55 protein-coding genes, 3 tRNA genes, 1 pseudogene and 1 riboswitch (2 of these 60 cut by a window edge) are annotated in these 55367 nt (G+C 57.4%); of the genes and pseudogenes, 32 read left to right on the top strand and 27 right to left on the bottom strand.

Annotated elements, in window-relative coordinates; translation table 11 throughout:
- From ACSJLU_RS15680 to ACSJLU_RS15665, 4 genes are all read left to right on the top strand, one after another.
- Positions 1-44 carry the 3' end of an alkene reductase gene (locus tag ACSJLU_RS15680; RefSeq protein ID WP_439041003.1) on the top strand. It extends 1063 nt beyond the left edge of the window, so the window shows 44 of its 1107 coding nt (coding positions 1064-1107); its start codon lies off the left edge, out of view; its stop codon occupies positions 42-44.
- An 81-nt stretch (positions 45-125) separates the two neighbouring features.
- Positions 126-827, top strand: coding sequence for a DsbA family oxidoreductase (locus tag ACSJLU_RS15675; RefSeq protein WP_032693563.1), 702 nt, complete (start codon positions 126-128; stop codon positions 825-827).
- Between the two features lie 62 nt (positions 828-889).
- The gene (locus tag ACSJLU_RS15670; RefSeq protein WP_032693564.1) at positions 890-1663 is read left to right on the top strand and encodes an SDR family NAD(P)-dependent oxidoreductase; all 774 of its coding nucleotides are present in this window, start codon (positions 890-892) and stop codon (positions 1661-1663) included.
- Positions 1664-1750: 87 nt separating this feature from the next.
- The gene (locus ACSJLU_RS15665; RefSeq protein ID WP_007374395.1) at positions 1751-2503 is read left to right on the top strand and encodes an alpha/beta hydrolase family protein; all 753 of its coding nucleotides are present in this window, start codon (positions 1751-1753) and stop codon (positions 2501-2503) included.
- A 244-nt stretch (positions 2504-2747) separates the two neighbouring features.
- Here the strand turns inward: ACSJLU_RS15665 and ACSJLU_RS15660 are convergent, their stop codons facing one another.
- Positions 2748-3242 carry a thioredoxin family protein gene (locus tag ACSJLU_RS15660; protein ID WP_024359916.1) on the bottom strand — a complete coding sequence of 165 codons (495 nt, stop codon included), beginning with the start codon at positions 3240-3242 and terminating at the stop codon, positions 2748-2750.
- A 188-nt stretch (positions 3243-3430) separates the two neighbouring features.
- Here ACSJLU_RS15660 and ACSJLU_RS15655 point away from each other — a divergent pair, with 188 nt between their 5' ends.
- The 12 genes from ACSJLU_RS15655 (at position 3431) to hxlB (ending at position 14140) form a co-directional block, all read left to right on the top strand.
- On the top strand, positions 3431-4279 hold the full coding sequence (locus tag ACSJLU_RS15655) for a DMT family transporter (RefSeq protein ID WP_049112351.1): 849 nt from the start codon (positions 3431-3433) through the stop codon (positions 4277-4279).
- A 130-nt stretch (positions 4280-4409) separates the two neighbouring features.
- A complete protein-coding gene (locus ACSJLU_RS15650) occupies positions 4410-5633 on the top strand; it encodes a MalY/PatB family protein (RefSeq protein ID WP_049112349.1) in 1224 nt (407 codons plus the stop codon).
- A gap of 34 nt (positions 5634-5667) precedes the next feature.
- A complete protein-coding gene (gene gorA, locus ACSJLU_RS15645; protein ID WP_107759116.1) occupies positions 5668-7020 on the top strand; it encodes a glutathione-disulfide reductase in 1353 nt (450 codons plus the stop codon).
- A 90-nt stretch (positions 7021-7110) separates the two neighbouring features.
- Positions 7111-7872 carry a thiol:disulfide interchange protein DsbG gene (gene dsbG, locus ACSJLU_RS15640; protein WP_126124819.1) on the top strand — a complete coding sequence of 254 codons (762 nt, stop codon included), beginning with the start codon at positions 7111-7113 and terminating at the stop codon, positions 7870-7872.
- 223 nt (positions 7873-8095) lie between these two features.
- Complete coding sequence (locus ACSJLU_RS15635; RefSeq protein ID WP_072351805.1) at positions 8096-8407, top strand: hypothetical protein; 312 nt, start codon at positions 8096-8098, stop codon at positions 8405-8407.
- Positions 8408-8605: 198 nt separating this feature from the next.
- On the top strand, positions 8606-9574 hold the full coding sequence (locus ACSJLU_RS15630; RefSeq protein WP_015697025.1) for a sugar-binding transcriptional regulator: 969 nt from the start codon (positions 8606-8608) through the stop codon (positions 9572-9574).
- A gap of 419 nt (positions 9575-9993) precedes the next feature.
- Positions 9994-10443, top strand: a complete 450-nt coding sequence (gatA, locus tag ACSJLU_RS15625; protein WP_047611334.1) for a PTS galactitol transporter subunit IIA — start codon at positions 9994-9996, stop codon at positions 10441-10443.
- 18 nt (positions 10444-10461) lie between these two features.
- Positions 10462-10755: a PTS sugar transporter subunit IIB gene (locus tag ACSJLU_RS15620; RefSeq protein ID WP_024359913.1), complete on the top strand. Its 294-nt coding sequence runs from the start codon at positions 10462-10464 to the stop codon at positions 10753-10755.
- Positions 10756-10779: 24 nt separating this feature from the next.
- On the top strand, positions 10780-12033 hold the full coding sequence (locus ACSJLU_RS15615) for a PTS transporter subunit IIC (protein WP_020439340.1): 1254 nt from the start codon (positions 10780-10782) through the stop codon (positions 12031-12033).
- Positions 12034-12057: 24 nt separating this feature from the next.
- Positions 12058-12702 carry a ribulose-phosphate 3-epimerase gene (gene rpe / locus ACSJLU_RS15610; protein WP_049089944.1) on the top strand — a complete coding sequence of 215 codons (645 nt, stop codon included), beginning with the start codon at positions 12058-12060 and terminating at the stop codon, positions 12700-12702.
- 109 nt (positions 12703-12811) lie between these two features.
- Positions 12812-13564 carry an SDR family NAD(P)-dependent oxidoreductase gene (locus tag ACSJLU_RS15605; protein ID WP_203260267.1) on the top strand — a complete coding sequence of 251 codons (753 nt, stop codon included), beginning with the start codon at positions 12812-12814 and terminating at the stop codon, positions 13562-13564.
- A gap of 15 nt (positions 13565-13579) precedes the next feature.
- Positions 13580-14140: a 6-phospho-3-hexuloisomerase gene (gene hxlB / locus ACSJLU_RS15600; protein WP_088883833.1), complete on the top strand. Its 561-nt coding sequence runs from the start codon at positions 13580-13582 to the stop codon at positions 14138-14140.
- A 51-nt stretch (positions 14141-14191) separates the two neighbouring features.
- Here the strand turns inward: hxlB and ACSJLU_RS15595 are convergent, their stop codons facing one another.
- From ACSJLU_RS15595 to ACSJLU_RS15565, 7 genes are all read right to left on the bottom strand, one after another.
- Positions 14192-14476: a DUF3892 domain-containing protein gene (locus ACSJLU_RS15595; RefSeq protein ID WP_203260268.1), complete on the bottom strand. Its 285-nt coding sequence runs from the start codon at positions 14474-14476 to the stop codon at positions 14192-14194.
- 260 nt (positions 14477-14736) lie between these two features.
- The gene (locus tag ACSJLU_RS15590) at positions 14737-16245 is read right to left on the bottom strand and encodes a sugar ABC transporter ATP-binding protein (protein ID WP_020439335.1); all 1509 of its coding nucleotides are present in this window, start codon (positions 16243-16245) and stop codon (positions 14737-14739) included.
- 22 nt (positions 16246-16267) lie between these two features.
- On the bottom strand, positions 16268-17248 hold the full coding sequence (locus ACSJLU_RS15585) for a substrate-binding domain-containing protein (protein WP_062792182.1): 981 nt from the start codon (positions 17246-17248) through the stop codon (positions 16268-16270).
- Positions 17249-17289: 41 nt separating this feature from the next.
- Complete coding sequence (locus ACSJLU_RS15580; RefSeq protein ID WP_203260270.1) at positions 17290-18315, bottom strand: ABC transporter permease; 1026 nt, start codon at positions 18313-18315, stop codon at positions 17290-17292.
- Positions 18312-19760: a xylulokinase gene (gene xylB, locus ACSJLU_RS15575; RefSeq protein ID WP_072351807.1), complete on the bottom strand. Its 1449-nt coding sequence runs from the start codon at positions 19758-19760 to the stop codon at positions 18312-18314. Before xylB ends, ACSJLU_RS15580 begins: the two co-directional genes overlap by 4 nt.
- 759 nt (positions 19761-20519) lie before the next feature.
- On the bottom strand, positions 20520-21770 hold the full coding sequence (locus ACSJLU_RS15570; protein WP_049112341.1) for a tyrosine-type recombinase/integrase: 1251 nt from the start codon (positions 21768-21770) through the stop codon (positions 20520-20522).
- Positions 21771-21931: 161 nt separating this feature from the next.
- Positions 21932-22007: transfer RNA gene (locus ACSJLU_RS15565), tRNA-Asn, on the bottom strand.
- Between the two features lie 338 nt (positions 22008-22345).
- Between ACSJLU_RS15565 and nac the strand changes: the two genes are divergently transcribed.
- A complete protein-coding gene (gene nac, locus ACSJLU_RS15560) occupies positions 22346-23269 on the top strand; it encodes a nitrogen assimilation transcriptional regulator NAC (RefSeq protein WP_149570741.1) in 924 nt (307 codons plus the stop codon).
- Between the two features lie 36 nt (positions 23270-23305).
- On the opposite strand, the gene ACSJLU_RS15555 is transcribed toward nac, so the two are convergent.
- A complete protein-coding gene (locus tag ACSJLU_RS15555) occupies positions 23306-24769 on the bottom strand; it encodes an AMP nucleosidase (protein WP_380824790.1) in 1464 nt (487 codons plus the stop codon).
- Between the two features lie 137 nt (positions 24770-24906).
- A complete protein-coding gene (opgB, locus tag ACSJLU_RS15550) occupies positions 24907-27210 on the bottom strand; it encodes a phosphatidylglycerol--membrane-oligosaccharide glycerophosphotransferase (protein ID WP_164099731.1) in 2304 nt (767 codons plus the stop codon).
- A gap of 285 nt (positions 27211-27495) precedes the next feature.
- Here opgB and ACSJLU_RS15545 point away from each other — a divergent pair, with 285 nt between their 5' ends.
- Entirely contained in the window at positions 27496-28236 is a 741-nt protein-coding gene (locus ACSJLU_RS15545; protein ID WP_049205539.1) for a transporter substrate-binding domain-containing protein, read from the top strand.
- On the opposite strand, the gene ACSJLU_RS15540 is transcribed toward ACSJLU_RS15545, so the two are convergent.
- From ACSJLU_RS15540 to ACSJLU_RS15525, 4 genes are read right to left on the bottom strand one after another with little or no spacing between them, the layout of a single operon-like run.
- Positions 28237-29172, bottom strand: coding sequence for an ABC transporter substrate-binding protein (locus ACSJLU_RS15540; protein WP_149570742.1), 936 nt, complete (start codon positions 29170-29172; stop codon positions 28237-28239). It abuts the gene before it with no gap.
- A gap of 35 nt (positions 29173-29207) precedes the next feature.
- On the bottom strand, positions 29208-29975 hold the full coding sequence (locus tag ACSJLU_RS15535) for an ABC transporter permease (protein WP_043140003.1): 768 nt from the start codon (positions 29973-29975) through the stop codon (positions 29208-29210).
- Complete coding sequence (locus ACSJLU_RS15530) at positions 29972-30712, bottom strand: ABC transporter ATP-binding protein (RefSeq protein WP_025303401.1); 741 nt, start codon at positions 30710-30712, stop codon at positions 29972-29974. The genes ACSJLU_RS15535 and ACSJLU_RS15530 overlap by 4 nt, the downstream gene beginning before the upstream one ends.
- A complete protein-coding gene (locus ACSJLU_RS15525) occupies positions 30709-31392 on the bottom strand; it encodes a TenA family protein (protein ID WP_043140011.1) in 684 nt (227 codons plus the stop codon). Before ACSJLU_RS15525 ends, ACSJLU_RS15530 begins: the two co-directional genes overlap by 4 nt.
- A 62-nt stretch (positions 31393-31454) precedes the next feature.
- A riboswitch (TPP riboswitch) is annotated at positions 31455-31557 on the bottom strand.
- Positions 31558-31706: 149 nt separating this feature from the next.
- Here ACSJLU_RS15525 and ACSJLU_RS15520 point away from each other — a divergent pair.
- From ACSJLU_RS15520 to gap, 4 genes are all read left to right on the top strand, one after another.
- Positions 31707-32729 carry an LLM class flavin-dependent oxidoreductase gene (locus ACSJLU_RS15520; protein WP_025303399.1) on the top strand — a complete coding sequence of 341 codons (1023 nt, stop codon included), beginning with the start codon at positions 31707-31709 and terminating at the stop codon, positions 32727-32729.
- Positions 32730-32742: 13 nt separating this feature from the next.
- A complete protein-coding gene (locus tag ACSJLU_RS15515; RefSeq protein WP_043140014.1) occupies positions 32743-33477 on the top strand; it encodes an SDR family NAD(P)-dependent oxidoreductase in 735 nt (244 codons plus the stop codon).
- A 126-nt stretch (positions 33478-33603) separates the two neighbouring features.
- Positions 33604-34578: a GlxA family transcriptional regulator gene (locus ACSJLU_RS15510; RefSeq protein WP_060433489.1), complete on the top strand. Its 975-nt coding sequence runs from the start codon at positions 33604-33606 to the stop codon at positions 34576-34578.
- A 77-nt stretch (positions 34579-34655) separates the two neighbouring features.
- Positions 34656-35666 (top strand): type I glyceraldehyde-3-phosphate dehydrogenase, encoded by a 1011-nt coding sequence (gene gap, locus ACSJLU_RS15505; protein WP_025303396.1) that lies wholly within the window; start codon positions 34656-34658, stop codon positions 35664-35666.
- 54 nt (positions 35667-35720) lie between these two features.
- Here the strand turns inward: gap and ACSJLU_RS15500 are convergent.
- Positions 35721-35796: transfer RNA gene (locus tag ACSJLU_RS15500), tRNA-Asn, on the bottom strand.
- A 99-nt stretch (positions 35797-35895) separates the two neighbouring features.
- On the bottom strand, positions 35896-36696 hold the full coding sequence (mtfA, locus tag ACSJLU_RS15495; RefSeq protein ID WP_025303395.1) for a DgsA anti-repressor MtfA: 801 nt from the start codon (positions 36694-36696) through the stop codon (positions 35896-35898).
- Between the two features lie 92 nt (positions 36697-36788).
- Between mtfA and ACSJLU_RS15490 the strand changes: the two genes are divergently transcribed.
- The 4 genes from ACSJLU_RS15490 (at position 36789) to ACSJLU_RS15475 (ending at position 40083) form a co-directional block, all read left to right on the top strand.
- Positions 36789-36878 (top strand) — tRNA-Ser (locus tag ACSJLU_RS15490).
- Positions 36879-37348: 470 nt separating this feature from the next.
- On the top strand, positions 37349-38836 hold the full coding sequence (locus ACSJLU_RS15485) for a UbiD family decarboxylase (protein ID WP_380824798.1): 1488 nt from the start codon (positions 37349-37351) through the stop codon (positions 38834-38836).
- Complete coding sequence (locus ACSJLU_RS15480) at positions 38826-39296, top strand: MarR family winged helix-turn-helix transcriptional regulator (RefSeq protein ID WP_025303393.1); 471 nt, start codon at positions 38826-38828, stop codon at positions 39294-39296. Before ACSJLU_RS15485 ends, ACSJLU_RS15480 begins: the two co-directional genes overlap by 11 nt.
- Positions 39297-39450: 154 nt before the next feature.
- A complete protein-coding gene (locus ACSJLU_RS15475) occupies positions 39451-40083 on the top strand; it encodes a helix-turn-helix domain-containing protein (RefSeq protein WP_025303392.1) in 633 nt (210 codons plus the stop codon).
- 57 nt (positions 40084-40140) lie between these two features.
- On the opposite strand, the gene ACSJLU_RS15470 is transcribed toward ACSJLU_RS15475, so the two are convergent.
- Positions 40141-40575 carry a DoxX family protein gene (locus ACSJLU_RS15470; protein WP_049203985.1) on the bottom strand — a complete coding sequence of 145 codons (435 nt, stop codon included), beginning with the start codon at positions 40573-40575 and terminating at the stop codon, positions 40141-40143.
- 217 nt (positions 40576-40792) lie between these two features.
- Here ACSJLU_RS15470 and ACSJLU_RS15465 point away from each other — a divergent pair, with 217 nt between their 5' ends.
- The 3 genes from ACSJLU_RS15465 to ACSJLU_RS15455 all read left to right on the top strand — a co-directional run bounded on the left by ACSJLU_RS15465 (position 40793) and on the right by ACSJLU_RS15455 (position 43015).
- Entirely contained in the window at positions 40793-40993 is a 201-nt protein-coding gene (locus ACSJLU_RS15465; RefSeq protein WP_016927170.1) for a hypothetical protein, read from the top strand.
- Positions 40994-41069: 76 nt separating this feature from the next.
- On the top strand, positions 41070-41468 hold the full coding sequence (gene gspS, locus ACSJLU_RS15460; protein ID WP_025303389.1) for a type II secretion system pilot lipoprotein GspS: 399 nt from the start codon (positions 41070-41072) through the stop codon (positions 41466-41468).
- 113 nt (positions 41469-41581) lie between these two features.
- Positions 41582-43015: an EmmdR/YeeO family multidrug/toxin efflux MATE transporter gene (locus ACSJLU_RS15455; protein WP_025303388.1), complete on the top strand. Its 1434-nt coding sequence runs from the start codon at positions 41582-41584 to the stop codon at positions 43013-43015.
- A gap of 30 nt (positions 43016-43045) precedes the next feature.
- On the opposite strand, the gene ACSJLU_RS15450 is transcribed toward ACSJLU_RS15455, so the two are convergent.
- The 4 genes from ACSJLU_RS15450 to pqqU form a co-directional block, all read right to left on the bottom strand.
- Positions 43046-43225: a hypothetical protein gene (locus ACSJLU_RS15450; protein ID WP_019453466.1), complete on the bottom strand. Its 180-nt coding sequence runs from the start codon at positions 43223-43225 to the stop codon at positions 43046-43048.
- Positions 43222-43407 carry a hypothetical protein gene (locus ACSJLU_RS15445; protein WP_380824803.1) on the bottom strand — a complete coding sequence of 62 codons (186 nt, stop codon included), beginning with the start codon at positions 43405-43407 and terminating at the stop codon, positions 43222-43224. Before ACSJLU_RS15445 ends, ACSJLU_RS15450 begins: the two co-directional genes overlap by 4 nt.
- Positions 43408-43634: 227 nt before the next feature.
- Positions 43635-46007 (bottom strand): glucose/quinate/shikimate family membrane-bound PQQ-dependent dehydrogenase, encoded by a 2373-nt coding sequence (locus ACSJLU_RS15440; RefSeq protein ID WP_380824805.1) that lies wholly within the window; start codon positions 46005-46007, stop codon positions 43635-43637.
- 147 nt (positions 46008-46154) lie between these two features.
- Positions 46155-48293 carry a TonB-dependent receptor PqqU gene (gene pqqU, locus ACSJLU_RS15435; protein WP_188016081.1) on the bottom strand — a complete coding sequence of 713 codons (2139 nt, stop codon included), beginning with the start codon at positions 48291-48293 and terminating at the stop codon, positions 46155-46157.
- Between the two features lie 305 nt (positions 48294-48598).
- Between pqqU and ACSJLU_RS15430 the strand changes: the two genes are divergently transcribed.
- On the top strand, positions 48599-49588 hold the full coding sequence (locus tag ACSJLU_RS15430) for an aldo/keto reductase (RefSeq protein ID WP_238969501.1): 990 nt from the start codon (positions 48599-48601) through the stop codon (positions 49586-49588).
- Here ACSJLU_RS15430 and ACSJLU_RS15425 read toward each other — a convergent pair.
- A complete protein-coding gene (locus ACSJLU_RS15425) occupies positions 49585-50478 on the bottom strand; it encodes a LysR family transcriptional regulator (RefSeq protein WP_043140030.1) in 894 nt (297 codons plus the stop codon). The genes ACSJLU_RS15430 and ACSJLU_RS15425 overlap by 4 nt on opposite strands.
- A gap of 172 nt (positions 50479-50650) precedes the next feature.
- On the opposite strand from ACSJLU_RS15425, the gene ACSJLU_RS15420 reads away from it, so the two are divergent.
- Positions 50651-51046 carry a (R)-mandelonitrile lyase gene (locus ACSJLU_RS15420; RefSeq protein ID WP_089181061.1) on the top strand — a complete coding sequence of 132 codons (396 nt, stop codon included), beginning with the start codon at positions 50651-50653 and terminating at the stop codon, positions 51044-51046.
- 6 nt (positions 51047-51052) lie between these two features.
- Here the strand turns inward: ACSJLU_RS15420 and ACSJLU_RS15415 are convergent.
- The 3 genes and pseudogenes from ACSJLU_RS15415 to gabD form a co-directional block, all read right to left on the bottom strand.
- A pseudogene (locus tag ACSJLU_RS15415) lies at positions 51053-51420 on the bottom strand (glyoxalase superfamily protein).
- Between the two features lie 22 nt (positions 51421-51442).
- A complete protein-coding gene (locus ACSJLU_RS15410; protein WP_025303380.1) occupies positions 51443-51856 on the bottom strand; it encodes a GyrI-like domain-containing protein in 414 nt (137 codons plus the stop codon).
- 99 nt (positions 51857-51955) lie between these two features.
- On the bottom strand, positions 51956-53431 hold the full coding sequence (gene gabD, locus ACSJLU_RS15405) for an NADP-dependent succinate-semialdehyde dehydrogenase (protein WP_049209454.1): 1476 nt from the start codon (positions 53429-53431) through the stop codon (positions 51956-51958).
- A 214-nt stretch (positions 53432-53645) separates the two neighbouring features.
- Here gabD and ACSJLU_RS15400 point away from each other — a divergent pair, with 214 nt between their 5' ends.
- The gene (locus tag ACSJLU_RS15400; protein WP_004935234.1) at positions 53646-53861 is read left to right on the top strand and encodes a glycogen synthase; all 216 of its coding nucleotides are present in this window, start codon (positions 53646-53648) and stop codon (positions 53859-53861) included.
- A gap of 37 nt (positions 53862-53898) precedes the next feature.
- Here the strand turns inward: ACSJLU_RS15400 and ACSJLU_RS15395 are convergent, their stop codons facing one another.
- Both ACSJLU_RS15395 and ACSJLU_RS15390 read right to left on the bottom strand, forming a co-directional pair.
- Entirely contained in the window at positions 53899-54813 is a 915-nt protein-coding gene (locus ACSJLU_RS15395) for a pyridoxamine 5'-phosphate oxidase family protein (protein WP_049203979.1), read from the bottom strand.
- Between the two features lie 4 nt (positions 54814-54817).
- Positions 54818-55367: the 3' portion of a glutathione S-transferase family protein gene (locus ACSJLU_RS15390; protein ID WP_049203978.1), read on the bottom strand. It continues 68 nt past the right edge of the window; only the last 550 of its 618 coding nucleotides appear in the window; its start codon lies beyond the right edge, outside the window — the gene reads right to left on this strand; it ends in the stop codon at positions 54818-54820.

Below are 55367 nucleotides of genomic sequence, written 5' to 3'. Positions count from 1 at the left end.
CGGAAAAAGGCTACACCGATTATCCCGCCTGGGAAGCCAACTAACGCCACGTAGCTGGTGGTATTTGCGGTGCTCACATAAAGAGGCACCGCCAGACGACATTAATGGGGTATTCAGGAGCCAATATGCAAACCCTTAAGCCGATTATTACGATAGATATCTGGTCAGATCTGGTCTGCCCCTGGTGTTGGATTGCCAAAAAGCGTTTCGAACAGGGCCTTGCCGCCTTTGAACACAAGGAACAGGTCGTGGTCCGCCACCACAGTTTCCGTATTTCCGGCGACCGGCCTGCCGTGCCGTTCCGCAAAGCCCTTTACAAGAAGTTTGGCGGGGAACATGGGGCGGAACTGATGATGAATCAGGTGGGCACGGCCGGGAAGGCAGAAGGGCTCCAGTATAACTTTGACACCATGCTCTTTGGCGATACCGAAGATGCCCATACGCTGCTCGCGGCTGCACGTCACGCCAATATGGGCGACGCCATGGCAGAACGGTTTTATCGGGCCAGTGTGACTGAGGGGCGTTCCATTTTCGATCCGCAGGAGCTCATTGCGTTAGCTACAGAAGTGGGCATGTCCAGAGCCGACGCTGAAAGTGCCCTTGCCAATGAGGCCTTCCGTGCATCGGTGGCTGAAGATGAAGCCCATGCCCGGTCGATCGGGGTCAGCGGTGTCCCGCTGTTCCTGCTCAATGAAAAATATGCCATCAGCGGCGCGCAATCTGCGGACAACTTCCTGAACGCGTTGAAGCAAGTCTGGGAAGAAAAAGCGGCCGAATTGGCAAAAACCGACGGCCAGACCTGCGGCGCTGACGGTTGCAGCATCTGAAACCTGAACGAGCCGGCTGCATGACTGCCGGCAAATCTACCCTGCAAATAACGGAGTTCAAAATGAGCGATTACTTTAAAGGCAAAAAAATGCTTGTCGTGGGTGGCACCAGCGGCATGGGTCTGGAAACGGCGCGTATGGTGCTGAAAGCCGGTGGCAGCGTGGTACTGACGGGCAATAAAAAAGACAAGGCAGAAGCGGTTCAGAAAGAGCTGAGCCCACTGGGTTCCGTGTCCGTGATTGCGGCAAACCTGATGACCGAAGAGGGCATGAACGCCATTCGTCAGGAGATTAATGCTAATCATCGCGATATTAGCCTGATGGTCAATGCGGCCGGGATCTTCATGCCGAAAGGCTTTACCGAGCATTTGGAAGCCGATTACGACATGTACCTGATGTTGAACCGGGCAACCTTCTTCATCACGCAGGACGTGGTGAAGAACATGCTGGCCGACGGCCGTGAAGGGGCGATTGTGAACGTGGGCTCCATTGGCGCGCAAGCCGCACTCGGCGACTCACCGGCTTCCGCGTACTCCATGGCCAAAGCCGGTCTCCACGCCTTGACACGCAACCTGGCCATTGAGCTGGCCAGTGCGGGTATCCGCGTGAACGCGGTCTCGCCAGGGATCGTGCATACCCCGATTTATGAAGGCTTCATGGCGAAAGAAGACATTGCCGGCGCAATGCAATCGCTGAACGCTTTCCATCCGCTGGGGCGTGTCGGCACGCCGGAAGATGTGGCCAATACCATCTTCTTCCTGTTGTCCGACAAAGCCTCTTGGGTGACTGGCGCAATCTGGGATGTCGATGCCGGTATCATGGCCGTTCGCAGATAAGCTCGTCGTAACCTCGCAAAGCCGCCCCATGATGGGGCGGCTGATAGGCATCTTGCTTGTAATTCAACCATTCTTAAAGTTAACATAATGAAAAAATTGAAATTTACCTTCAAAAATGCAGAAGGTGAGGAACTTGCCGGGTTGCTTGAATTGCCAGAAAATCCAAAAGCCTTTGCCCTGTTGGCGCACTGCTTTACCTGCGGGAAGGATCTGAAAGGTGCTGCACGCATTGCCAGGAAACTGACAGAAAATTCAATTGCGGTGCTTCGCTTTGATTTCACCGGGTTAGGCAACAGCGAAGGCGATTTTTCCAATACCAATTTTTCCTCGAATATTTCTGACCTGCTGTGCGCGGTCGATTATCTTCGTCGGGAATACGAGGCTCCTTCGCTGCTGATTGGTCACAGCCTTGGCGGTTCGGCAATCCTCTCTATTGCAGCCAAAGTGCCTGAAGCCAGAGCGGTCGTAACCATAGGTTCGCCAGGCGAATTGACGCATGTACAGCGGTTGTTCAAAGACAATATCGAAGATATCAGGAACCATGGCGCTTTCCCGGTAGAGCTTGCAGGCCGGGTATTCACGCTCAAAAAGCAAATGCTGGATAACATTCAGGAGCATAAAATAGCGGAGAAGGTATTTACCATGAATAAGCCGCTGCTGATTTTTCATGCTCCCAATGATGATACCGTGCTGATTGAACAGGCAGAGAAAATTTTTAAAGCCGCCAGACACCCCAAAAGCTTTATCTCACTGGGTGAAGCAGATCATCTTCTGACGCATCCTCAGGATGCGGAATATGTTGCCGGGATTATCGTTGCCTGGAGTTCTGCTTACATTTAGAGGGCGTGTAAAGCTTCGCGAAGCTGCTGGTGCTGTCGTTGGCCACTGAATAAACGGGTGTAGCATTTTGATTGCACATACAAAACTGCGTAGCATGCTTTCTTTACGCGAAAAAAGCCCTGCTTAGATGCAGGGCTAAGGGCATTGTTGCTATGGTTTATTTTTATTATTTCCCTGGCATTGCTCAACTTCCAGGTTTATTACCTTCAAGTTGAGATTCAATTAATTTAACTTTAACGCTCTCTTATTTTCCTGGAAAAATTGAAGTCACTTCGCGGGCGGTATCGACCAGAAGCTCACCGTTTTTGTACCTCTCGCTCACTTCTCCATTGTTGCCGGTAGCATTTTCAGGTCGTTCAATAAACTGCCCCAGCGGAGTCGCGTTCTCATCCAGTACCACGGCAAACGGAATTTTGACTTTATCGACACCAAAGTGTGCCTTAAAGACGGCTTCAGCCTTGTCGCGGGTGATAATACCCAGACGTATTGCCGGCGCTGACGCGGCAATGGCATGGATTACAGGCAAGTTTTTATGGCAGTCGGGGCACCACATTTCAGCAGCTACCAGAATGCTGTACGAACCCGGAAGTTGCGAGAGCTTACTAATGACATCGTCAGGTAATGCCTCGTTGGCAAGCCCCTCAAAATGCCGTAATGCATTGCGGTCTTCTTCTGCTCCGCTGCCAACAAATTCGTTATAATCTGATGCTGCTTCGAGCAGTACGTTGAAATCTTGCATATGTTCTCCTTTGTTAGTAACGGGGGCTAAGGCTTCACATAAATCTGGCAATGATAAAGGCCAATTCTCCATGCATGACCTGAAAAGGCGTACCATTTTAGTGTCTGGCTGCCATAAGTAGATATTGCCATCCTACCTACTAATTGATAGATTATCACGTAATTTGTTAATTTTGAGGCGTCACGCTGATGGGGCGGTCTGTTGGATTCAAGATAGTGATAGCAATGATGGCATTCGCAGCCAATTCTGTGCTCTGTCGGATTGCGTTGAAAGGCGAACATATTGACCCGGTGACGTTCAGTGACCTTCGCCTGATGAGCGGGGCGGTGGTCTTATTACCACTGTTGTTGAGACGTGAGGGGAAAAAGCAGGGCGTCTGGAGCTTGAAAAGCGGGTTCTTTCTTATGGCCTACGCCCTGTGTTTCTCCCTTGCCTATATCCATTTGGATACAGGAACAGGTGCTTTGCTCTTGTTTGGCGTTGTGCAACTGGCGATGGTGGCCCATGGCCTTTTCCATGGGGAAAGGCTGTCTTTTTCCAGAGCAACGGGGCTTGGGCTGGCTGTAGCCGGCATGGCTGCTCTTCTCTTACCTGGTGCCAAAACGCCCCCCTTGGGCAGCGCTGTTCTGATGGCGCTTTCAGGCCTTGCCTGGGCGGCTTATACCCTCTGCGGAAAGCGCTCTCCCAGCGCAGCGCAGGCCACTGCGGCAAATTTCATCCTTGCTGTACCTTTTGCCCTGGTGTTGTCGCCGTTCATTAGCCAGGGAGCGCACTTCGACGGTATCGGAATTCTCCTGGCAGTGCTCTCTGGTGCGGGTGCTTCTGCCGGAGCCTATGTGCTGTGGTATTCACTTTTACCTCGTCTTGAGTCTGTTGCAGCCAGTACGGTTCAGTTGAGTGTGCCCTGTCTGGCGATGCTGGGAGGCGTAACATTTTTGGGCGAGTCACTGAGCCTCAGAATGGCATTTTCAACGCTGGCAGTCCTTGCGGGCATTATGTTGGTGATCAAGGCACCGGGGCAGAAAATACGGCACTGATATCAACGTGCCAGTCATGACTTGATCACTCTGCAAATGGTTTTTTAGGTTTTAAAGCAAAGGAATATCTAATCGTTAGCAAAATCAGTGACGCTGTGACCTCTTTGGATAAACTAATCGGGTAACCTCTATGAAATACGATTTTGATGAAGCAGTGGACAGGGCAGGGACAGACAGCTTAACCGTCGACGGCTGGCGTGAATATATGTTTGGTGCCCATGAAGGCCCCGCGCCGGAAGTACCGGCCAATGGTTTTATAAACCTCTGGGTAGCAGATATGGCTTTTTCCACCCCCGAGCCGGTGCTTGAAGCCATACGTTCCCGGTTAGATAAAAAAATTCTTGGCTACACCCGCATTTATGACAGGGATTACTATGAGATTTTTGGGGCCTGGTGTGAAAGGAATTACGGATATCGGTTTCAGGAAGAAAGCATTGTTTTCTCCCCTGGTATTATCCCTGCGCTTAACCGATTGGTGCCGTTACTGACCCACGAAGAAGACAGCATCCTCATCCTGACCCCTTCTTACGCACCGTTTAAAAAAGCCGGAGACTATAGCGGTCGTCGCGTCGTCGATTGCCCGCTTAGAAATAACGAAGGCCACTGGGCGGTAGATTTTGAGGCAATGGAACAAGCCCTGAGCGATGAGCAGCAGCGAATTAAAGCCTTCTTTCTCTGTAACCCGCATAATCCCACCGGGCGAGTTTGGCGACGTGATGAGTTGCAGAAAATGATAGCGTTATGCCTTAAACATGATGTGTGGGTTATTTCTGATGAAATCCACTGTGATTTATCCCGCTCGGGTGTCACGCATATCCCCGCCGCGTCAATTTTTCCTGAAAATCATAAAATTATCACCTGCATGTCGACCAGCAAAACGTTCAACCTGGCGGGTAACCTGCTTGCAAACATCATGATCCCTGATGCCTCAGTGAGAGCCGAATGGCTTCGCCTGCATGATGATTTTATCTCTCCGCTGAGCCTGGTGGCTAACAAGGCCGCCTGGTCCGAGTGCGATGAGTGGTTGACTCAGGTCAGGCACTACATTGACGAGAACTTCCGTTTTCTGCAGGACTACCTGGGGACATATCATCCGCTGGCCCGTTTTATCATTCCGGAAGGGACTTATCTTGCCTGGATTGATATCTCTCGTTTGGTAGATGTCAGTAATCAGGAAGAGGTAACCCTCTTTTTTGCCAGACATGCGGGTGTATTGCTTGAAGGGGGGCAAATGTTTGTCAGTAACGGCGACGGGCACATCCGCCTTAATCTGGCTTGTCCACGCGCTATGCTTGCTGAGGGGCTCAACCGCATAAGCAAGGCATTGAGTGCGAGTTCTGGCGATGCTACCTGAACGATGACCGCAGCGATGCTGCCTGGAGAACAAAATGACGAAACACTATGACTATATCGCGATTGGTGGTGGTAGCGGTGGTATCGCCTCAATCAACCGTGCGGCGATGTATGGGCAGAAATGCGCTTTGATTGAAGCGCGGGAGTTGGGCGGGACTTGCGTCAATGTGGGGTGTGTACCGAAAAAAATAATGTGGCACGCTGCGCAAATCGCAGAGGCCATTCATCTTTATGGCCCAGACTATGGCTTCGATACCACATTAAACCGCCTTGACTGGGCTAACTTGCTAAAAAACCGCAGTGCCTATATCGATCGTATTCATACTTCATACGAAAATGTGTTAGGTAAAAACAAGGTAGATGTCATCAAAGGTTTTGCCCGGTTTGTGGACGCGCATACGGTGGAGGTCAACGGGGAAACGATTACCGCTGACCATATATTGATAGCCACCGGTGGTCGCCCTAGCCATTCCTCTATTCCGGGAGCGGAATACGGAATTGATTCAGATGGTTTTTTTGCGCTTGAGGCGCTACCGGAGCGCACTGCAGTTGTTGGTGCAGGCTACATTGCTGTTGAACTGGCAGGTGTTCTCAATGCATTGGGGTCAAAAACCCATTTGTTCGTACGTAAGCATGCGCCTTTGCGCAGTTTTGACCCGTTGCTCACAGAAACACTGGTTGAAGTCATGAACGTCGAAGGCCCAACGTTGCACACCCAAGCGATCCCCACTGCAGTGGTCAAAAACCAGGACGGCAGCCTGACACTGAAGCTGGAAGATGGTCGTGAACAAACGGTTGACTGTTTGATCTGGGCGATTGGCCGTGAGCCAGCCAATGACAAGTTGAACGTTGAGATGGCGGGTGTTGAACTCGATGAAAAAGGGTACGTCAAAGTTGATAAATATCAGAATACCAACGTGCCGGGTGTTTACGCGGTGGGTGATAATACCGGTGCGGTTGAGTTAACACCGGCAGCTGTTGCTGCGGGCCGTCGCCTTTCAGAACGCTTGTTTAACAACAAGCCGGATGAGTATCTGGATTACAACAATATCCCCACAGTCGTCTTTAGCCACCCAACAATAGGTACCGTTGGCCTGACTGAACCCCAGGCGCGTGAGGAATATGGTGATGATCAGGTGAAAGTTTATCAGTCATCTTTTACCGCCATGTACACCGGCGTGACGCGTCATCGCCAGCCATCCCGCATGAAGCTGGTATGTGTGGGGTTGGAAGAGAAAATCGTCGGTATCCACGGTATCGGTTTAGGCATGGATGAAATACTGCAAGGCTTTGCTGTTGCGCTGAAAATGGGAGCAACGAAGAGAGACTTCGACAATACCGTGGCAATTCACCCAACTGCGGCAGAAGAATTTGTCACGATGAGATAATGGTGAGTAGTGCCATTTAGCACGTGACGGGAGGGCTGGAGGTTTGTTAAACAACGGCCCGTAATGAGTACGTATTATATTGAGATAAGAATGAACAAATACATCCTCGCGTTATCTGCTGCACTTATCGGCTCGCAGGTTCAGGCAGCAACGCCCGCAGCGCTTCCCGCACCGATCAAGCAGTTGGAAAAACAAGGTATAGAAATAATCAAACCCTTCACGGCTCCCGGTGGGGTTCAGGGCTGGTTGGGAAAATATCAGGGAACGGGGGTGACAATTTATCTGACCCCCGATAAAAAACATGCCATATCAGGTTATATGTACGATGAGAATGGAAGTAACCTCAGCGAACAGGTCATAAAAGAGGAGATTTACATCCCTGCTGGCCGCGAGATGTGGAAAACACTGTCCAAAGCTGCCGGTATCACGGAAGGCAGCAATAATGCAAATTGTCAGATTGTCGTGTTTGCCGATCCTTTTTGTCCTTACTGTACAAAATTCAGACAGGAAGTGCAGCCCTATATTAAGGACAATAAAATCGCTTTGAAAACGCAGTTAGTGGGTGTCATGCAGCCCGACAGTGGCCGTTACGCGGCTGCGATATTGTCTTCTGAAAACCCCGCGAAGGTCTGGCAGGATTTCGAGTTGTCGGGTGGCAAAAACAAGCCTGCACTTTTGGAGAAAACGCCGCAGCCGATTTTCTCGCAGATCCAATACAACCAGAAATTGATGGAAGATGTGGGGGCAAGCGGTACGCCAGCAATTTATTATCTTAACCACGCCAACATGCTTCAACAGATCGTCGGTCTGCCGGACCAGGAACAGATGGCCAATCTTATAGCGTGTAAATAGTTTCTGAGTCACTGGCTGCGAAATGGGTAAATTCACACATGGATGTGGGGATTTTATGAGTACACCCCTTAAAATCCTATTTTTATCTTGTGCTTATGTGGCTATCAGATCTTTTCGCTATGTGTTTTGTACTGCTTTAGAATGGCGCAGCGCAAAGTGAACGGATTGAAATGTAAATCAGCTACCCTAACTAACGAAACCCGATGCAACCTGGAGAAAAGACATGAACAGAGCTCAATTGTTTTCTTATCTTTTTTTAACGGGATTTTCCGTTATAGCGTTTGCCTGTCAGGGAGGTGAAGGCGGGAAAGGCGGAACTGGAGGAAAAGGGGGATCCGTGGTAATCGGTAATCAAAACGGTGGGGCTGGTCTTAATGGAAAAAACGGAAAATCTGGGATGAATGGTTGTCCCGGTGGAACTCAGGCCACACCAGATGGGCATTTTTATCTGCGAGGAACACATGAGCAATGTAACCCGTTTCACGCCAAAAAACAGAAATCACAGGCCACAGCGTCACTGATTGAGAGCACATAATGTAAAGCCTTGCCACCGTCTAAAAAACTCTGCTCTCTTCACCCATTATCATCAGATGTGTCAGCTATCACACCGCCAAAAGATAAGACTCATTTGCTCATGTCAAAAGAGCAGGTAAAAGTGTACTCTTATGAGTAAATTGCAGGGGTAACAGTTTAACTCAGCTGATATTGTCTTTGGATGAAGATGGAATGCTCTATGCCTAAACGTATAAAAAACAGCCGCTGGTCAGGTTACGATCCCCGCTATATCTATTCTCTCGTCGTCCGACGTTACTTTGTTGAGATGAAGACCAAAACTGAGATTGCTGAAGAACTCGAGATTTCGAGATTTAAAGCGGCGCGTCTTATCGATGAGGCAATAAAGGAAGAGTATGTGAAGTTTCTCTTTCCAAAGCAGCAACTGCTTGACGAAGAGATCGCACTTAATCTCTGCGGAAAGTATGGTCTGCAGAAGGCAATCGTGCTTTCCGTGTCAGAATCCTGGTCCAATCAGGAAGAACTGAATGAGAAGCTGGGGGGTATCACTGCAAGTTATCTCAACAATAATCTCGCTGAGGGAATGAAGGTTGGTATTGCCTGGGGACGCGTTTTATCCAGCACAGTGAGTCAACTCACCAGCTTGCCGGCATTAGATGTTGTTCAGCTATCTGGCGTTCATCCCGGCATTGAATTTAGCCAGGGTCCGATCGACCTTATCCACAGACTGTCGACTATCTCTCAGGGCAAGGCTCATCCTATGTATGTGCCGATGTGGGTGGATGATGAAAGCCTGGCCCAAAAACTGGCCAGTGATCCGGCTGTGGTGGATACCCAACAATATTATTCTCAGCTGGATGTTGTCATCACCGGTATTGGCGCCTGGAAAACGGGCTCATCCAGTTTGTGTGATATTTTTCCCGAGTCGTGGCAAAAAAATCTGTTTGAGAAAGATATCGCTGCGGATGTCTGCATTACTCTCGTTAACAGTAAAGGCGAGATCCTTGATAGCCCGATGAGCCGTCTTGGGTTTGGTATTTCAACCGAACAATTGCGTAACACGAAAACCGTGATTGGTGTGGCGGGGGGAGAACAGAAGTATGAAGGCATCGTCGCTTCCCTCAAGTCAGGCCTTTTAGATGTGTTAATCACTGACTTCGATACTGCGGTGAAGCTTGTCAATTCCTGATTGAAATAGATCCCGGAACATCAGCAACAGGGGCGTAGCCCGCGCCCTTGATCACCTTCCTCTCAGGCATGCATTAGGCACTGCTATCAGTCATTCAGTAAACCCTCATGACTTAGATCAGAGCATGGCCAAATCCTCTGACATAGGTCAGTTCGCATATATAATCCTTCAAAAAATCTATTATCCGTCTGATTTATAATAAAAATTTTACTTCCCCTCTCCGGTTGACTTGATTGATCTAAAAGATGAATTACTCGATGTTGCTCATATGAGCAATTATTTGCGTGCACTTATGCATTTATTTTGTGATCAGCTTATAACTTTTGCATGTTTTCTGTTTGCGCGGAAAATTGGCATGCTATAACTGCTCATGTGATCGATTGTGTTTGCTCTAATGAGCAAAAAAGCGAGGTGAAAAGGTGAGTACAGTCGCTATTAATGTTGCAGATGGTGCAGCATTCAAAAATTACGATGAGGTGCTGCAGCACATCCATGAAAAGCTGTATTCAGAAGGGATAGTGAAAAAGACCTATCTGGCAGCACTGCGCGAACGCGAAGCCATGTATCCAACCGGTATTTTGCTTGATGGTTATTCTGTGGCGATCCCACATTGCGACAGCAACCAGGCCAACAGCCCGTCGATTTATATTATTCGCTTACCTGAACCGGTTCAGGTTGATCAGGCTGATGGCGACGATAAATTGTGGGTCAAACTCATTATCAATTTGGTCGTTACCGATCCGGCTAATCAGTTGCAACTGCTGAAGGCCCTTTTTAGTAATCTTCAAATGGAAGACTTTTATCAAAATTTACTTGAGCTTCCTTCCGAGAAAGCGCAGGCACTTTTTATTTCCACCGTCATGCAATAAGAGTTCAGGAGCATAATGATGATTAATATCCTCGTAGCCTGCGGGAGCGGTGTCGCAACGTCAACTATCGCTGCTGATGAAGTGAAATCCGTGTGTACAGAATATGGCATTACTCAGTTCAAAATAAATAAATGCAGCATGTCAGAACTTCCTTCTGAATTACAGAATGCTGATGTGATTTTAACCACGAATAACTACAAAGGTGATATCGGAAAACCGCATATGAGTGTGGCCGGGTTTATCACCGGGATTAATGAAGCTGTGTTACGAAAAAAACTAGGGGATTTATTAACAGAGCTGGCTAAAAACTAATAAGAAAACACAGGGGATGACAAGATGGACATGTTAAAAAACATAATGCTAACGATAACAAGCATGGGGGCAACGGCAATCCTACCACTTGTCATCTTCATTTTGGGTTTGGTTTTCCGCATGAAAGTCGGTGCTGCCATTAAGTCTGGTATCACCGTGGGTATCGGTTTTATTGGTTTAGGTTTGGTTGTTAATCTGTTGAGTACATCCCTGCAGCCGGCAATTGCCTACTATTCAAAACTGGGAAGCGGATTCACTGTGGCTGATATCGGATGGCCTGCGGTGGGCGCGGCCGCATGGGTGGCACCCTTTGCCGCTTTAGTTGTTCCAGTGGGTATTATTCTTAATTTGCTACTTGTTCGGCTTAAATTAACCAAAACGCTGAACGTTGATATCTGGAATTATATGCACTTCCTGGTTCCCGGCGCGCTGGCCTATTTCGTGTTTGACAGCTTCTTTATCGGTTTTGGCGTGGCAGTCGCACTTAGCGTTATCGCTCTGTTTATTGGCGATTTAATTGCTCCCCGTTGGCAGAAATATTATGGCCTGGAAGGGACGACCTGTACCACCATGATCCATATAGGCTGGACATTACCTTTTGCACTGCTGGTCAATAAAATTATCGACCTGATCCCCGGCCTGAACAAGCTCGACGTTGATTTGGAGAGCGTACAGAAACGTCTGGGTGTGTTTGGTGAACCCGCTATCATCGGTGTCATTGTAGGTTGTCTGCTTGGACTGCTGACGAAACAGCCTGTGACCACTATTGTCCCGATGGCAATGGGGGTGGCTGCGGTAATGGTGCTCCTGCCTAAAGTGGTGGGTGTCCTGATGGAAGGACTGTCTCCAATTGGGAAAAGTGCCAAAGAGATTATGCAAAAGCAGATGGGTAAAGACGCCGAACTGAACATCGGTATGGATTGTGCCCTGGCACTGGGCGACCCAGCGACCATCACCGTCACCGTTATCACCATTCCGTTGACCATGCTTTGCGCACTGATTTTACCGGGGATCATGATTTTCCCCATCGGCGTTCTGATGTCAATCATCTATATGACAACCATGACCGTAATGGCCAGCAACGGAAACGTCATCCGCTCAATTATTTCAACCTTACTGTTCAGTATTGTCGTGATGTATTTAGGAGGGTATGTGGCTCCGGGTGCAACCCAATTCCTGCATGGCGCAGGCGTCGGCTTGCAGGGGCAGGGTACTGACTTTGTACTGACTGGCCCGTGGGAAGTATTGACGTATTGGTTGAGCACTGTATTCCATTGATTTTAAAAATGAGGTTTGCTTACCATGGCACAGATTTTACCATCAATTTTTGGCGCGAATATCTTAAGTCTGCAAGATGAGCTCCGTTTTTTAGAAGAAGAGAACACTGAAATATTGCATGTTGATTTAATGGATGGAACCTTCGTAAATAATATTGCCTTTGGGCCGAATCAAATTTCTGCAATGAAAAAAGCCAGCAAAATGACTTTCGACGTACACATGATGCTGGCTAATCCTGAAAGACATATTGATGATGTTATCAATACTGGCGCAGAAATGATCTCAGTGCATTATGAATCAACGCCGCATGTGCATTTTATTTTACAGAAAATAAAAAAGGCCGGGCGAAAAGCCGGTGTGGTCATCAATCCGGGTACGCCTGAAAGTGTTCTGGAATATTTGTTGGACGATATTGATTACATCCTGATTATGACCATTAACCCGGGGCAACCCGGGCAGACTTTCATCGAGAAAAGCCTCGAGAAAATCAGGAAAACCAGAGAAATGATTGCTGGCCGACACATTCAAATTGAAGTCGACGGTGGCGTTAATCTGGAAATAGCGGAAAAAGTACAGGAGGCGGGTGCTGATTTAATTGTTGTCGGTGGCGCGTTATTTAATGACAACCCTAAAGCAAGCTATCAGGCATTAAAGTCTGTCATGCATTAAGTATCCAACATACATTCACGCGCTCTTAATTGAGCGCGTAATCATTATGTAGACCGCAGACGTGGGGGATTTCTCTCACGTTAAGTACAAAGATTCAGGAGAACAACCGATGAGTCATTTTGAAGGTAAAGTTGCGCTAATTACCGGTGGTGCGCATGGGATTGGTAAAGGAATTGCAAAACAATTCGCCGAACGCGGTGCGCATACTGTCATTGTCGATTATAACGAGGCTAATGGCATCAAAACTGCGGAAGAACTAACCTTTGGCAATGTTAAATCGCTCTTTGTCAAAACTGACGTCTCTGATCCGCAGGCACTGGCTGAAGTGCGCAAAAAAGTTATCGAGGCTTATGGCCGTATCGACATTCTGGTTTTGAACGCAGGTGTCGCTTTTGCCAATAAAGTCAAAGACATTACTTTTGACGAGTGGAACAAAACACTCTCAATCAACCTGACGGGTTTATTCAATACGGTCAAAGCCTTCTACGATGACTTCTTAACTAACCAGGGTTCAATCGTTTACATCTCCTCCGGTTCTGCGCTGTCAGGTACTGGCGGGGGGGTGAGCTATCCGGCCAGTAAAGCGGGGGGTGAAGGCCTTATTCGTGGTCTGGCAAAGGAGTTGGGTCCAAAAGGTGTTAACGTCAACGCTATCGCGCCGCGTCTTATCGACACCGGCGAAATGATGCGTGTTAATTACCCGACGCAGGCAGATTTAGACGCAGTCCTGGAGAAAATTCCGGTCCGTCGTCTGGGCACAATTGATGATGTCGCAAACCTGGCCATTTTCCTTGCTGATAAGTCAAATTCTTACATCCAGGGACAGACGATCCTCATGGATGGTGGCCGTACAATTGCCTGACCGGAGGAAAAGAAAATGGGTGTTCAAGAAAATACTGTCAGTATTCTCAGGGAACTAGAACAAAACGCGCTCAATATCGACAATGATCAGGCGCAGCATTTTATCGGGCAGATCCGTAATGCGAAGCATATTTTCCTGCAAGGTGCAGGGCGCAGCGGTATTGCCATCCGCGCGTTCGCTAACCGTTTATTGCATTTAGGCTTCTCGGTCAGCGTAGTCGGGGAAATTTCATCACCTCATACGAAAGCGGGTGATTTGTTAATTATTGGTTCAGGCAGTGGCGAAACAGGCAGTCTCAAGAGCCTTGCGCAGAAAGCCGTTGAGTGTGGTGTCGACGTGGCGCTGGTCACCATGAAGAAAGACTCTGCGATTGGCCAGTTGGCCAACTGCGTGCTGGTATTACCGGGAACGGTCAAAACTGAAAACGATCGCACTCTTGGCCAGTTTTCGCAGCCAATGGGTTCCTCTTTCGAGCAACTCTGCTTTATCACCTACGATGCCATCGTGCTGGAACTCATGGACCAACTGCGTGAAACCAGTGAAACCATGTTTAAACGACACGCTGATTTTGAGTAATGACTCTGAGCGCTTCGCCAGAAGCGCTCATTCGCTTATAACATCACATCATTAAAAAGTGGGCAAATTACCCAGGTTATCGCGTTTGGTATCATTAGGATCGGTCGTGAGGTAAATCCCATCAATAACATGAACCATTGCCCCATAAACCCACTTGTCATTCACGTAGGTAATTGTTTGAAAGCTTGTCTTACCGGCATTTATCAACTCAGCGACAAACTGATGCGAGTTAATTGATGCGTCCTTCCCCCCATTACCGGCTTTGATGATTTTAACGTACTGAATGTGTTGCCCTGCATTGTCTCTGCGTATACCCGAGATGTAAAAGTCTGCCATTTCTCTTGCCCCTTCTGCGCTATGCCGTATAGCCACTTTGCACAACTTAATATCTGCCCTGTTGCAAATATGCCAATGACAGATTGCACAATTTTTCCACTCATTTTGCGCCAGCGCTCAGAGCCTGTATGCGGGGTAACTCACTTGATGCAATTTGTTTGGGTCTTCTGCAGGAGGGCAGCTATAACGTTAATCAAATGCTGAAACAAAAACGGCCAGCTTAGCTGGCCGTTGGATGCGTTCTGTTCGGAATGAGTGCCCTAAGCCTGGGCTTCAGCATGCTCCCATGCGGCTTTGCGAAGATCTGCGGGTTTAAGGTCGCGTGCAGGAATGATCACACCATCGCATTTACCCTGTCGGAACACCGTAATGGTATCTGCCACGTCCAGCAATTCCTCTTCCTCACTCGATACCACGATGACGCAGCAGCCTTTATCTGCCAACTGATGGATGATGCGATAAATATCCGCTTTTGCCCCAATGTCGACGCCTTTGGTCGGCTCATCCAGCAATACCAGATTGGCGTTTTGCGCAATGACCCTGGCGAGCAGAACTTTTTGCTGATTGCCGCCGGAAAGCGATTTAATCGGTCCGCTCAGCGTTCCCAGCGTATTCATCTTGCTCAGCAACTCAGCGGCGGCCTGCCTTGCCGCGCTGTGACTGACAAATCCGCCAGAACGGAATTTTTTCAGAACCGGCAGCATGGCGTTGGCATAACTCGACATCTGAGGAATGAAGCCATCTTTTTTACGTTCTTCTGTCAGGTAAGCAATCCCCTTATCAATGGCTTTTGCCGGTGAAGAAGGATGGTATTCTTTGTGACCCAGCCGGATGTCACCACCGGTAACGGTTTCCAACCCAAACAGCGTCTGGCACAAGCGCGTTCGGCCTGCGCCGGCCAGCCCGTATATACCCAAAATTTCCCCGCGATATGCCTCAAGGTTGATGCCTTTCAGGCGATCAGTCTGCAGGTTTGTGACCGAGAGCCAGGGTTTGCCCATCGCGCCGCGGATCAGACTACGGCTGTTAGACGGCGCCTGATAAGCATTTGCATCGCCCACAATAGCGTCAATGATGGCGCTTTTGCTCAGCGTCTTTTTGCCTTCGTTATAAATCACTCGGCCGCCGCACATGACGGTTGCTTCATCACAAACACCCAACACTTCGTCTAATTTATGAGAGACCAGCACTACGCCAATCTGCTTTTCGCGTGCGATACGTTGTACTGCCTGCAGCAGTTCTTCTGCCTGCGCACCTTCCAGCGCGGTCGTCGGTTCATCGAGGAAAAGAAAACGGGCGTCGCGATCAAGGTTAGAAACCACTTCCAGCATCTGCTTTTCAGGATGTGACAGATTTTTGACCAGCGCGGTAGCGCTGAAACTCAGATGGTAATCATTTAGTACTTTCTCGGTATGCGCGATCATACTTGCATCATCTATAAAGCCACTGCCTTTACGACATTCACGTCCGAGAAAAAGGTTTTGCCAGACGCTCATGCCGGGAATGAGACGGAGTTCCTGATACACACAAGCAATACCTTTGTTGAGTGCATCCCGTGGCGAAGCAAGGTGCACCGGCGTTTCGCCGATCATCAGCTCTCCACTATCCTGCGTGTTAACGCCCGCCAGGATTTTCAGTAGCGTTGATTTACCCGCCCCATTATGGCCAAAGAGGCCGTGGATCTCGCCAGGCTTTACGCTGAAATCCACACCGTGGAGAACCTGCACACCCGAAAAACCGATTTTGACCTGCTTCGCCACATAATTCATCATTCTTCGCCTTTCACTTAAGTCAGTATGCTGAACCCATTACCGATGCTGCGTTGTCTTTGGTGACCAGCAGCGGTGGGTTGTTGATCATGGCTGGAACCTGTTCACCGTTCAGACTCTTCTTGGCATTTTCAACCAGCAACTGAGCCAGTTTAACCGGCTCCTGAATCGCACCGGCTTTCAATATGCTGTTGTTCTGAACGGCTTTGACGCCTTCTTTATCCACAAACGCATACAGCTTCACTTTGTCACTGACCCCCAGTTGCTGGATTGCCGCCAGTGACCCGAGCGCGGAAGGTTCGGTGTCTGAGTACACGACGTTAATTTCTGGCCTGCCCTGCAGCATTTCAGTGGTGACTTTCAGGGAGGTTGTTTCTTCTACTTTGCCATTGACCAGCGCGACGAACTTAATGTTTTTGTTGGATGCCACGGCTTCCTTGAAGCCTTCATCACGTGCGTTCGCGGCAATGGATGTTGGCTCTCCCACGATACCCACTGTCGCAGTGCCATTTTCACCAATGTCTTTCAACAGTTGCTGACCAATGAGCTTACCGCCTTCACGCTGATCGGTCTGAACACCTTGAATCAGCGTGACGTTTTGCTGCTTCATCCCCTCGGTATCCGGAAGGATGTTGATGGCAAACGCCGGAATTTTTGCCTGATTAAGCTGGTTTATGATCGACACGCACGGGCCTGAGGAGACGCAGTTCACTGCGACCGCATCCACCTTCTGTTCAATGAAGTTCTGCACCTGCGAAAGTTGCTTGGCGTCGTCATTATCAGCAATCGAAATTTTTACGTTCAAGCCCTGTGCCGCTGCATTGTCTTCAAAGCTTTTTTTCATGGCAACGTAATAAGGGTTGGTGAGGTTCGGCAGCGTAACGCCCAATGTTTTTTTGCCGGCACCCACAGTGCTCTCAGTATCCTCACGGTTACAGCCGGCGAGCATGCAGGACAGTGCGACTATCGCTGCACCTGCGGTGATTGTGGTACGGAGTTTCATGTTTATCTCCTGGATATATGTAGGTCAGGGTTTAAGAAGCGTTATTGTTGTGTTTTGCGTGACTTCCTGACTTTGAGCCAGGGGATCACGATTTTTTTCGAGGTACGTAAGGTATCGAAGGTGACGCCGAACAGAATGATCAGGCCGATGACCAGCGGCTGCCAGTAAGCACTGACGTTCAGCACGTTCATCAGATTCGATATTGAGGCAATAAGCATGGCGCCAATCATGGCGCCGATAAGGCTGCCGGTGCCGCCAAACAGACTGACGCCACCTACCACCGCACCCGCTATTGAGAAGAACAGTTCGTCACCACGGCCCGCCGTCGGATAGCCCGTCATCAGACGCGATCCATAAATCAGGCCGCCGCATGCCGCACAAAGCCCGGAAATTGCATACACCAACAGGGTGATGCGTGGAATGCTGATCCCCGATAAGCGTGCAGCATCTGCGTTACCGCCTACCGCATAGATGTGAGTTCCGGTGATGGTGCGGCGCAGGAAGATGACACCAATAACAATGGCCAGCAGCAGCGCTACGACAGGGAACGGAATGCCCAACGGTTTTGACTGACCGATGAGGCTGTAACCAATTTGCGTCACGCGTATCGATTCGGCGCCGGTGATAATTTGTGGTATGGATGCCGCAACCCCCATCATCGCAAAGGTGACAATGAATGGCGGCACCCCAGTGCGTTCGATTATCAGACCATTTACCAGCCCACTCAGCGCACCCACCGCCAACACGATGGGTACGGCAAGCTGCCACGGAATGCCAAATTTCTCCATCAGCAAAGCCGCAACCACGCAGGTCATCGCCACGATGGAGCCGCAGGAGAGGTCGATACCCCCGGTCAGCAGGACAAAGGATTGTCCCAGGCAAAGGAAGCCGATGACCGCGCCGTTCAGAAGCAACACCATCATGTTCGAAACAGTCAGGAAGTTAGGCGTGGCGATAAACCCGCCCAGCATGACCAGTAAGAAAACAACGGCGATACCCGCTTCTGCAGGGACTTTGAGCGGCTGCTTAGGCGGTTTGATTTTTGCAGGGGTAGTTATTGAACTCATTGCAGCTCTCCTGATAATGCATTGGCATAGGTAACGTAAGCGTCCAGGACATGGCGCGCATCTTGTTGTGGCTCGGCCACTTTCTCAAGCGGCACACTCCAGCGATCGGCCATTTCAATATTTGTGCATCCCAGCACGGCAGCAGCAGCCTGAATGGCTGCACCCGCGGCTGCCGTTTCACCCACCGGAGAAATCCAAACGGGCTTGCCCGTCAGGTCAGCCAGAATCTGACGATAGGCTCGTGACTTTGCGCCGCCGCCGGTGACAACAATGCGACCGTCGTCAGTGAAGCCATGTTGTTTCAGTACCAGACCGCCCGCCAGAAGGCCGCACAGTACGCCTTCCACGGTGGCGCGAGCCATATCCTGCATCGTTGTGGTGGTACGTAATCCGCGCATGTGTCCCGTGGCGTCAGGAAGGTTGGGGGTGCGCTCGCCGTCCAGCCACGGAACAAGCTGAAGACCGTTGGCGCCGGGTGGCGAACTCAGCGCGAGCTCGTCGAATTCGTCAGGGGTAACGCGCAGCATTTTGCGAAATGTATCGGTGACTTTGGCGGAGTTCAATGTAGTAATCATGGGGATAAAGCGATCGGCCGCATCGGCATAACCGTTGATGGTGCCGGTGCTGTCGGTAATCCCTTTCCTGGTGATGCCATATAACGTACCGCTGGTCCCGATAGAGATACCGGTATCACCGGTTTTCAGGTTCATACCCAGTGCGGCAGACATGTTATCGCCGGTCCCGACACCCACGATTGCACCCGCCAGTTCCTCCAGCTCAGGCATCAACTTCACCACGCCTGCAGGTTGATGCGACGGGATGATAGTGGGCCAGCGGGAAATCCAGTCAATTTGACTGTTAACCACCGCTGCCAGCTGTGGTTCCCAGCTATTGGTGAAGGGGTTGAAGTAACCCGTACCGGATGCCCCGCCGCGCTCGCACACAAAGCTACCGCTCAGACGGTAAACCAGATAATCAAACGGCAGCATGATGCGGTGGGCTTTTTCCAGCAGCCCCGGATAATTTTGTTCTGTCCAGGCCAGTTTAGAAATGGTCATTGCTGGCCCCGGAACGGAGCCCGTCAGGCGTGCCCATTCTTCCGGAGCAATCTTCTCGCACAATTCACGCGCTTGCGGTGCAGACTCCGTGTCATTCCACAGCTTCGCAGGACGCAGCGGGCGATCGTGATTATCAAGCATGACGAGGCCGTGCCCCTGGCCACCGACAGCCAGACCTGCAATACGTGGCCACCATTGTTTTAATTCAGTGAGCGCGGAGACTAATGCATCCCACCAGGCTTGCGGATCCTGCTCGCTACACGGCGGTGTGGTCGGTGGATGCAACTTACGAGCCTGTGCGATCACCTTGCCATTTTCAAGACTACGCAGCATGACGGTACAAGACTGGGTGGAGGAATCTATACCCGCAACAAGGTCCTGTTTCATTGAACTACCTCTGAACTATCGTTAAGAAATGACAGAGCTGAAAGCGATAACTGAATGACAAGCAAACTGGGTTATGGTTTTAGATACTCAGTTTTTTGCTCATATGATCAGTTTTGTTTGCTCGTTTGTAAGATATAAACAATACCCACCGTAATAAATTCGTCAATTGTCGTGTTAAGGGAACGTTACGTAGCTCTCACTTTTAGTTTCACCTGGCAGCTCTGATGGTTTGTTCGTTTGAACAGTGAAATAACCTTGATTTTTTGCGGTCAGGTAGAAATTAGCTCTGAGCTTGATCTTCTGTATGGAGTTTAAGATTGTTTATTTTGGCAAGGGCAGTTATTTGAAGGGGTTTTATTTGCAAATAATCAAGTGAGATGAACGTGCTGGGGATGTGATACAGAAAGCTCATAATAAATGGTCTCAATGTTTAAGAGACGGTTAATAAAAGCAATTCCCCGCATACATTGGCAGTATGCCATGGTTTATCCGAAATCAAACGGCACTATGATAATAACCTCAGGGGGGATTGTTGAGTTAAATGAACTTTTCGCCTCAACCAGATCTTGTTTCCACATTTCTGATGTTACCGAGATATCCTGCGGCAAAAAATGCGTGGTGAGAATGCCTATCTGGCTATGAGAAATGACTGTGGACCGATCATTTCTATGGCTGTTTATGCAAATTAAAACAGGGTCCATTAGCTGAACCCTTTTTCAAAATTACCAATTAGTCACATCCTAAGGTTCATACCATCTGCTACTGGCGGCCCCTGACATAGGGTGGCACGAATTCCTCTCTGCATCTGTCCAAATAATCTGACCACCATTGCATCATCGCTTTACGGGCATCGAGATATTCTGCTTTATGGATGTAAGCCGCTCGAACGCTGTTACGCTCCTGGTGACTCATCTGCCGTTCAACCGCATCCTGCGCCCATAGGCCAGACTCCATCAGGGCACTACATGCCATTGCCCGAAATCCGTGGCCGCAGATTTCATCTTTTGTGTCATAGCCCATCAGGCGTAGCGCCTTATTGACCGTGTTTTCGCACATCGGTTTATACGGATTATGATCGCCGGGGAATATAAGTTCCTGATGTCCGGATATTTCCCGTATCTGTTTCAGAATAGCAATAGACTGACAGGAGAGTGGAACGATATGTGGAGTACGCATTTTTGCACCACGGCCAGAGTAGCGGACGCCGGGGATGGACTCGCGAGTGGCAGGAATGGTCCAGATTCTATTTTTGAAATCGATCTCAAACCAACGGGCGAAACGCAGTTCGCTGGAACGGATGAATAGGTGAAGGGTGAGTGAGACAGCCAGGCGGGTTAACTCTCGTCCTTGCTTGTAGTCCTCAATGCGTGCCAACAGTTCCGGTAGTCGCTCCAACTGAAGGGCGGGGTAATGACGTTTAACTGGCGGGGCGATGATACCCTCCAGATTTGCCGCGGGATTGTGCTCTATCAACTCCTGATGCACAGCATGACGCATTATGTTGCACATATGCTGCCGGGTACGTGCTGCGACTTCCAGCAGACCTTTTTTCTCAATGCTTTTCAGCAGGTCGATAAAGTGACGAGGTTTCAGTTCAGCTACCGGCAAGTGTCCAATCACAGGGAATATATGATTGTTCATGCTGGCAAGCAGGCGGGATGCGTGGTTCTCAGACCATGTTCGGTTGCTGTTATGCCACTCCAGTGCCACATGTTTGAAGGTTTTTTCTGGTGTGGAAGTGGTTCTTTCAGCAGAGCGCTGTTGTGCTGGATTGATATTTTGCGCGAGGAGTTTACGGATACCATCACGCTGTTGACGAGCATTAGCTAAAGACACGTCAGGGTAGGCGCCTAAGCCAAGGCGAGATTCTTTTCTATTGATACGATATTTGAGATACCAGAGACGTGAACCGCCTGGATTAACCAACAGGTACAGACCATGGGAATCGGAAATTTTGAAGGGTTTAGCGGATGGTTTTAAGTTGCGGATTTTTGTGTCGTTAAGAGACATTTGGGGGTCACTCCGTCATCGAACCAACATGACCCCAAATCTGACCACCAAATTCTCCCGATGCGGAGGGAAAACTAAAAATGCATCGGGAAGATTTTTCGCGCTAACTTATTGAATCTAAATCACATAAGGATTCGCAAAGAGGCATGAAAACAAGAATTTGGCTCCTCTGACTGGACTCGAACCAGTGACATACGGATTAACAGTCCGCCGTTCTACCGACTGAACTACAGAGGAATCGTGTGAACGGGGCGAATAATAGCGGGGCGGTTGCGGCTTGTAAAGCGCGAAAATGCCCGATGCGTCCGTTTGCTGCAAGATTGCCCAACCTGCTGCTTTTTCTCGCTTTTGTCGCTTATCCCGCGCGCAGCGCCGCCGGGTTTCCCGTTGTTTGGCGCATTTGCCTGCCGACGGTGCAACGCCTGCCCTACGTTGTGGCGCGCGCCGTCCGGCGAACGGCCGTTTGCCGCCGTTTAGCCGGCGTTTTAGGCCCTTTGACGACTCTGGCCTGGATCTTGCTGCGGTTGCATGACCGGATTTCGGCATTCTCAATTTAGCGGCTCGCTGGAGGCACTATGAATTTCAGACGTCTGAAGTACTTCGTGAAAATCGTCGATATTGGCAGCCTGACCCAGGCGGCGGAGGTGTTGCACATCGCCCAACCGGCGCTCAGCCAGCAGTTGGCGACGCTGGAAGGAGAGCTGAAGCAACAGCTGCTGATCCGCACCAAGCGCGGGGTGCAGCCGACCGAGGCCGGCAACATTCTCTATGCCCACGCGCAGACCATTCTGCGCCAGTGCGAGCAGGCGCAGAGCGCGGTTAACAGCGCCGGACAGGCGATGAGCGGCCAGGTGTCGCTCGGGCTGGCGTCAGGCAGCACCGCGGCGCAGCTGGCGCTGCCGCTGCTGCAGAGCCTGCGCGATCAGCAGCCGGGTATCCTGCTTAGCCTGCATGAGAACAGCGGCGCGGCGCTGGCCGGGCAGGTGGCCAATCAGACGCTGGACATGGCGATGGTCTACGGCGCCAAAATGCCCGCTGGGCTGCACGCCATCGCGTTGATGCGGGAAGATCTCTATCTGGTGGCGACGCGCGCGGTGCCGCATCCCGGCAACAGCGTCGAGCTGCTGGACGTGGCGCGGCTGAACCTGTTCCTGCCGCGCGAGGGCGATGCGGTGCGCAACCAGCTGGAGGAGGCGATGGCGCTGCGCAAGCTGGCTGCCAACGTGGTGGGGGAGATCGAATCCTCGGGTGCGTTGAGCGCCGCGATCGCCAGCGGGCTGGGGGCGACCGTGCTGCCGGAATCGGTGGCGCGCGCGATGATCGGCCCGGCCAAGGCCTGGATGGCGCGCATCAATGCGCCGACGATGTCGGTGCCGCTGGCGTTGTGCATGTCGGGTCAACAGGCGCTGTCCGCCCCGGCGCTGCTGGTCAAAGACCTGCTGCTGTCGATCGCCGGCGGCCGCAGCCAGGAAAAACGCGCACTGGCACTGGTGCGTTGAGGAAAAAACGGCCCGCCGCAGCGGGCCTGAGCACCGTTACCGGAACGGCGGTTCGTTGAAGGTGCGCAGCTTGCGCGAGTGCAGACGATCGCCCTCGGCGCGCAGCAGATCGATGGCGCAGATGCCAATCTGCAGGTGCTCGGAGATCGCCCCTTCGTAGAAGCGGTTGGCCTGGCCCGGCAGTTTTATTTCACCGTGCAGCGGTTTGTCGGAGACGCACAGCAGCGTGCCGTACGGCACCCGGAAGCGGTAACCCTGGGCGGCGATGGTGGCGCTCTCCATATCGACCGCCACCGCGCGGCTGAGGTTGAAGCGCCGCGCCGAAGCGGAGTAGCGCAGCTCCCAGTTGCGATCGTCGGTGGTGACCACGGTGCCGGTGCGCAAACGCTGTTTGACCTCTTCACCGGGCATGCCGCTGACCATCTTGGTGGCGTCGTACAGGGCGCGCTGCACCTCGGCGATGCTCGGGATCGGGATATCCGGCGGCAGCACCGCATCCAGCACGTGATCGTCGCGCAGATAGGCGTGGGCCAGCACGTAATCGCCGATCTTCTGGCTTTCGCGCAGGCCGCCGCAGTGGCCGATCATCAGCCAGGCACTCGGGCGCAGCACCGCCAGGTGATCGCAGATGGTTTTGGCGTTGGACGGCCCGACGCCGATGTTGATCAGCGTGATGCCCTGACCGGTGCGTGAAATCAGGTGATAGGCTGGCATCTGGTGGTTTTTCCACGCCAGATCGGACACCGCCTGCTCGGGCGCACTGGTTTCCGGCGTGATGTAGGTACCGCCGGCGCTGGAGAGCGCGATGTACGGGCTGGCCGGATCGGCGATCTGCGCGCAGGCCCAGCGCACGAACTCGTCCACATAGCGGGTGTAGTTGGTGAACAGCACGAACGGCTGGAAATGCTCCACCGGGGTGCCGGTGTAGTGCCGCAGACGCGCCAGCGAGAAATCCGCGCGCAGCGCATCGAAATGCGACAGCGGGAAATGGTTGTCGGTGGTGTGATACAGGCCGTCGGCGGTCTCGTCACCGATCTGCGCCAGCTCGGTGGTGGGGAAATGCTGCGCGATGCCGGCGCTCATTGAGCGATCGAGCGCCAGGCTGGAACCGTCGATCACGTAAGGGAACGGGATCTCCTGCTGCGACGGCGCCACTTCAATATGGGAGGCGTAATCGTGTTCCAGCATCGCCAGCTGTTCGGCCAGATAGTGGCGGAACAGCTGCGGCCGGGTCACGGTGGTGCTGTAGCTGCCGGGATGGGTAAAGCGGCCGAAGGCGCGGGTTTTGTTTGGGCCGGATTGCTGCCCGTCCCAGCTGACGCGCAGCTCGGGATACACGAACAGCCCCGCGGCGCGCGCCTGCTCATCCGGCAGGGTGCCGTGGCTGATAAAATCGCTGACCGCCTGACGCAGCGCGTCTACCGCGGCGTCATACAGGGCTTCCAGTTGATCGAGTGCCTGATCGGCGCTGAGGCCGCTGCGAGGTGGGGCATAGCTCATACTTTCTCCTTCGATGTCCCGGCTCTGGCGGGATTGGCGGCGTTTCACCGTCACAGGTTAGCCGAAGAAGGGCGTAAAAGCTTGGTCGAAATGACGGGCGCGGCAAAGAAATTACCGCGCCCGTAGCGTGCCGGGGGTCAGGAGGCGGGCGCGGCCGCTTCGACCTTCAGCGACACCAGCCCGATGCCCAGCTTCTTCGGCGTGAAGCCGCCGCTGGCGCTCTCTTTCGGCTCGGTGGGGGCCGGCGGGGTAATGCTGATCTTCTGCGCGCCGCGCGGGTTGTCGAAGCGCAGGGTGACGGTGCTGTCCTGCTCGCCGAGCGACACGAAGCGCTCTTCGTCGCCGACGCGCACCGAAATCGGTTCGCCGACGTTGTTGCCGTAGGCGCGGGCGCGCAGCACCAGATCAAAGGTCTTCGGCAGCGGGTCGACGTAATCGATGTCGACCGCCGGCGCCAGGTTGGCGTCGGACCAGCGGCCCCACTCCTCGACGGCGGAGACGCCGGTAATGGCCTTCACCTGCTCCGGCAGGCCGGGCAGCATGAACTCGATGGCGTCCGCCCGGTATTTCACCGCCGCGTCGTCCACCTGCAGGCGAGCGACGGCGTTTTGGTAATCGGCGACGCTGTCCGTCGCCGGGCCGGTGAAGTTCACCTTGCCGTTGAAGCGTTCGCCGCTGGCCTGCGCGATCTGCGGCGGCGAGGCCAGGGTGCCGGAGGCCACGCAGATGTCGGTGCTCAGCGCCAGCTGCGGCGCCCAGACCCGGCCGATCTCGTAGCATTTATCGACCCAGACGAATTTCTCCCCCGCGCCCAGCCCGGCCAGCTGTTTGCGCAGCGGGGTGGAGAGGTAGACGTTGAACATCGGTTCGATGCGGTTGTCGCCCACCCGCAGGATGAACGGCACCTTGTAAGTGACGCCGGAGAAGCTGAAGCTGCGTTGGCGCGTGTCCACGCTGTAGTCGCTGATGCGGTTCGGCAGGCCCCACTGGTTGATCACCGCCGGTTTCCAGCCGTTAATTTTCTCTTCGATATTCAGGAACACCGTAGACAGCGACGGCGCCGACAGGCTGCTGCGGCCGAGGCCGATGTAGTTGTCGCCGCCCATCACGTCCAGCACCGTGGCGCCGTTGTCCAGCGTGCTGCGCTTCTCGTTGCGCTGCTCCGCCTGCGGCCGGGTGCCGTCGATGATGAAGAACAGGTTGCGGCGCTTCTGTTTGGTCAGGATGTCGTAGGCGGTGTTGTTCATCGCCAGATGATCGGAGGACACCACGATCACGGTGTTGCTGAAATAGGGCGAGCGTTTGATTTTGTCGATCAGCGCGGCGATGTGTTGCTGGCTGCAGGCCACCGCGCTCAGCGAGCGGTTTTCCTTGTTCTGCCAGGCGTAACTCTTCTTGCTGCAGCCGGCGGAGATAAAGCCGTCCGGGTGATGGGTATCGACGGTCAGGGTAAACAGCGAGAACGGCTGGCGCTGTTTGGACAGCTCGACGAACTTGCCGTACACCACGTCCAGCACGCTATCGTCGTACCAGCCCCAGTCGTTTTTGTAGCTCGGATCGGCGACCTGTTCGCGCAGCTCTTTGAAGCCGTAAATGTGGTCGAAGCCGTGGGATTTCAGGAAGGTGTCTTTACCGGCGAACGCCAGCTCGGCGCCCTGATAGAAAGAGTTGCTGTAGCCGGCGGCCTTCAGCACGTCGCCCAGGCAGACGTTCTCCGGGTAGAAGGTGGAGACCGCGCTGGAGGCGTTGCCGTCGAAGGGCGCGAACAGCGGAATGCCGCACTGTGAGGCGACCATGCCGGCGATGGTGTAACCGGTGCCCGGCAGCTGTTGGGTGTTGCTGAAATCGATGCTGTCCGCGCGCAGGGCGTTCAGCTCGTCGGCCAGGCCGGGAAACAGCTCGGTATCGAAGTAGGTGCGCTCCAGGCTCTCGGCATAGATGTACACCAGGTTCGGCCGCTTGCCCTGCACGGTCTTTTTCGGCGCCTTGTAGTAGGTGGTGAAATCGGCGGTATCGCCGACGATCTGGCTCTTGACCAGCAGCGAGATGTCCTGAAATGCCGGGGTGGTGCCGACCGAAAACAGCGCCAGCAGCACGGCGACGAGGCTGTAGGCCACGCTGCTGCCTTTGGCTTTGCGGCGCAGCAGGCTGCGGGCCAGCACCGCGAAGATAAGCCCCAACGCCGCCAGCAGGCCGATGAACGGCAGCACGTATTTGCTGATGCCCGCGCCTTTGAGGCTGCTGGTGACGGTGTAAATCACCGCGTCGGTGATGCCGTCGCCGGTAAAGTAGTTGCTGGCGATCAGGATGACGTTCAGCACCAGATAGCTGCCGAGCAGCGTCAGCAGAATGGCGAACCACCAGCGGTTGGCGGCGGCCCGGGTGCGATAAATCAAAATCGACGCCAAAAAGAGAACAAAAGAAACGACTGCTAAAACCATCCGCCAAACCCTGTCTGATTGAAAAAACGTTGCTGCCCTGGTCTGCGCCGCCGACCGTGCCGCGGCGCGAAAAGTGAAGGGTATAGCCTATTGCCGGCGGCGGAACAACGCGCGATCTCCCGCTACGGCCGACGAACGGCGGCTATTGTACATTTTTATGACAATAGTGTGACGTTAATCACGCCGACGGCGGCCTCTGCGGCGAAAGCTTGCTGGTCGGAGGTTTCGCTCTACGCTTAATGAGCGCCACGACGGTGCGCCCATCAGCCTTTCACAGGAGGAAGTATGCAGACGATTCCCGCCGCGGTACTCGACGATCTGGCCCCGCAAGGCGTGTTGCGCGCGGCGATCAACTACGGCAATCCGGTGCTGGCACAGGCCGGGGCCGGCGGTAAACCGCAAGGCGCTTCGGTGGAGCTGGCCGCCGCGCTGGCCCAGGAACTGGGCGTGGCGCTCGAACTGGTCACCTATGACGCGGCGGGCAAGGTTTTTGCCGACCTGGACAGCGGCGCCTGGAACCTGGCGTTTATGGCTATCGAGCCGGTGCGTGCGGCGCAAATCGCCTTCAGCGAACCCTATGTGATCATCGAGGGGACTTACCTGGTGGCGAACGACGCGCCTTATTTTGAGGTGGCGCAGCTCGACAGGCCGGAGGTGCGCATCGCGGTCGGTCAGGGGGCGGCGTACGATCTGTTTTTATCGCGCACGCTGCAGCAGGCGCAGCTGGTGCGGGCGGCAACCTCCGCCGAGGCGATCGCGCTGTTTTTCGAACGGGGGCTGGAGGCGGCGGCCGGCGTGCGTCAACCGCTGCTGGCCGCCGCGGCCGCCCATCCCGGCTACCGGGTGCTGGACGGGCATTTCACCGCCATCCACCAGGCGATGGCGGTGCCGCGGCAAAAAACGCAGGGCGCCGCCTACGTGAACGCGTTTATCGAACGCTGCAAGGCCAACGGGTTGGTGAAGGCGGCCTTGCAGCGCAGCGGTCAGGGCGAGGTGACGGTGGCGCCGCCGGCCGCCTCGGCGTGATCAGTCGAGCTCCACCGCGTACTGTTCCACCGGGGTGATTTTCTTGATCAGCTTGTTGTCGAACAGGAACTGTTCGTAAGCCTGGTAGCGCGCGCGATCCAACTTGGCCGGATCGCGGGCGAACAGCGGCAGGCTGGCTTGCCACGCCTGTTTGTTCAGCTCGGTATTCAGCTCTGGGTGCGCCTTGGCGAATGCCAGCCAGGTGTCCTGCGGGTGGGCGTGCAGGTAGTCACTGCCTTGCTTCAGCGCGGCGAGAAATTTGCGGATTTTCGGCTCGTTCACCGCATCGCGGTTGGCGACGATGATCAGCTCGTCATAGGCCGGCACGCCGTAGTCTTCGACGTTGAACACCACCGGTTCTTTACCCTGTAGCTTCAGCTCCAGCGCTTCGATGTTGCGGTAGCCGCCGATCACCGCATCGACCTGGCCCGCCAGCAGGGCGCTGGTCAGCTGGAAGTTGACGTTGATAAGCTTGATGTCCTGCGGCTTGAGGTGCTCGTGTTCGACCATGGTGGCCAGCGTCGCCTGTTCGATGCCGCTGACCGAGTAACCCACCGTTTTGCCCTTGAGATCCGCCGGCGACGTGATGTTTTTGTCCAGCGCGATCACCGTATTCAGCGGCGTGTTGATCAGGGTGCCGACGCGCATCAGCGGCAGGCCCTGATCGGCGAAGAAGTGCAGCTGCGGCTGATAGGTAATGGCGAGGTCGGCCTGTTTGGCGGCCACCAGCCGCGGCGGCAGCGCCGGATCGGACGGCGGCACGATCTTGACGTCCAGCCCTGCGGTCTTGAAGGCGCCGATCTGCTCGGCCACCATAATTGGCGCGTGATCGGGGTTGATGTACCAGTCGAGCACCAGCGTCAGCTTCTCGGCCGCACCGGCCTGGCCGGTGAGGGCAGCGCCCAGCAGCAGCCCGCGAACGGTTTGTTTGATCATGGTCGTTCCTTTATCCCTGGTTATGGTTGCAATCATCAGTCGTTTTCCGGCGCCCAGGCGATCAGACGCCGCAGCAGCGCATCCACCGCGGCCCACAGCAGCACGGTCATCAGCACCAAAATAAACAGCGCGGCGAAGCAGACGTCGGTCTGCATGCGCGCGTTGGCGTTCAGCATCACGTAGCCCAGCCCTTCGGCCGAGCCGACCCATTCGCCGATGATGGCGCCGATCGGCGCGACGGCGGCGGCCATGCGCAGGCCGGAGCCGAAGGCCGGTAGCGCCGCCATCAGCCGCACGTGCCGCAGCTGCGCCCAGCGCGAAGCGCGCATCGTGCGCGCCAGATCGAGATAGTCGTTGTTGACCCGGCGCAGCCCGTCGAAAAAGGCCGACACTACCGGGAAGAAAATCACCAGCACCGCCATCGCCACCTTGGCGCTCATGCCGAAGCCGAACCACAGCACCAGCAGTGGCGCCAGGGCGAACACCGGTATCGCCTGGCTGGTGAGCACCAGTGGCATCAGCCAGCGCTGCAGCCGCGGCGAGAAGATCATGCACAGCGCCAGCGCCGCGCCGAGCAGCACGCCCAGCACCAGCCCGCTGACGATCTCCGAAGCCGTGACCAGCGTGTGCCAGGCGAGATAGCCGCGCCCGTCCCACAGCGCCTGCGCCACCGCGCCCGGCGTGGGCAGCAGAAAGGCCGGAATGCCGCTTTGCGCCGCCAGCCACCACAGCAGCAGCAGGCCAGCAAACACCGTCAGCCCACGCCGCAGGCGGGTGAGGCCACGCTCTTCGGCAATCTTCATTGCGCGGCCCTCACCAGCTGTTGCAGCAGCTCGGCCTGGCTTTTCAGCAGGTCGGCGTCATCCGGCGCGCGCGGCGGTTGCCCGCTGATACGGTGGGTATCGTCGAGGCCCAGCGGCCAGGGCGACAGTACCAGCAGCCGGTGGCTCAGGCGGCAGGCCTCCATCGGATCGTGGGTGATCAGCAGTACGGTATTTTGCGCCAGCAGCTCGGCGGCCAGGCTTTGGATCTCGGCGCGGGTAATGGCGTCCAATGCGGAGAAGGGTTCGTCCATCAGCACGATCGGCTGGCGTTCGTAGAGCGTGCGGGCGATGGCGGCGCGCTGGCGCATGCCGCCGGACAGCGCGGCGGGCAGGCTGCGGCCATGCGCGGCCAGGCCTACGCGTTCGAGCAGATGCGCCACCCACGCCCGATCCGCCACTTCGCCGCGCAGCCGCGAGCCGAGGGCGACGTTCTCTTCGACGGTCAGCCACGGGTAGAGCAGGTCTTTTTGCCCCATGTAGGCGATGCGCCCGGCGATCGGCAAACCGTCGCTGCCGGTCACCGTACCCGAACTGGCCTGCGCCAGGCCGGCGATGATCTTCAGCAGGCTGGTTTTGCCGGCGCCGCTGGCGCCGAGCAGGGCGACGAAGCTGCCGCCGGCGATGTCGAAGCTCAGCCGGTCGAAGACGATTTGCTGACCGAAACGCAGGCTGAGATCCCGCACCTGGATGCCGGGTGGGAGAAGCGGGGAGGTCATGAGGCGTTCAGCCCCATCTGCCAAAATGCCGATTCCAGCTGGGTGGCGGTGGTGAAAATCTGCGCCAGCTCGGTGAAGCGGCCTTGTGCGCCGCGCTGGTGGCCGACGGTTTCCAGCAGTTCGATGGCGGCACGCACGCCGGCCAGATAGCCCTCGTCGCCGTAGTTGCGGATCCAGGAGGCGTAAGGATTGCCCTCCATCTGAGTGGCGGGATCGTGCAGCAGCCGCAGGCCGATTTCGGCATAGCCGGCCACGCAGGGCAGCAGGCCGGCCAGCAGATCGAGGGCGTCGCCGGCATGGCCGATATCCAGCACGTAGCGGGTGTAGTTCATGGTTTCCGCCGCTTCCGGCTGGGCGGCGATCTGCGCTTCGCTCAGCCCCCATTCGGCGCAGTAGGCCACGTGCAACGGCAGTTCGGCGACGATGCCGTTGAGCGAGGCGGTGGCGGCGCGCATCTCCGGCAGGGTGCGCAGCTTGCTGACCAGCAGCGCGTAGGCGCGGGCGAAGTGCAGCAGAAACAGATAGTCCTGGGTCAGGTAGCGGCGAAAAGCGCGTTCAGGCAAGGTGCCGGCGGCCAGCTGCTGCAGAAATGGATGATCGACGTAATCTTGCCAGTGGCTGCCGGCATGGTGGCGCAGCCGGCCGTAAAGACCGCTTTCGAACAGGGTAGTGATGGACATGGGACCTCCTTGAGTCAGTGGAGATCCGGGCACGCTGGGGTATGAACAGGCAACGGGTGAGAGCGTTGTTGCCTAACCGTCCCTTCGCTGGCATGACCCAGATCAGGTTCAAAGGGTTCGGCTTGCGCCATCTCAGCCCGTAACAGGACACCCCTCGGAGCTGCTTGTTATACGACATTTGTTTTTTGATTACAATCGCCGGGCGGTGCGGCGGCAATCGGTTCGTTTAGTGCGATCGAGGGTGATTTTGCTGGCGCAAGGCGCGCGGTTTTTGTCACTGTAGGCTCATGTTTTGCCTCTGAGGATGATGCCCGATGAAAAAGATTGGTTTTCTCTCGTTTGGCCACTGGTCGCCTTCCGCCCAGTCCGGCACCCGTTCCGCGGCGGATGCGCTGCTGCAGTCCATCGATCTGGCGGTCGCCGCCGAAGATCTGGGGGCGGACGGCGCCTATTTTCGCGTGCACCACTTCGCGCGCCAGCTGGGATCGCCGTTCCCGCTGTTGGCCGCCATCGGCGCCAAAACCCAACGCATCGAGATCGGCACCGGCGTGATCGACATGCGCTATGAAAATCCGCTGTACATGGTGGAGGACGCTGGCGCGGCGGATCTGATCGCCGGCGGGCGGCTGCAGCTTGGCATCAGCCGCGGCTCGCCGGAGCAGGTGATCGACGGCTGGCGCTATTTCGGCTATGCCCCGGCCGACGGCGAAACCGATGCGGACATGGCCCGCCGCCATACCGAAGTGTTCCTGGAAGCGCTGCGCGGCGAAGGGTTCGCCGAGCCCAATCCACAGCCGATGTTCCCGAATCCGCCCGGGCTGCTGCGGCCGGAACCGTTTTCCGCCGGGCTGCGCGACCGCATCTGGTGGGGCGCCGGCTCCAATGCCACCGCCGTCTGGGCGGCGAAGCTCGGCATGCACCTGCAAAGCTCGACGCTCAAGAACGACGAGACCGGCGAACCCTTCCACATCCAGCAAGCCAAGCAGATCCGCGCCTACCGCGCCGCCTGGCAAGAGGCCGGCCACACGCATGAGCCGCGGGTTTCCGTGAGCCGTAGCATCTTCGCGCTGGTGGATCAGCGGGATCGCAACTACTTCGGCGGCAGCGGTAAGGAAGGCGACCAACTGGGGTATATCGATGCGCAAACCCGGGCGATCTTTGGCCGCAGTTACGCCGCAGAACCTGACGCGCTGATCGAACAGCTGGCGCAGGACGAGGCCATCGCCGAAGCGGATACCTTGCTGCTGACCGTGCCTAACCAACTGGGCGTGGATTACAACGCCCACGTTATCGAATCGATTTTAACCCATGTCGCGCCGGCGCTCGGCTGGCGCTAAACGGAGGAGCTGGATGTCACGCATTTTCATTACCGGCTCGGTGGACGGGCTGGGCCGCGCCGCCGCGCAAACGCTGTTGGACGAAGGGCATCAGGTGATTCTGCATGCGCGTGAGCCCGGCCGTCTGGACGCGGTGCGCGATCTGCTGGATCGCGGTGCACAGGCGACGATCGGCGATCTGTCCGATGTGCAGCAGATCCGGCAGCTCGCCGAGCAGGTCAATCGCCTCGGTCGCCCGGACGCGGTGATCCACAATGCCGGTATGTTTACCGGACCGCAGGTGATGCCGGTGAACGTCATAGCGCCCTACCTGCTGACGGCCCTGATCGAACGCCCCAAGCGTATCGTCTATCTGAGCAGCAGTATGCACTTTGACGGCGTGGCGGAACTGAACGGCGTGGATTGGCTTGGCGGCGCCGCAGGCTCTTATTCGGACAGCAAACTGTTCGTCACCGCGCTGGCCGCCGCCGTGGCGCGCCTGTGGCCTGACGTGATCAGCAGCGCGGTCGATCCCGGTTGGGTGCCAACCAAAATGGGCGGCGCGGACGCGCCCGACGATCTGGCGCTGGGGCATGTGACGCAGGCGTGGCTGGTGAGCAGCGATGAACCGCAGGCCCTGGCGTCCGGCGGCTATTGGCACCATCAGCAGCGCCTCGAACCCCATGCAGCGGTACACGACGAGGCGTTTCAAACGGCGCTACTGGCGCAATTGGCGCGCGCCGGCGGGGTGAGCTTGCCGCAGGTTTGAATGGCTATTCCTTCCAGGCCCGTCGAGGTTATCGGCGGGCTTTTTTATGCCCGCAGGGTGAACCCGCGGCGCTTTTCTTATACAGTGGTTGTCTGGCCTGTTTTGCTCTTTCTTGTAATTATCGCCATGCATACATTCCTGATTATCGTCCCTGAAGGGGGCATGCTGTTCGAAGCGGCGGGCATCGCCGATATTCTGATGCAGGCTAATCGCCTGAGTTCCGCCGAGACGCCGCTGTATCAGATCGCGGTCGCCACTACGCAATCTCACCGGGTGGTGCACGGCCTGTCCGGGCTGAGCCTGTTGGCTGACCATCGCCTGGCGGATCTCGATCCGGCCCTGCCGCGCGATACCGTCATTGTTGCCGGCAAGGGGGCAACCGAAGAAGAGGGCGCCCTGGTGGCGGATTGGCTGCGCCGCGCGGCGCCGCAGACGCGCCGTATCGCTTCGGTTTGCGGCGGGGCTCTGCTGCTGGCCGAGGCCGGGTTGCTGGACGGGCGGCGGGCGACCACTCACTGGCGGCTGGCGGAAACGCTGCAGGCGCGCTTCCCGCGGGTGCAGGTTGAAAACGGCCCGATCTACGTGCAGGACGGGCCGATTTGGACCTCCGGCGGCGTCAGTTCCGGCTTCGATCTGACGCTGGCGCTGGTGGAGGATGATTACGGCTTCGTGCAGGCGCGCGAAGTGGCGCAGGATCTGGTGATGTTTCTGCGCCGCCCCGGCGGGCAGGCGCAGTTCAGCCGCTACCCGCTCAACCAGGCCAAATCGCCGGGCCCGATCCGCGACCTGCAGTCCTGGATCCTGGAAAACCTCGCCGACGATCTCAGCGTCGATCGGTTGGCCGAACGCGTGGCGATGAGCCCGCGCAACTTTACCCGCGTATTCACCCGCGAGACGGGCATTTCTCCCGCCAAATTCGTCGAAGAAGGCCGGTTGCATACCGCCAGGCAGCGCCTGGAGCAGAGTGCGCAAGGCATCGAGCAGATCGCCCTGGCCACCGGCTTTGGCAACGGCCTTAACCTGCGGCGGGTGTTTGAGCGCAAACTGCAGCTGACCCCGAGCGAATACCGCGAACGCTTTCATGCGCGCAATTTGGCGTAAATTGATCGGTAAACGTCATTTACGCCGCCTCGGGGCAGGGCTAGAGTTGAGGCAAAGCCCAAAACGAGGAGTGCATCATGGTGAGAGTAGGCATTAATGGATTTGGCAGGATCGGACGCAACGTGCTGCGCGCGGCGCTGGGGCGCAGCGATTTTGAAGTGGTGGCGATCAACGATCTGACGGACAGCAAAACGTTGGCGCACCTGCTGAAATACGACACGCTTTCCGGCACGCTGGCGGCCAGGGTGGAAGCCGGCGACAACCAGCTGCTGCTGGACGGCCGGCCGATTCAGGTGTTTTCGCAGCGCGATCCCGCCGAGATCCCCTGGAGCAGCGTGGGCGTTGACGTGGTGATCGAAGCGACGGGCTTCTTTACCGACAAGGCCAAGGCGGAAGTGCACATCACGCACGGCGGCGCCAAGCGGGTGATTATCTCGGCGCCGGCCAAGAACGACGACATCACCATCGTCATGGGGGTTAACGACCAGCTCTACGATCCGGCGCTGCATAAAGTGGTCAGCAACGGCAGCTGCACCACTAACGGGCTGGCGCCCGCCGCGCAGGTGCTGCATCAGGCGTTCGGCATCGAATACGGGCTGATGAACACTACTCACGCCTATACCAATAGCCAGGCGCTGCACGATCAGCCGGAAAAAGATCTGCGCGGCGCGCGGGCGGCGGCGGAATCGATCGTGCCTTATTCCAGCGGCGCGGCCAAGGCGCTCGGCAAGGTGATCCCGGATCTCGACGGCAGGTTGACCGGTTACTCGCTGCGGGTGCCGGTGCCGGTCGTCTCGATCGTCGATCTGACGGTGACGCTGAAACGCCCGGCGACGGTGGAAGAGATTAACGCCGCTTTCCGCGCGGCGGCGGCATCCGGCCCGCTGAAAGGGATCCTGGGCTACAGCGATGAACCGCTGGTGTCGAGCGACTACCGGGGTGATGCGCGTTCGTCGATCATCGACGGGCTGTCCACGCTGGTGATCGGCGGCAATCTGGTGAAAGTGCTCGCCTGGTATGACAACGAATGGGGCTTCTCCAATCGGTTGGTCGATCTGGCGCTGCTGATGGAAAAACGCGGGCTGTAAACGCCCCATAGCAAAAAGCCCGCTTAAGTTTCCTTAAGCGGGCTTCTCTAAATATGGCTCCTCTGACTGGACTCGAACCAGTGACATACGGATTAACAGTCCGCCGTTCTACCGACTGAACTACAGAGGAATCGTGTGAACGGGGCGCATGATATCCAGCGGCCCCGGGTGTGTCAACGCTAAATTGCCCCAGGCGGTGCGACTGCTCGGTATCTGAGCAATAAGCCCGTCAATCAGCCCATTGCGCGTCGTTTTCCACCTGGCCGCGCAACAGGCGCGCCAGCGGATCCTGGCGGTAGAAGCGGCAAAAGTGCTGATACAGCGCCGGGAAGCGTTCGGCCAGCAGCTCGGGAGCGCTGAAGAAATACTCCGACAGCACGGCGAAGCACTCGGCCGCATCGGTGGCGGCATAGGCATCCATGCTGGCGGCCTCTTCACCGACCATGTCGATCTCGTCCTGCAGGCTTTCCATCGCGGCGTGCAGATCGTGCTCCCAGGCGGCCACCTCGCGCAGTGGGATCGGCGGTACGCCGGTGGCGACGCCGCCGTTGCGCATATCCAGCTTGTGCACCGCTTCGTGGATCACCAGATTGAAACCAGAGAGATCGAAAGAGTCCTGCACGTCTTGCCAGTTGAGCACGATCGGCCCCTGTTCCCAGCTTTGGCCAGACTGCACCACTGGCCCCGAGTGCACCAGGCCGATCTCGTCCTGCCATTCGTCTTCCACCACGAACGGGGTGGGGTAGAGCAGAATTTCGTTGAAGCCGTCGAGGCACTCCGCGCCGAGTTCCAGCACCGGCAAGGCGAACAGCAGGGCGATGCGCGCCTGCATTTGCGAGGTGAGCTGCAGCCCCTGCAGCGGCACGATGCGCTTTTGCTGCAAGATCTGCCCGGCAACGGCCACCAGCCGCTGCTGCTCCTGCTCATTCAGCGGCGAGAGCAGCGGGATCGCCAGCGCGTCCTGCCACTGGGCCTGAGTGTCTGCCTGGGGTTGAGAGGGTTGAGTCGCTTTCCACGGCCATTTAATCATCAGGTTGCTCGTAAAGTCGTCACTTGAACGTTCAGCGGTGTGCTAATGCTGTAAAAATGCCGTAAAAGCGGGCATGATAGCAAGCGTTGTTAGGAGAGATGCCGGAGCGGCTGAACGGACCAGTCTCGAAAACTGGAGTAGGGGCAACTCTACCGGGGGTTCAAATCCCCCTCTCTCCGCCACTTTACCCCTCGTTGTTCCCTATCGAATCAAAATCCTTTTCTTTCGCTAATGCTTGTAAACCGTTCGATCTGAAACCGGTTTGCGTTGGCCGAGATCCTTTTCCGCATTATAACCCGTGCAATATCAACGAATAGCATTTTGCGATTATGTTCTTCATTTTGTGAGCCATGTTGCGCTTAAACCCGGTGCGGCGCTTGTGGTAAGCCCATTGCCAGGCGCAGGCCAATCATGCTGAAGGTGTGAAACCGCCACGGTGATAATGCCTGCCGGCAGGGGCGTGCATGGCCTGACTCCGCTATCCCTTGAAGCGTTTGCCAGACTGACAACATGCCCAACATCTCCAGGGTAGCGTGTATTTACACGCGATTTTTCGTGCACTAATATGTGTGCACATGCACATAAAAACGGTCTCCTCTCCGCCGCGATGGGAATAGAAGGGACTGAACGCCCGGAAACTGGAGGATTTGCCATGAGTTTGCTCGATTGCGCACTGGATTTTCGTCACTTCATTGAGGAGTTGCGTCGCAGAAACGATTTGGTCGACGTGCATCAGCAAGTTTCCGCCGACCTGGAGATAGCGGCTGTCTGCCGCCGGGTCTATGAGCAACGGCTTTCGGCTCCGCTATTTCATCATGTGGCGGGCGCGATGCCGGGGGCTCGCATTCTCGGCGCGCCGGCCGGCATGCTCGCTTCTGCGGAACATGCCTATTCTCGCCTCGCCCTCCATTTTGGCCTACCGCCAGAGAGCTCCCCGCGAGATATCGTGGCGTCGATTCGCCGGGCGGTGAAGGCGGAACCGCTTGCCCCCGATTATTGTTCGACCGGCCCGGTGAAAGAGAATATTTGGCGAGGTGACGAGGTTGATCTGGCACGCTTCCCGGTGCCTCTGCTGCATGAACGGGATGGCGGGCGCTATTTTGGCACCTACGGGTTCCATGTCGTGCAATCCCCGGACGGGAAGTGGCACAGCTGGGGCATCGGCAGGCTCATGATGCTCGATCGCAATCGTCTCACCGGCCCGGCAATCCCCACCCAGCACATCGGCATGATCCGTGAAATGTGGCGTCGGGAAGGGAAACCTACGCCGTGGGCGATGGTGCTCGGGGCGCCGCCTGCCGCGGTGGCGGTCGCGGGGATGCCGTTGCCGGCCGGCGTCAGTGAGCCTGACTATGTCGGCGCGTTGCTCGGTAAAAGTGTCACGCTCACCCAAGCGGAAACCAACGATCTCTGGGTGCCGGCCAATGCGGAAATTGTGCTGGAAGGTGAAATCAGCCTGACGGAGACGGCGCTGGAAGGGCCGATGGGGGAGTATCACGGCTATCAACACCAGCAGGGCCATGAACAGCCGGTGTTCCATGTGCGTGCGGTGACGTTTCGCGATGACCCCATTTTGCCGATTTGCGTCGCCGGCACGCCGCCGGAAGAAAATCATACGATCTGGGGCACCATGATATCGGCCCAACTGCTGGAAACCCTGCAGAGCGCGGCATTGCCCGTCGACTTTGTCTGGTGTTCCTATGAGGCGGCGACCTGTTGGGCGGTGGTCTCCGTCGATATCGAAAAACTGGCCGGAATGAAGACCAACGCGGCGGATTTTGCCGGCAAGGTGGCGGAAGTAGTCTTCGGCTCGCATGCGGGCTACTTGATCCCCAAACTGATTCTGGTCGGCAATGACATTGATATTGTCGATATCAATCAGGTGGTTTGGGCGTTGGCTACGCGCTCACATCCGGCGCGCGATCATTTTATTTTCCCGGACGTACGCGAGTTCCCGATGGTGCCGTACCTGTCGGAAGAAGACAAGGCGCGCGGCAGCGGCGGCAAAGCCATCATCAACTGCCTGTTCCCCGAGCAGTTCAGCGGCGTAACACGTGCGAGTACCGCCTCTTTCAGGCACTCGTATCCGGAACAGGTCAGGGTAAAAGTCGAGGCTAACTGGAAACAGTATGGGTTCTGAAAAAAAAGACAGGCATAGCGGCCGACAGGGAATGGGATTGCCCGACGGTGCGCTTTACAGGATGACGGAGGTGGTGCGTCACCGCGAAAAACGGCTGTCTGCGTTACTCGCATTGCAAGGGCTCAGCCTCCATGAGTGGCGCGCGTTGCGTATTCTCTACAGTTTTCCGGGCGACGTGGCCATGAGCGAGGTGATAGCGCATTCGCAGACCGATCGCACCGCGCTAGGCCGTACGATCACCCAACTGGTTAATCGGGGGTGGGTCGCGCGCTTCCCCGATCCGGAAGATAAGCGCGCGGTATATCTGCGCGTCATGCCGGCGTCTCGCCCCATTTTTGACCAGGCGAGGCAATGGGTGGCGGATTATGACGCCCAGCTGATGGCCTGCCTGGATGACGCGGGGCTCAGTGCCCTGGATGACGCGTTGCAACGCATGATGTTGTTTATCGATACCCCTTAGCTATTCCGGTCCCAGTTGCGGAGAAAACGCTCGGTGGCGGGGGCGCCGTTTTATCCCGCTGACCGCATTCTGCTGCACGATGCGGTGTTGTACTGTTGACCGCAGGTAAGGTAATTTGCTGATGGCAATGATGACTGACGCGGGGGCAACGGACATGAACGAAAGAATCGACTACCACATCGAGAAATACCATTTCGCGCCGCTGGATGAAGCCCCGCGGCTCGCGCACCAGTGGAGCGAGGTGTTGAACGAGTGCCGCGAGACGCAGGCCGGGGCGGAAGAGCGTCTGCGCATTGCGCTGCTCAATGTGGACTACGTGACCAGTTTCGAATTGCCATTTCGCTTATTGCTGGTGCGGGCACCGCAGCTGATTGCCGGCCTGCGTGATGAGTTGTCGATCAGTCAAAAAAATGTGGTGTTCAACGGCAAGCGCTTTGGCTGTGTCTACAGCCTGAAAAGCGATTTGAGCGGCGTGCCGGAGGCTTTCCAATACGGCCTGTCGACCCGTATTCACCGAACATCTGCGTCGGGCGTGGATGCGCTGCCTTACCGGGAAATTGCCAAAGCGCTCAAGGCGCCGCGTGAGCGGCTTAAGCTGGCGCTGGAGCAAGGGTTGCCGGTGACGGCGCTGGATGGCTTGTTTTGGTTCGGCATCCAGCGCATTGCTGCCGAGGTGCGCAGGCTAAGAAAAACTGGCATGGCGATCGTGACGGCGGAAACGGAGATCTTCGACACCCTGACCGGCACGACGCGCAAGGTCCCAGTGTACCGCCTGGCCGAGAGTTAAACGCCGTTTCCGCACCGAGGAGGTTCAAACCAAGAACCTCCCTATTAATGCTACCGCTTACCGATAGGCTTCATTACGCGCGATCGTGTATTTGCCGCTGCCCAGCAGCAGGATGGCGAGCCCGCCCATAAAGAACACCAGTTCGTTTTCAATGCCCCAGGCGCCGACGTCAGTGACGCTGAACACCTTGCCGGTGCCCACCATCAAAAATGCCACCACCAGCGTAAAGGCGTAAACCAGCGCGGCGGGGCGGGTGAACAGCCCCAAAATGATCAGTATCGGCGCCAGGATCTCCCCTACATACACGCCGTAGGCGATGAAGGCGGGCAGCCCCTGTTCCTGCAACGCACCGGCAATCCAGCCGACGCCGTGCTGAATTTTCGCCACGCCGTGAAACAGCATCAGCCCGCCGAAGGTCAGTCTGAGTGCCAGCTTGCCGGCGTCCGGACGATCAAAAAGGCGCGTGAACAATGCATTCAATGACTTAACCATGGCCCTTCCTCCTGAATAGGAATGATTTTCAATCAATATATCAATAAGGTGAATGCGAAAGATGTTCTGGATCAGTAAAACGGCGGACTTTACGCCGAATCACCGGGTGAGATTTAGCGGGTGCTTCACACGGCAACGCAGGCTGTCCCCGCGACCCAAATCGCGGTAAAATGCAGCAGTTCACCTTATCGCACGTCATCAGGCCGTCGTACTCGCTATGAAAATGCGCAAACCCCGTCGTCCGCCCGGGCGGTGGATTTATTACATCCTGCATGAAGACATGCTGTGGCCCTGCCCGGTCAAATGGGAGTGGGAGAGCGGCTATAACGCCTGGCTGCCGTTTTATTATTCCCCTACGCTGGAATTCGTCGCCGGCAACCCCGCTCGCGCCACCAAGGTCAGCAGCGGCCGGCGCTAAGCGCGCTGCCCGCCTTGCCGCCCGGCATCCGCTCACCTAAGATAATTGCATCACCCACAGGTTTCCGGGAGCGCCCATGTCTACTCTGTTTCGCACGTTTCTTTGCGGCGCGGTGGCGTTGCTGCTGCTTGCGGGTTGTCAGCAGACGGCGCATCGACCGGCGCCGCCGCTGCAGGCGCAATTGGATCACATCGCTCTGATGCTGGCCGGCGGGCATTTCCTGCGCGTGGACTGCGGGCGCAGCGACGTGCCGGACGACGTGAAATTGCAACGCACCGCGATGCGTGCGGCGCAGCATCGCGGCTGGGATACGCATGCGGTAGGGTATCGACAGTTGCCGACGCTCACCCAGGCGCGTTACCTGACTCTGCAGCAGGACAATCAGCTGCTGACGGACAAATGCGCCACGCTCAGCCGCAGTACCGCGCGTTTTATCGCGGCGGCGCAGGCCGATCAGGAAGACTACATGGAGTAGCGTTGGGTAAGCCTGTCGGGCGCTCGTTACGGGCGCCTAAAAATTCTTTGCAGGATAACGATTTATCGATCATCATTTGAAATGATGTTTCACTTTTATCCATCGAGCCCACCTTGAATCTGTATGCCGCACTGCGTCAGCGCGTGGAAAATACGCCCTGGTACGCCAAACGGAAAAGCTACCGCGTGCTGTTCTGGCGCGAGATCACGCCGCTGGCGGTGCCGATCTTTCTGGAGAATGCCTGCGTTTTGCTGATGGGGGTGCTGAGCACCTTTCTGGTGAGCTGGCTCGGCAAAGAGGCGATGGCCGGGGTGGGGCTGGCGGACAGCTTCAACATGGTGATCATTGCCTTTTTTGCCGCGGTGGATCTCGGCACCACCGTGGTGGTGGCCTTCAGCCTCGGCAAGCGCGATCGCCGGCGTGCGCGGGCGGCGGCGCGTCAGTCGCTGGTCTTGATGACCGGCGTGGCGGTGCTGTTGGCGGCGGGCATTCACCTGGCGGGCGAATCGATCATCGATGTGATCGCCGGCGCGGCGTCGCCGGAGGTGAAAGCGCTGGCGCTTTCTTACCTGCAGACCACGGTGTGGAGCTACCCGGCGGCGGCGATTGCGCTGATCGGCAGCGGCGCGTTGCGCGGCGCGGGTAATACCAAGATCCCGCTGCTGATCAATGGTGGCATGAATATCCTCAATATCATCATCAGCAGCATCCTGATTTACGGCATGCTCGGCTGGCACGGGCTGGGCTTTGTCGGCGCCGGGCTGGGGCTGACGATTTCCCGCTATATCGGCGCCATCGCCATCCTCTATGTGCTGGCGATCGGCTTTAATCCGGCGCTGCACATTACGCTGAAAAGTTATTTCACGCCGCTCAAGATGAGCATCCTGTGGGAAGTGTTGGGGATCGGCATTCCCGCCAGCGTCGAATCGGTGCTGTTCAACGGCGGCAAGCTGTTGACGCAGATGTTTGTCGCCGGCATGGGCACCAACGTTATCGCCGGCAACTTCATCGCCTTCTCCATCGCTTCGTTGATTAACTTGCCGGGCAACGCATTGGGATCGGCCTCGACCATCATCGTCGGTCGGCGGCTCGGCAAGGGCGAGATCGGTCAGGCGGAGCGGCAACTGCGCCATATTTTCTGGCTATCGACCCTTGGGCTGACCGCCATCGCCTGGGGCACGGCGCCGCTGGCCGGGGTATTCGCCGCGTTTTATACCTCGCAGGATGATGTGAAAACGGTGGTGAAAACCCTGATTTGGCTCAACGCCGCCTTTATGCCGATCTGGGCCGCTTCATGGGTGTTGCCTGCCGGGCTGAAAGGCGCGCGCGACGCCCGCTTTGCCATGTGGGTGACGATGCTCGGCATGTGGGGCTGCCGCGTGGTGGCTGGCTATGTGCTGGGTATCGAACTGGGCATGGGCGTGGTGGGCGTCTGGTTGGGGATGTTCTTCGATTGGGCGGTGCGCGGCGCCTTGTTCTACTGGCGCATGATCAGCGGGCGCTGGCTGTGGAAATATCCGCGGGCCAAACGCCGGGAGGCCGAGTAACGTCGGCCGCGGGGCACCGGCGAGATGGCCTCAGTATAAAAGCGTCATCGCGCTGAAGAACAACAGCGTCAACGCGATAATGATGACGTTTTGCGTGGCTTTGCGCACCAGTCTGCTGGCGCTCAGTCGGCTGTCGATGACGTAGAGCAGCGGCACCATCAGCAGCACGTAGGCGAACATCAGCATGGCGGTAAAGGGTTGCAGGTTCATTTATGCTTCTCCTGTACGTCATCATGGCCGACCAGGTGCACCAGCACCGCCTCCGTCTGATGGGCCAAGCCAATAAAGGGCTGGGCGACAGGGGGATCCGCTGCGAACGGCAGGCCGGCGCGCCGCGTGTTCACCGCCGCTTGCAGAATTTTCTTTCTATGCTTCCGAGTATGGTCGACCATGCGCCTCCGAATAAGGCCGCCCGTAGGCGGCTGATCGTAGTATTACCATTAAGCTGGAGTAGGATTGCAGGCCGCTGCCGGGGCCATGCATTCATAATATTGCGAATGATAACTATTATCAATAATGAAAGTGAAAAAATTAAGGGTATTGCGAGAGGGGTGTCAGCGGGGAGGGAAAAGAAAAAGCACGCCTTGCGGCGTGCTTTGCGAGGTACTAACGGCGGTGGTTACTTCTGATCGGGCAGGGCGTAAGCGATCACATAGTCGCCCAGCTTGGTGCCGAAGGAACCGTGGCCACCGGCGTAGATCAGCACGTACTGCTTGCCATTGACCTCATAGGTCATCGGCGTCGCCTGGCCGCCGGCCGGCAAGCGTGCTTCCCACAGTTTTTCACCGTTGGTCACGCTGAAAGCGCGCAGGTAGTTGTCAGCGGTGGCGCCGATGAAGAACACGTTACCGGCGGTGGTTACCGGGCCGCCCAGCATCGGCATGCCCATTTTGAACGGCAGTGGCAGCGGTGAGCTGTCGCGCACGGTGCCGATGCGTTTTTTCCACACGATGTCGTTGGTTTTCAGATCCACGGCGGAAATGTAACCCCAGGCCGGCTGTTTGCACGGCAGGCCGAACGGTGACAGGAACGGGTTCAGGGTAACGCCGAACGGCACGCCATATTGCGGCTGTACGCCGGACTCGGTGCCGCTGCCGCCTTTGTCGTCTTCCGGCGGCTCAATCGGGTTGCCTGGGCCGCGCGGGATCAGTTTGGAGACGAACGGCAGCGCGATCGGGTTGGCGATGGCGATTTCGCGATCGGTATCGACGGCCAGGCCGCCCCATTCGAACATGCCCAGGTTACCCGGGAACACCAGCGTGCCCTGCTCGGAAGGCGGGGTGAAGGTGCCTTCATAACGCAGGCTGTGGAACATCACGCGGCAGACCAGTTGGTCATAGATGGTCGCGCCCCACATGTCCGCACCGGTCAGCTTCTTCTCAGGACGGAAGGTCAGCTCGGAGAACGGCTGGGTCGGTGACAGGCGGTCGCCTTTGGCCGGGCCCTGAGGTACCGGTTTCTCCGGCGCCGGCACCACCAGCTCGCCGTTGGTGCGGTTCAGCACGAAGATGTTGCCGGTTTTGGTCGGCACATAGATGACCGGCACTTTTTTACCGCTCTTGTCGGTAATGTCCGCCAGGGTCGGCTGCGCCGGCACGTCCATATCCCACAGGTCGTGGTGGACCGTCTGATAGAACCAGGCCAGTTTGCCGGTGGAGGCGTTCAGCGCCAGCAGGCCGCTGGCGTAGCGCTCCATTTCCGGGGTGCGGTTGCCGCCCCAGATGTCCGGCGTGGCGACGCCCATCGGCAGATAGACGATATCCAGCTTGGCGTCATAGGCGGCCGGCGCCCAAGAGTTCGGCGAGTTCGGCACGAAGTGGTGCTCGTCCGCCGGGATGGCGTTCGGATCTTTCGCGCCCGGATCGAAGGCCCACAGCAGCTTGCCGCTGTTGATGTCGAAGCCGCGGATCACGCCGGAAGGCTCACGGTTGGAGTAGTTGTCGGTCACGGCACCGGCAACGACGATCACGTTATCGGTGATCACCGGCGGCGAGGTCGGCTCGTAGTGGCCCGGCGTCGCATACGGCATGTTGCTCTGCAGGTTCAGCTCGCCGTTGTTGGCGAAGTCCGGGCACGGTTTGCCGGTTTCGGCGTCCAGCGCGAACAGGCGGCCGTCGTTGACCGGCAGAATGATGCGGCGTGCGCACATCGCCGGTGCGGCATCGCCGGCGGCGCCCGCGGCTGCAGCGGTTTCGTGGTAAGACACGCCGCGGCAGGTGATGTGCTGGAAGGTCGGGTTGTACTTCAGCTGCGGATCAAATTTCCACTTTTCTTTACCGGTGGCGGCATCCAGCGCGAACAGCTTCTGGTGCGGCGTACACATGTAAAGGGTATCGCGGATCTTGATCGGCGTGACTTCGTTGGTGATCTCACCCGGATCGTTGGCGGTCTTCAGATCGCCGGTCTGGAAACGCCAGGCTTCTTGCAGCTGGCCAACGTTTTTGTCGTTGATCTGGCTCAGCGGCGAGTAACGGGTGCCTTCCTGGGTGCGGCCATAGGCCGGCCAGTCGGCGCCGGTGGCGTCTTTCGGCTGGACCTGCGCGGCGTCAAGGGTGCCGTTGATCTCTTGCGGATCGTTGAATACGGCATAGGCCAGTGCGATGACGGTGATCGCCAGCGCCGCGCTCAGCGCACCGTAGGCGAATTTGCCGTTGGCGACCAGCTTACGGTAGATAAACGGCAGCACCAGCCACAGGCCGAAGAAGAAGGTGACGTCCAGGCGCGGCGTCAGCGCCCAGAAGTCCGGGCCGACTTCCCACAGGGCCCAAATAGTGGTGCCCAGCAGGAACACCGCGTACAGCAGCAGCGCGGTGGCGCGGCGGCGGAACAGCAGCCAGGAGGTCGCCAGCAGCACCAGACCGGCGATGATGTAATACAGCGAACCGCCCAACTTGGCCAGCCAGATGCCGCCGCCGAGCAGATAAAGCCCGCTCAGCGCGGCAAACAGCGCCGTTATGACGATAAGCGGCGATAGTGACGCTTTATTTTGCATAGCAATACCCTTACCAAAAATGAAAGTCCCCGATTTAGAGATTAAGCCAAATCGGAAAAAACACGCGGTTTCTCCCTATTATTTCAGCGGGAAGCCGCTAGGGTGACGTAAAACCCATCCCGTCTTTTAACCTTAAGGTGCTTTGCCTTATTCAAAGCGGTAAGACAAGGTGGCGCCGCCACCCCAGTTGCGACCCGGCGCCGGCTCGAAATAGCGGCCATTGCCTTCGTTGACGATCACCGAACCGACGTAACGGCGGTCGAAAATATTGTCCACCCGGCTGAACACGTCCAGCGCCCAGCGGTTCCAGGTAAAGCGATAACCGGCGTTTACGCCGGCCACGGTGTAAGAGGGGGCCTGCGCGCTGTTGGCGTCGTTGGCCTGAATGTCGCTCATGTAGCGCAGCTCCGCGCCGGCGTGCCAGCCTTCCGGCGGTGCAAAGGCCAGCGAGGCGTAGCCCATATTGCGGGCGATGCCTGGCAGGTGATTGCCGGCGGGGGTACAGCCGGATTTACCGCACATATCGCTGCGGTAGGTGGCGTCCAGCAGCGTCCAGGCCATATGCAGGCGCCAGTCCAGTGCGAACTCTTGATCCAGCGCCAGCTCCAGGCCGCGCCGCCGGGTTTTGCCGGCGTTGGCGTAGCTGGTGCGTCCGCCGCTGCTTTCCGCCACCACCAGCTCGTTGTCGGTATCGGTCTGGAACAGCGCAGCGCTCACCAGGCCGTTGCCGAGGCGCAGCTTGCTGCCCAGTTCGACGGTATCGCTGGTGGACGGCTGCAGGCCGATATTGAGGCCCGTCTGGCCGTCGGGGCGGTAGGAGAGTTCGTTGATGGTCGGGGTTTCAAAGCCGCGGCCGGCGGAGAGATAGACGTTCCACGCCGGATTGATCTTGTAGTTGAGCGAGCCCATCGGCAGCCACTGGTGGTAGCGTTTGCTGCCGCTGTCGTCGCCGTTGCGCGGCGTGATGTAATAGTCGGTCGAGTCGAAGCTGACGGTGCTGTAGCGCAGGCCGGCGTCCAGCGTCCAGCGCGGCGTCAGTTGCCAGGAGGTTTGCAGGTAAGGATCCAGGTTCCAGATACGGTTCTTCTCGTTGCGCCGCTGGTCGCCTTTCTCGCCGTAGTCCACAGTGCCGTCTCGCAGAATAAAGTTTTCGAACCCCTGGCGGCGTTCGGTCATGGTTTCATAATCCAGACCGCCGATCAGTGTTACCGGTAACGATGCGAGAGTATCCTCATGCTTCCAGCGAGTGTCAATGCCCTGATATTTTCTTTCCAGCACGATCACCCCGCCGGCGTGGGTGGGGTTGAGCTGCGGCCCCATCGGGATGGACTGGTACTGCGTGGTGTGGCGCTCGCCGTGGTAGGCAGTCAGCGTCAGTTCGTCGCGCTCGCTCATCTGGCGCTGATAGCGCAGGCCGGCCTGGGTCTGATCGAGCGACTTGCGGGTGTTAAATTGATCCGCGCGCGGCGCCTGGCGCGGGTTTTCCTTCCACTCTGCCTCGGTCAGGCCGCCCGGATCGCCGGCATCGATTGAGACGCTGTTGAACATCAGCGTCAGGGTGCTGACGTCGTCCAGCCGCACACCGAGCTTGCCGTTGCCGAGGTTTTTCCGCGCGGCGCTGTGATCGCGGTAGCCCTGAGTGGTGAAGCGGGTGCCCGAGATGGCGTAGTTGACGTCGCCGGCCTGGGTACCGTCGCCGGTGGCGCCGGTCGCTTTCACCCCATAGCGCCAGGTATTGTCGCTGCCGAAATAGCCGCCGGCCTCCAGCGTTGGCGGCTGGGTGCCGGTCTGGGTGTCAACGTTGATCACCCCGCCCGAAGCGTTGCCGTACAGCGCGGAATAGGGGCCGCGCAGCACCTCGATGCGCTCGACGGAGTTGATGTCGATGTTGGAGGTTTGTCCCTGGCCGTCGGGCATGGTGGCGGGAATGCCGTCGACGTACATGCGCACCCCGCGCACGCCGAACATCGATCGGCTGCCGAATCCGCGTATCGACAGCTGCAGATCCTGCGCATAGTTTTGCCGGTTTTGGAGCTGCAGGCCCGGCACGCTGCCGAGGTTTTCCGACAGGTTAATCTGCGGTGCGGCGTTGCGCAGGTCCTGGCCGTCGATCACGCTGACGGACACCGGCGATCCCAGCTCGGTCAATCCGGTGGGTTGCGCCATCACCACCAGGGTGTCGCTTTTCTCTTCATTATTTTCTGCCGCCAGTGCCTGACTGGCAAACATGGGATGTAGCAATAGCATTGCAGCCGGGGTAAGCACGGCGCTTTTCTTATTGGTCATGGAATAAATCTGCCACTGGTATTGAAAGGGAATTGCAAGTCGATTCAGAGTTAGCCATCTGTCGCTCCATCTACATGACGCTAAACGAAAAGGGTAAGGCATCCTGATATCAGTATAGAGTATCTCGGGCAGGAACGTTCCCGCAAAAACTCCGGTCCCAGCGACGGTTAACGGATTCATGAGCCTGGCTCATAAGCTCAAGCGTATTTCGCCCCATAGTCATGGCGGCAGTCGCGTTTTACAGTCACCACACCGGAACGGCTCCGCGTCACGCGGGGCCGGTATCAATCAGTGGGAGAGTGAAGATGCAAACACGCAAATTGGGGCGCGAAGGGCTGGAAGTCTCGGCGTTGGGGTTGGGCTGTATGGGACTGAGCTTTGGCTACGGCCCGGCCACCGACAAACGGCAGGCGGTCGATCTGATCCGTGCCGCGGTTGACGAGGGCGTGACGTTCTTCGATACCGCCGAGATTTATGGTCCGTTCACCAACGAGGAATTGTTGGGCGAAGCGCTGGCGCCGGTGCGCGACCGGGTCGTCATCGCCACCAAGTTCGGTTTCGATCTGCCGCAGCCGGCGGGGCAACAGGTGTTGAACAGCCGTCCGGAGCATATTCGCCAGGCGGTGGAAGGCTCGTTGAAGCGCCTGCGGATAGAGACGATCGATTTGCTGTATCAGCACCGTGTCGATCCTGAGGTGCCTATCGAGGAGGTGGCCGGTACGGTGCAGCAACTGATTCGCGAAGGGAAAGTGAAGTATTTCGGCCTGTCGGAAGCCGGCGCGCAAACCATTCGGCGAGCTCACGCGGTGCAGCCGGTCACGGCGCTGCAAAGCGAATATTCGCTGTGGTGGCGCGAGCCGGAGCGTGAAATCTTGCCGACGCTGGCAGAGCTGGGCATCGGTCTGGTGCCGTTCAGCCCGCTCGGCAAAGGCTTTCTCACCGGCGCCATTACCGAGGACACCCCCTTTGACAGCGGCGATTTTCGCAACCTGGTGCCGCGCTTCAGCGCCGAAGCGCGCCGGGCCAATCAGGCGCTGGTGAGCGTGCTGGGGCAGATAGCGCAGCGCAAAGGCGTGACGCCGGCGCAGATCGCCCTGGCCTGGCTGCTGGCCCAGCAGCCGTGGATCGTGCCGATCCCGGGAACCACCAAGCGTCACCGGCTGGAAGAAAACTTTGCGGCGGCGTCGGTGGTGTTGGCGGCGGACGAACTGGGCGCGATCGAGCGTGCGCTCTCCGCTATCGACGTGATCGGCGATCGTTACCCGGCGTATCTGCAGAAGAACGTCGGGCGTTAAGCCCCGCGTCGCAGCGCCTCAATCAGCAGCGCAAAGGCGGTAGTGTGTTGCCTGCGGCTTGGATAATAGAGGTAATAACCGGGAAACGGCGGGCACCAGTCGTCCAGCGCCATCAGCAACCGACCGTCGGCCAGCGGCTCGGCGACGGTATCTTCCGGCACAAAGGCGATGCCGAGGCCGAGCTGCGCGGCGTCGATTCGCTGGCGCAGGCTGTTGAAGGTCAGTTGCCCCTCCACCCGCACTTTAATCTCCCGGCCATCGCGGGCAAATTCCCAGGCGTACAGCCCGCCGAGGGTGGGCAGGCGCATGTTGATGCAGCGATGGTTTTGCAGCGCTTGCGGCGTAGCGGGGAGGCCGTAACGGGCGAAATAGTCAGGGGAGGCGACGGGCACCATGCGCATGTCCGGCCCGATGCGCACCGCGACCATGTCCTTCGCCACCTGTTCCCCCAGCCGGATTCCGGCGTCGAATCGCCCGGCGACGATGTCGGTCAGGCTGTTGTCGACGGTGATTTCCACGTTGATATCCGGGTAATCGACGAGAAAAGTGCGCAGCACCGGCCACAGTACTGCATCCACCGCGTGTTCGCCGGCGGTGATGCGGATGTTGCCGGCGGGCCGATCGCGCATTTCACCCAGCGCGTTCAGCTCGCTTTCAATCTCCGCCAAGCGCGGGCCAATGCTGTTGAGCAGCCGCTCACCGGCCTCGGTGGGGGCGACGCTGCGAGTGGTGCGCGTGAGCAAGCGCAGCGCCAGGCGTTCTTCCAGGCCGCGAATAGCGTGGCTGAGTGCCGATTGGGAAACCCCAAGCTGCGCCGCCGCTTTGGTGAAGCTGCGCTCCCTGGCCACCATCAGGAAAGCGATCAGATCGTTAAAGTTTTCTTTCAACATACCGGCACCGGAGAGCAAAGTTGGGGCGCTGCCGCGCGTAGATTTATGAATTGAGCTCATAGCTCCTTGCGCATTTTACCCGCTAGTCACCGGAAAAGCATGGCGCTATCTTGGCATCGCTGACTTATAACTATCAGCGTCGGTTGGAAAGCCGACGTGGAGGACACGACAGATGAAAATACAACGCAGCGGTTCTATCCCATCACAGTGCGGTTCGGCGGATTACTTTACCGGGCAGGTACGCATCGATGCCCCCTTCGCCGGTGACGCGCCGGCCAGGGTGGGCGGCGCGACCGTCACCTTCGAACCCGGCGCCCGCACGGCCTGGCATACGCATCCGCTCGGCCAGACGCTGATCGTCACTCAGGGGCGCGGGTGGATCCAGATGTGGGGCGAGAAGACGCAGGAGATGCATCCCGGCGATATCGTTTGGATACCGGCCGACGTCAAACACTGGCACGGTGCGACATCGGACACCGCCATGACCCATATCGCCATCGCCGAAGCGGTGGACGGCAGCCCGGTGACCTGGCTTGAGCCGGTCAGCGAGGCGGAATATCGGCCATAACGCCGATCAGGCCGAGGGGCTCTGTTCGCAAAACCGCAGCCGGTTGCCGAACGGATCGGTGAGGTTCAGCTCTTTGCCCCAGTCGACAATCTCCAGGCCCGGCCGGGCATAGCGATAGTTTTTGGCCGTGAGCTCCCGGTGCAGCGCGTCGATATCGTGCACCGGGATGAAAATGGCGGCGCCGGGCGTGCTGTCGCCGTAGTGTCGCTCAGGTGCAGCGTCAGCCCGGTGCGGGTCACCTGCATGTACAGCGGTAGGTCTTCGCTGAAGCGGTGCTCCCACGCCAGCGTGAAACCGAGAAAATCCAGATAAAACTCTTTGGCCTTGTCGACGGAAAAGATACGCAGGATCGGAATGGCGGGGGAGAGCGTCATCATTGTTGACCTCACTGTCGCGTTAGCGGCAGCCGATATGGATATCGACCGCGTCGGGGCCGGTATAGGCTTCGAAGTCGGTCAGGAAGCGACGTTCGATTTCCGGGTGTTGCTCGAAGTAGGCCCAGATGGCTTGCCAGCCTTCGATGACCGCCGCCGGCATGGCGCCTCGGGCCTGGAACACCAGATAGCGGCCAGGTTGGATGTGCAAACCGCTCTGTGCCTCACTGCCGGCGGTGACATCAAACGGCCCGCTGGCGTCGGAGGCGTAGTTGGAGTAGACCCCGTAAACCGGCATGGCGGGCGAGGTGGCGAAAAAGTCTGACCACAGCGCGGGGATTTTAGCCGTCTCGGGCTGGGTTTCGTCCTGATTGGTGGTTCTGATTGTCTGGCCGGCGACGTAAAAATCGGGCAGGTGTACCGAGAGGGGCTGCATAGAGGCAATTCCTTTTAACCGCTGAAAAGATGTCTAAAGGTAGCAAAGGCTCCCCAAAACCGCCAGACAGGGCCCCCGCAGGCGCGGGGGGCCCTCACATCAGGCGCCCAAACCGCCGAGGCACAGGTATTTGATTTCGAGATAGTCCTCGATGCCGTATTTTGAGCCTTCGCGGCCCAAACCGGAGTGCTTCATGCCGCCGAACGGCGCCACTTCGGTGGAAATCAGCCCTTCGTTGATGCCGACAATGCCGTACTCCAGCGCTTCGGCCACGCGCATCACCCGGCCGATGTCGCGGCTGTAGAAGTAAGCGGCCAGGCCGAACGGCGTGTCGTTGGCCAGTTCGACGGCGTCGGCCTCCTGGCTGAAGCGGATCAGGGGCGCCACCGGGCCGAACGTCTCCTCACGGAAGATTTTCGCCGTGCGCGGCACATCGGTCAGGATAGTCGGGGTGAAGAAATTGCCGCCCAGCGCGTCAGGCTTGCCGCCCAACAGCACCGAGGCGCCGTGCTCGACGGCGTCGGCGATATGCTCGCGCACTTTCTCCACCGCGTCCGAGTTAATCAACGGGCCGATGGTGACGCCATCATCCAGGCCGTTGCCGACTTTCAGCTTGGCGACGGCGGCTTTCAGCTTGGCGGCGAACGCATCATATACGCCGTCCTGCACCAGAAAACGGTTGGTACAGACGCAGGTCTGGCCGGCGTTGCGGTATTTTGAGGCGACCGCGCCGGCCACGGCGGCGTCCAGATCGGCGTCATCAAACACGATAAACGGCGCGTTGCCGCCCAGCTCCATACTGGTTTTCTTGATGGTGGGCGCACACTGGGCCAGCAGCTGCGCGCCGACCTCGGTGCTGCCGGTGAAGGAGAGTTTGCGCACGTCCGGGTTGGCGGTGAGTTCGCCGCCGATGCCTTTGCTGGGGCCTGTTATCACGTTGCATACCCCGGCTGGCAGCCCGGCGCGCTCCGCCAGCACGGCGATCGCCAGCGCCGAGAACGGGGTCTGGCTGGCGGGGCGGATCACCCCGGTGCAGCCGGCGGCCCAGCCGGGGCCGGCTTTGCGGGTGATCATCGCCGCCGGGAAGTTCCACGGGGTGATGGCCGCGAACACGCCGATCGGCTCTTTTTGCACGATGATGCGGCGACCGGCCTGCGGCTGTGGAATGGTGTCGCCATATACCCGTTTGCCTTCTTCGGCGAACCATTCGATAAAGGAGGCGGCATAGGCGATTTCACCGCGGCTTTCGGCCAGCGGTTTGCCCTGTTCCGCTGTCATGATGCGCGCCAGATCTTCCTGATTTTCCATCATCAATTCAAACAGCCGCCGCAGCTTGCCGGCGCGCTCTTTGGCGGTCAGCGCGCGCCAGGCGGGCAGCGCTTTTTTGGCGGCGGCGATGGCGCGAGCGGTTTCTTCGGCGCCGAAGGCCGGTACGTGGCCGACCCGTTCGCCGTTGGCGGGGTTATGAATAGCGATCGAACGGCCTTCCTGGGCCGGCAACCATTGCCCGTCGATGTAGTTGGCCTCGCGGAACAGCGTGGGATCCTTGAGGGTAGCGCAGATGCTGGTGCTCATGAGTCTCTTCCTTCTTTCCTGAGTTCAACAGAGTGGTCTATCCCATACGGCTACCCTTTACCCTAGCAAATTTTGCCGCCGCCGTTTGCCCGCGCGGCAACAAGATGGTCGTTTTCTTTATGCGCACCTTCTGTACAAAAAATATCCTCCGCCGGGCCGATACTGAAAGAGCAGGCATATGACCCTTTTCGATGTAATTAAAAGGAGTGTGCGAATGATGAAATCAGTGGACAGACATCTCGCGGCCTACGGCAGCGAAATGGATTTTTTGGCGTCGAGCATCGCTCTGATGGAATGGCAAGGGCGGCAGATTGACGCCGGGCAGGTGGCCGGCAATATGTCGGAGCAGCAAAGCCGCCTGTTCTTTGCGCGGTTGAATTATTTTCGTCAACTTTATCAGGCCGCATCGGCGGCCGAACACAGCCTGTAATTTCCGATCCAGCCCCGCCGCAGCGGGGCTTTTCATTTCAGCGGTGCCACACCCCGGTCGCCAGCGTTGCCGGCGAATACTCCAGATTTCGTCCCCGCCACGGCAGCGCTGCCGCAAAACGCCAGGCGCGGCGCACGTCAAACCGCCAATAGCGTTCTGCGCCTTCAACGGCGGGATGCCCCTCCGTTTGCCAGAGGATCTGCGTTTCCCCCTGCAGATGCAGCACGTCGCCGCGTTCAAAATCGATGAACAGCAGCGCCGCCCGCGGTTCGGCCAGCAGATTGCCCAGCGTGTTCATGTAGCGGTTGCCGCGAAAATCCGGCATCCACAGCGTGTCGCCTTCCAGATGGATAAAGCCGGGGCGGCCGCCGCGATGGGAAATATCCACGCCGCCCTGCGCCAGTGCCAGGTGCGCGCCGCTGGCGACGAAGCAGGTGTCCGCGGCGCGGATCAGCGCCTGCGCCGCCGCATCCAGCGAGGCTAAATGCTCAACCGGCTGCGGCCGGCTGTCCACCGGGTAGAGTTCGCGGCGCTGAATGTACTGCGGGCAGTTGCCGAAGCTTTGCTGAACGAGGATTTCCACCCGGTTTTTGTCGGTGCGGCTGACGGCGCCGTTGGCGCGGTTGCGCCGCCGGTTGCTGAAATCCAGCCCCAGCGCGCCGACCGGCTTGCCGGGCAGCAACAGCGCCTGGGCGGGATCGTCGCTGCGGCGCGGCGCGCTGATGCGTAAATGCGTGTCGTCCGGCGTGCGTAAAAATCCGGGCGGGCCGGTAAACAGGGTGGCGATGGGCCAGCCTTGTTCATCCAGCGTGGCGACGAACAGGTAGGGCAGCGCGGCGAAAAACGCGCGGTGCTGATCCGGCATCGCGGGGTAGATGCCGCCGCCTACGCCGCCAAACCCGGCCAGCGTCTGTGCGCGCAGCTCATCCGGATGGAACAGTTGCGGGATCATGGCGTCAGCTCGCCGCCGGTTCCGGCAGGGCCGGCATGGCAAAGAAGCCGGGCAGTGCAACGATGCGCGCCGCCCAGCGCCGTATCGCAGGGTAAGGCGCCAACGAAATGCCGCCTTCGGCCGCGACCGCTACGTAGCTGTGGCAGGCCAGATCGGCGATGGTGGGCTGTTCGGTGGCCAGGTAGTCCCGCTCGCTCAGATGCTGTTCCATCTGCGGCAGAAAACGATCGCTGACCGCCCGCGCCGCCTGATAATCCTCCGGCACCGCGAATTGGGCGATCAGTCGGCAAGAGGCCGGGCCGTAGCGAACTTCACCGGCGGCTTTGGAAAGCCAGGCCTGCACCCGCGCGGCCGCCGCCGGCTGTTCCGGCAGCCAGTGACTGTCCGGCGCATAGCGCTTCACCAGATAGACCAGAATGGCGTTGCTGTCGGCCAGCGTCAGATCGCCATCCTGTAAGACCGGGATCTGGCCGAACGGATTGAGCCGGCGGAAGGCTGCGCTCTGCCGTACGTCCGCCGAGGCTTCGACCCATGCATAGGGCAGCGCCAGCATA

Source organism: Serratia bockelmannii (assembly GCF_051803255.1).
In the GTDB taxonomy this organism is placed as follows: Bacteria; Pseudomonadota; Gammaproteobacteria; order Enterobacterales; family Enterobacteriaceae; genus Serratia; species Serratia bockelmannii.
This window is presented reverse-complemented; position numbering and strand designations above follow the sequence as displayed.

Coding starts and splice junctions, on each gene's coding strand:
- ACSJLU_RS15620 (WP_024359913.1), top strand. CDS start 10,462: ATGATTAATATCCTCGTAGCCTGCGGGAGCGGTGTCGCAACGTCAACT.
- ACSJLU_RS15590 (WP_020439335.1), bottom strand. CDS start 16,245: ATGAATTATGTGGCGAAGCAGGTCAAAATCGGTTTTTCGGGTGTGCAG.
- ACSJLU_RS15580 (WP_203260270.1), bottom strand. CDS start 18,315: ATGAGTTCAATAACTACCCCTGCAAAAATCAAACCGCCTAAGCAGCCG.
- ACSJLU_RS15530 (WP_025303401.1), bottom strand. CDS start 30,712: ATGACCTCCCCGCTTCTCCCACCCGGCATCCAGGTGCGGGATCTCAGC.
- ACSJLU_RS15525 (WP_043140011.1), bottom strand. CDS start 31,392: ATGTCCATCACTACCCTGTTCGAAAGCGGTCTTTACGGCCGGCTGCGC.
- ACSJLU_RS15655 (WP_049112351.1), top strand. CDS start 3,431: ATGGGGCGGTCTGTTGGATTCAAGATAGTGATAGCAATGATGGCATTC.
- ACSJLU_RS15450 (WP_019453466.1), bottom strand. CDS start 43,225: ATGAACCTGCAACCCTTTACCGCCATGCTGATGTTCGCCTACGTGCTG.
- ACSJLU_RS15515 (WP_043140014.1), top strand. CDS start 32,743: ATGTCACGCATTTTCATTACCGGCTCGGTGGACGGGCTGGGCCGCGCC.
- ACSJLU_RS15595 (WP_203260268.1), bottom strand. CDS start 14,476: ATGGCAGACTTTTACATCTCGGGTATACGCAGAGACAATGCAGGGCAA.
- ACSJLU_RS15670 (WP_032693564.1), top strand. CDS start 890: ATGAGCGATTACTTTAAAGGCAAAAAAATGCTTGTCGTGGGTGGCACC.
- xylB (WP_072351807.1), bottom strand. CDS start 19,760: ATGAAACAGGACCTTGTTGCGGGTATAGATTCCTCCACCCAGTCTTGT.
- ACSJLU_RS15520 (WP_025303399.1), top strand. CDS start 31,707: ATGAAAAAGATTGGTTTTCTCTCGTTTGGCCACTGGTCGCCTTCCGCC.
- ACSJLU_RS15430 (WP_238969501.1), top strand. CDS start 48,599: ATGCAAACACGCAAATTGGGGCGCGAAGGGCTGGAAGTCTCGGCGTTG.
- ACSJLU_RS15665 (WP_007374395.1), top strand. CDS start 1,751: ATGAAAAAATTGAAATTTACCTTCAAAAATGCAGAAGGTGAGGAACTT.
- ACSJLU_RS15540 (WP_149570742.1), bottom strand. CDS start 29,172: ATGATCAAACAAACCGTTCGCGGGCTGCTGCTGGGCGCTGCCCTCACC.
- ACSJLU_RS15465 (WP_016927170.1), top strand. CDS start 40,793: ATGAAAATGCGCAAACCCCGTCGTCCGCCCGGGCGGTGGATTTATTAC.
- nac (WP_149570741.1), top strand. CDS start 22,346: ATGAATTTCAGACGTCTGAAGTACTTCGTGAAAATCGTCGATATTGGC.
- gap (WP_025303396.1), top strand. CDS start 34,656: ATGGTGAGAGTAGGCATTAATGGATTTGGCAGGATCGGACGCAACGTG.
- ACSJLU_RS15510 (WP_060433489.1), top strand. CDS start 33,604: ATGCATACATTCCTGATTATCGTCCCTGAAGGGGGCATGCTGTTCGAA.
- opgB (WP_164099731.1), bottom strand. CDS start 27,210: ATGGTTTTAGCAGTCGTTTCTTTTGTTCTCTTTTTGGCGTCGATTTTG.
- ACSJLU_RS15570 (WP_049112341.1), bottom strand. CDS start 21,770: ATGTCTCTTAACGACACAAAAATCCGCAACTTAAAACCATCCGCTAAA.
- ACSJLU_RS15440 (WP_380824805.1), bottom strand. CDS start 46,007: ATGCAAAATAAAGCGTCACTATCGCCGCTTATCGTCATAACGGCGCTG.
- ACSJLU_RS15445 (WP_380824803.1), bottom strand. CDS start 43,407: ATGGTCGACCATACTCGGAAGCATAGAAAGAAAATTCTGCAAGCGGCG.
- ACSJLU_RS15660 (WP_024359916.1), bottom strand. CDS start 3,242: ATGCAAGATTTCAACGTACTGCTCGAAGCAGCATCAGATTATAACGAA.
- ACSJLU_RS15475 (WP_025303392.1), top strand. CDS start 39,451: ATGAACGAAAGAATCGACTACCACATCGAGAAATACCATTTCGCGCCG.
- gorA (WP_107759116.1), top strand. CDS start 5,668: ATGACGAAACACTATGACTATATCGCGATTGGTGGTGGTAGCGGTGGT.
- ACSJLU_RS15585 (WP_062792182.1), bottom strand. CDS start 17,248: ATGAAACTCCGTACCACAATCACCGCAGGTGCAGCGATAGTCGCACTG.
- ACSJLU_RS15395 (WP_049203979.1), bottom strand. CDS start 54,813: ATGATCCCGCAACTGTTCCATCCGGATGAGCTGCGCGCACAGACGCTG.
- ACSJLU_RS15400 (WP_004935234.1), top strand. CDS start 53,646: ATGATGAAATCAGTGGACAGACATCTCGCGGCCTACGGCAGCGAAATG.
- mtfA (WP_025303395.1), bottom strand. CDS start 36,696: ATGATTAAATGGCCGTGGAAAGCGACTCAACCCTCTCAACCCCAGGCA.
- hxlB (WP_088883833.1), top strand. CDS start 13,580: ATGGGTGTTCAAGAAAATACTGTCAGTATTCTCAGGGAACTAGAACAA.
- ACSJLU_RS15535 (WP_043140003.1), bottom strand. CDS start 29,975: ATGAAGATTGCCGAAGAGCGTGGCCTCACCCGCCTGCGGCGTGGGCTG.
- ACSJLU_RS15630 (WP_015697025.1), top strand. CDS start 8,606: ATGCCTAAACGTATAAAAAACAGCCGCTGGTCAGGTTACGATCCCCGC.
- ACSJLU_RS15485 (WP_380824798.1), top strand. CDS start 37,349: ATGAGTTTGCTCGATTGCGCACTGGATTTTCGTCACTTCATTGAGGAG.
- pqqU (WP_188016081.1), bottom strand. CDS start 48,293: ATGACCAATAAGAAAAGCGCCGTGCTTACCCCGGCTGCAATGCTATTG.
- ACSJLU_RS15605 (WP_203260267.1), top strand. CDS start 12,812: ATGAGTCATTTTGAAGGTAAAGTTGCGCTAATTACCGGTGGTGCGCAT.
- ACSJLU_RS15410 (WP_025303380.1), bottom strand. CDS start 51,856: ATGCAGCCCCTCTCGGTACACCTGCCCGATTTTTACGTCGCCGGCCAG.
- ACSJLU_RS15615 (WP_020439340.1), top strand. CDS start 10,780: ATGGACATGTTAAAAAACATAATGCTAACGATAACAAGCATGGGGGCA.
- rpe (WP_049089944.1), top strand. CDS start 12,058: ATGGCACAGATTTTACCATCAATTTTTGGCGCGAATATCTTAAGTCTG.
- gspS (WP_025303389.1), top strand. CDS start 41,070: ATGTCTACTCTGTTTCGCACGTTTCTTTGCGGCGCGGTGGCGTTGCTG.
- ACSJLU_RS15425 (WP_043140030.1), bottom strand. CDS start 50,478: ATGTTGAAAGAAAACTTTAACGATCTGATCGCTTTCCTGATGGTGGCC.
- dsbG (WP_126124819.1), top strand. CDS start 7,111: ATGAACAAATACATCCTCGCGTTATCTGCTGCACTTATCGGCTCGCAG.
- gabD (WP_049209454.1), bottom strand. CDS start 53,431: ATGAGCACCAGCATCTGCGCTACCCTCAAGGATCCCACGCTGTTCCGC.
- ACSJLU_RS15420 (WP_089181061.1), top strand. CDS start 50,651: ATGAAAATACAACGCAGCGGTTCTATCCCATCACAGTGCGGTTCGGCG.
- ACSJLU_RS15650 (WP_049112349.1), top strand. CDS start 4,410: ATGAAATACGATTTTGATGAAGCAGTGGACAGGGCAGGGACAGACAGC.
- ACSJLU_RS15555 (WP_380824790.1), bottom strand. CDS start 24,769: ATGAGCTATGCCCCACCTCGCAGCGGCCTCAGCGCCGATCAGGCACTC.
- ACSJLU_RS15480 (WP_025303393.1), top strand. CDS start 38,826: ATGGGTTCTGAAAAAAAAGACAGGCATAGCGGCCGACAGGGAATGGGA.
- ACSJLU_RS15635 (WP_072351805.1), top strand. CDS start 8,096: ATGAACAGAGCTCAATTGTTTTCTTATCTTTTTTTAACGGGATTTTCC.
- ACSJLU_RS15470 (WP_049203985.1), bottom strand. CDS start 40,575: ATGGTTAAGTCATTGAATGCATTGTTCACGCGCCTTTTTGATCGTCCG.
- ACSJLU_RS15545 (WP_049205539.1), top strand. CDS start 27,496: ATGCAGACGATTCCCGCCGCGGTACTCGACGATCTGGCCCCGCAAGGC.
- ACSJLU_RS15675 (WP_032693563.1), top strand. CDS start 126: ATGCAAACCCTTAAGCCGATTATTACGATAGATATCTGGTCAGATCTG.